The sequence below is a fragment of the Streptomyces sp. NPDC104761 genome, assembly GCF_055583445.1.
The window spans coordinates 417,008-473,118 of record NZ_JBVJNZ010000002.1 but is presented as its reverse complement, the minus strand read 5'-3'; the positions used below and the strand labels follow the sequence as shown (position 1 = coordinate 473,118).

The following is a 56,111-nucleotide window of genomic DNA, read 5'->3' as shown; positions in this document are numbered from 1 at the left end:
GTCCCCGCTGGCCGCCTGGGGCAGCGACTACGCCGTCGGCGCCTCACTGGTCACCGGTATCGGGGTCGTCGAGGGTGTGGAGTGCCTGATCACCGCCAACGACCCCACCCTGCGCGGCGGCGCCAGCAACCCCTGGTCGCTGAAGAAGGCCCTGCGCGCCAACGACATCGCGCTGGCCAACCGGCTGCCCTGCATCAGCCTGGTCGAGTCCGGCGGCGCCGACCTGCCCTCCCAGAAGGAGATCTTCATCCCGGGCGGCGCCATCTTCCGCGACCTCACCCGCCTCTCGGCCGCCGGCATCCCCACCGTCGCCGTCGTCTTCGGCAACTCCACCGCAGGCGGCGCCTACGTCCCCGGCATGTCCGACCACGTGATCATGGTCAAGGAGCGCGCGAAGGTCTTCCTCGGCGGACCGCCCCTGGTGAAGATGGCCACCGGCGAGGAGAGCGACGACGAGTCGCTGGGCGGCGCGGAGATGCACGCGCGCGTGTCGGGTCTCGCCGACTACTTCGCCGTCGACGAACCCGACGCGCTCCGCCAGGCCCGCCGCGTGGTCGCCCGCCTCAACCACCGCAAGGCACACCCGGATCCGGGCCCCGCGGAGCCCCCCAAGTACTCCGCCGAGGAACTCCTGGGCATCGTCCCCGGTGACCTGAAGATCCCCTTCGACCCGCGCGAGGTGATCGCCCGCCTGGTCGACGCCTCCGACTTCGACGAGTTCAAGCCGCTGTACGGCACCAGCCTCGCCACCGGCTGGGCGAGCCTGCACGGCTACCCGGTCGGCATCCTCGCCAACGCCCAGGGCGTCCTGTTCAGCCAGGAGTCCCAGAAGGCCGCCCAGTTCATCCAGCTCGCCAACCAGCGCGACATCCCCCTCCTCTTCCTCCACAACACCACCGGCTACATGGTCGGCAAGGAGTACGAGCAGGGCGGCATCATCAAGCACGGCGCCATGATGATCAACGCGGTCAGCAACAGCCGCGTCCCGCACCTCTCCGTCCTCATGGGCGCCTCCTACGGCGCCGGGCACTACGGCATGTGCGGACGCGCCTACGACCCCCGCTTCCTGTTCTCCTGGCCCAGCGCCAAGTCCGCCGTCATGGGCCCGCAGCAGCTCGCCGGCGTCCTCTCGATCGTCGCCCGCCAGTCGGCCGCCGCGAAGGGCCAGCCCTACGACGACGAAGGCGACGCGGCCCTGCGCGCCATGGTCGCGCAGCAGATCGAGTCCGAGTCGCTGCCCAAGTTCCTGTCCGGACGGCTCTACGACGACGGCGTCATCGACCCGCGCGACACCCGCACCGTCCTCGGCCTGTGCCTGTCCGCCATCCACACCGCCCCCTACGAAGGCGCACGCGGCGGCTTCGGCGTCTTCCGGATGTGAGGGACCACGTGATGTCCACCCTGCTCGTCGCCAACCGCGGCGAGATCGCCTGCCGGATCTTCCGCACCTGCGCCGAACTCGGCATCAGGACCGTCGCCGTGCACTCCGACGCCGACGAGAACGCGCTCCACGCGCGCGTGGCCGACACCGCCGTACGGCTGCCGGGCTCGGCCCCCGCCGACACCTACCTGCGCGGCGACCTGGTGGTGAAGGCCGCCGTGAACGCCGGCGCGGACGCCGTGCACCCCGGATACGGCTTCCTCTCCGAGAACGCCGACTTCGCGCGCGCCGTCATCGACGCCGGCCTGGTCTGGATCGGGCCGCCCCCCGAGGCGATCGAGGCGATGGCGTCCAAGACCCGCGCCAAGGAACTCATGGGCATCGCCCCCCTCGGCGAGGTCACCGAGTCCGACCTGCCGGTCCTGGTCAAGGCGGCGGCCGGCGGCGGCGGGCGCGGCATGCGCATCGTGCGCCGCCTCGACGAACTGGCCACCGCACTGGACGGCGCACGCGCCGAGGCCACCAGCGCCTTCGGCGACGGCGAGGTCTTCGTCGAGCCCTACCTCGAACGCGGCCGCCACGTCGAGGTGCAGATCCTCGCCGACACGCACGGCACGGTCTGGCCGCTCGGCACCCGCGACTGCTCACTCCAGCGCAGACACCAGAAGGTCATCGAGGAAGCGCCGGCACCCGGACTCCCCGAAGGACTGGTGAAGGAACTGCACGCACTGGCCGTGCGCGCCGCCCGCGCCGTCGCCTACGTCGGCGCCGGCACCGTCGAGTTCCTCGTCGCCGACGGCAAGGCGCACTTCCTGGAGATGAACACCCGCCTCCAGGTCGAACACCCTGTCACCGAAGCCGTCTTCGGCCTCGACCTCGTCGCCGAACAGATCCGCGTCGCCGAGGGCCACACCCTCCCCCTCGACCCGCCGGCCGCGCGTGGCCACGCGATCGAGGCCCGCCTCTACGCCGAGGACCCCGCCCGCGACTGGGCCCCGCAGACCGGCACCCTGCACCGCCTCGCCGTACCGGACAGCGTCCGCCTGGACACCGGATACACCGACGGCGACGAGATCGGCGTCCACTACGACGCCATGCTCGCGAAAGTCGTCGCCCACGCCCCGACCCGCGCGGAGGCCCTCCGCAAACTGGCCCACGCCCTCGAACAGGCCACCCTGCACGGCCCCACCACCAACCGCGACCTCCTCGTCCGCTCGTTGCGCCACGAGGAGTTCACGACGGCCCGCATGGACACCGGCTTCTACGACCGCCACCTCACCGAACTGACGACACCCACCCCCGACCCGCACGCCCCCCTCGCCGCCGCCCTGGCCGACGCCCACGGCCGCTCCCGCTTCGGCGGCTGGCGCAACCTGCCCTCCCAGCCCCAGGCCAAGCGCTACCTGATGGCAGGCGAGGAGCACGAGGCCCACTACCGGCACACCCGCGAGGGCCTCACGGCGGACGGCGTACGCGTCGTGCACGCCGACGCGCGTCTCGTCGTGCTCGACATCGACGGCGTACACCGCAAGTACGAGGTGACGGGCTACGGCGACCAGGTCCACGTCAACAACACGACCCTCACCGTCCTGCCCCGCTTCCCCGATGCCAAGGCTCAGTTGGCACCGGGTTCCCTGCTGGCCCCGATGCCGGGGACGGTCGTACGGACGGCGGAGGGGCTGGAGGCGGGGGCGCCGGTGGAGGCCGGCCAGCCTCTGCTGTGGCTGGAGGCGATGAAGATGCAGCACGTCATCTCCGCTCCGGCGTCGGGAACGCTTGAGGCCCTCCACGTGACCGAGGGCCAGCAGGTTGAGCCCGGCTCTCTACTGGCCGTAGTAAAAGCGCCCCTTTAGGGGCGCGGGGAACTGCGCGAGAAACCACGACGCACCCGCACCCGAAGGAGCCCCCATGCCCCCCCAGATCGAAACCGACGAACACAAGGCACTCCGCGCAGCGGTAGCCGCCCTCGGCGCGAAGTACGGCCGCGACTACATCACCCGGACCGTCGCCGAGGGCCGCCACCCCACGGAACTCTGGCAGGAAGCCGGAAAACTCGGCTACCTCGGCGTCAACCTCCCCGAGGAGCACGGCGGCGGAGGCGGCGGCATCGCCGAACTCTCCATCGTCCTGGAGGAACTCGGCGCGGCAGGCTCCCCGCTCCTCATGCTCGTGGTCTCACCCGCGATCTGCGGCACCGTGATCGCCCGCTTCGGCACCGAGGAACAGAAGCGGACCTGGCTGCCCGGACTCTCCGACGGCTCCCGCCTCATGGCCTTCGGCATCACCGAACCCGACGCCGGCTCCAACTCCCACCGCATCACCACCACCGCCCGCCGCGACCCGGCGAGCGGCGACTGGCTGCTCACCGGCCGCAAGGTCTTCATCTCCGGCGTCGACATGGCCGACGCCGTCCTCATCGTCGGCCGCACCGAGGACGCCCGCACCGGCCGCCTCAAGCCCTGCCTGTTCATCGTCCCCACGGACGCCGAGGGCTTCCACAAACGCCCCATCGACATGGAACTGAACGCCGCCGAGAAGCAGTTCGAGCTGACCCTGGACGACGTACGGCTGCCCGCCGACGCGCTCGTCGGCGACGAGGACGCGGGTCTGCTGCAGCTGTTCGCCGGACTCAACCCCGAGCGGATCATGACCGCCGCGTTCGCGATCGGCATGGGCCGCTACGCGCTCTCCAGGGCGATCGAGTACGCGTGCGACCGCACCGTCTGGAAAGCCCCCATCGGCGCCCACCAGGCCATCGCCCACCCCCTCGCCCAGGCCCACATCGACCTCGAACTCGCCCGCCTGATGATGCAGAAGGCCGCCCACCTGTACGACGCGGGCGACGACACCGGCGCGGGCGAGGCCGCCAACATGGCCAAGTACGCGGCCGGCGAGGCCTGCGTCAGGGCCGTCGACCAGGCCGTGCACACCCTCGGCGGCAACGGACTCACCCGGGAATTCGGGCTCGCCTCATTGATAACGGCCGCGCGCGTGGCTCGTATTGCTCCGGTGAGCAGGGAGATGATTCTCAACTACGTCTCCCACCAGACCCTCGGCCTGCCCAAGTCGTACTGAGGTCGCACGCAGGCCGAACCGAGCCGTGACGAGGCCCGAGGCCGCCTTGGAGGAACCGTGTTCCGCAGTGAGTACGCCGACGTTCCACCCGTAGAACTCCCCATCCACGAGGCCGTGCTCGGCCACGCCGCCGAGTTCGGCGACGCGCCCGCCCTGATCGACGGCACCGACGGCACCACCCTCACGTACACACAACTGGACAGGTTGCACCGCCGGATCGCGGCCGCGCTCGCCGACGCCGGCGTCCGCAAGGGCGACGTCCTCGCTCTGCACAGCCCCAACACGGTCGCCTTCCCGACCGCGTTCTACGCGGCCACCCGCGCGGGTGCCTCCGTCACCACCGTGCACCCGCTCGCCACGCCCGAGGAGTTCGCCAAACAGCTCAGGGACTCCGCCGCCCGCTGGATCGTCACCGTCTCACCACTCCTCGCAGCCGCCCGCCGGGCCGCCGAACTCGCGGGCGGCATAGCGGAGATATTCGTCTGCGACAGCGCCCCCGGACACCGCTCACTGATCGACATGCTGGCCAGTGAAGCCCCGGAGCCCGAGATCGACATCGACCCCACCGAGGACGTCGCCGCCCTGCCGTACTCCTCCGGCACCACCGGCGTCCCCAAGGGCGTGATGCTCACCCACCGGCAGATCGCCACCAACCTCGCCCAGCTCGAACCCGCCGTCCCGGCCGGCCCCGGCGACCGCATCCTCGCCGTCCTCCCCCTCTTCCACATCTACGGCCTCACCGCCCTCATGAACGCGCCGCTGCGCAAGGGCGCCACCGTCGTCGTCCTGCCCCGCTTCGACCTGGAGACCTTCCTCGCCGCGATCCAGAACCACCGCATCACCGGCCTGTACGTCGCCCCGCCGATCGTCCTCGCCCTCGCCAAGCACCCCGCGGTCGCCGGCTACGACCTGTCCTCCCTGAAGTACGTCATGAGCGCCGCCGCCCCCCTGGACGCCCGCCTCGCCGCCGCCTGCTCCGAGCGCCTCGGCCTGCCGCCGGTCGCCCAGGCCTACGGCATGACGGAACTCTCGCCCGGCACCCACGTCACCCCGCTCGACGCCCTGGACCAGGCACCGCCCGGCACCGTCGGCAAGCTCATCGCCGGCACCGAGATGCGGATCGTCTCCCTCGACGACCCGCACAAGGACGTCGGCACCGGCGAACCCGGGGAGATCCTCATCCGCGGCCCCCAGGTCATGAAGGGCTACCTCGGCCGCCCCGACGCCACCGCCGACATGATCGACACCGACGGCTGGCTGCACACCGGCGACGTCGGCCACGTCGACGCCGACGGCTGGCTGTTCGTCGTCGACCGGGTCAAGGAACTCATCAAGTACAAGGGCTTCCAGGTCGCCCCCGCCGAACTGGAGGCCCTCCTGCTCACCCACCCGGGCATCGCCGACGCCGCCGTCGTCGGCGCCTACAACGAGGACGGCAACGAGATCCCGCACGCCTTCGTCGTCCGCCAGCCCACCGCCGGCGACCTCACCGAGAACGAGACCATGCTCTACGTCGCCGAACACGTCGCGCCCTACAAGCGCGTCCGCAAGGTCACCTTCGTCGCCGGAGTGCCCCGCGCGGCCTCCGGGAAGATACTCCGCCGCGAACTGCGCGCCCTCGCGAAGACCGCGGAACCCGAGGAGCGCCCATGACATCGCCCGGAACACGGCCCGTCGCACCGACCGGAGCACCGACCGGAACGCCGGTCGGACGGACACACGCGCGGGCCGTCACCACCCTCAGCCTCGACGCCACCACCACCCGCAACGCCCTGTCCGCCGCCCTCGTCGCCGAACTCGCCCAGGCCCTCACCGACAGCGCCAAGGACCCCGACGTCCGCGCCGTCGTCCTCACCCACACCGGCAACACCTTCAGCGCCGGCGCCGACCTGCGCGACCCACCCGACCCCGACGCCGTCGTCGGCCTCCTGCGGCAGATCGTCGCACTGCCCAAACCCGTCGTCGCCCGCGTCACCGGCCACGTCCGCGCCGGCGGCCTCGGCCTCCTCGCCGCCTGCGACATCGCCGCCGCCTCCACCGGCTCCACCTTCGCCTTCACCGAGGTACGCATCGGCGTCGCCCCCGCGGTGATCTCCCTGCCCCTGCTCCCGCGCACCGACCCGCGCACCCTCGCCCGCTACTACCTCACCGGCGAACGCTTCGCCCCCGCCGAGGCCGTCCGCCTCGGCCTCCTCACCACCACCGCCGACGACGTCGACACCGCCCTCGAACCCATCCTCGACGGCCTCCGCCGCTCCGCCCCCCAGGCCCTGGCCGAGACGAAACAGCTGCTCACAGCTAGGGTGCTGGAGACATTCGACCGGGACGCGGCCACCCTCACCGCACTCTCGGCCCGGCTGTTCTCCTCCGACCAGGCCCGCGAGGGGATGACGGCCTTCCTCGAACGACGGGACGCAGCGTGGGTGGTGTGAACACGGGGGCGAGCACGGCGGAACGCGCCCCCAAACAGGACCGCAGCCGGGCCACCCGGCAGCGGCTCCTGGAAGCCGCCGTGGCCTGCCTCGCCGAACACGGCTGGACCGGCTCCACGGTCGCCGTCGTCGCCGAACGCGCCGGCGTCTCCCGGGGCGCCGCCCAGCACCACTTCCCGACCCGCGAGGACCTCTTCACGGCCGCCGTCGAATACGTCGCCGAAGAACGCTCCACAGCCCTGCGGGCCCTGTTCCCGCAGGGCGCGGCCGACGACCGCAGAGCAGTCGTCTCCGCCCTCGTCGACCTCTACACCGGCCCCCTCTTCCGCGCCGCCCTCCACCTCTGGGTCGCCGCCTCCAACGAGGACCAGCTCCGCCCCCGCGTCACCGAACTGGAAGCCCGCGTGGGCCGCGAGACCCACCGCATCGCCGTCGACCTCCTCGCCGCCGACGAATCCCACCCGGGCACGCGCGAGACGGTCCAGGGCCTCCTGGACATGGCACGAGGCCTCGGCCTCGCCAACCTCCTGACCGACGACAGGGCCCGGCGTGAGCGGGTGGTGACGCAGTGGGCGGCACTGCTGGACGAGGTGCTGTGAAAATCAGGGCGCGCAGCGCCCGGTTCTCAGGGGCGCGGGGCTGTATCTGATGTGCGGCTCCGCCGCGTGGGCGCGACCAGCCCCCACCAACCCGCACCCGCCCACGCACCCCAAGAGGCAACTCAGTGGGCGATGTCCCCGTACCCCTCGATGTCCTGAGGCCTCCGCACCCCCGGCCCCACATACTCCGCCGACGGCCGCACCAACCGCCCCGTCCGCTTCTGCTCAAGAATGTGCGCCGACCACCCGGCGGTCCGCGCACACGTGAACATCGACGTGAACATGTGCGCCGGCACCTCCGCGAAGTCCAGCATGATCGCCGCCCAGAACTCCACATTGGTGGCGAGCACACGATCGGGCCGCCGATTGTGGAGCTCCTCCAGCGCCGCCTTCTCCAACGCCTCCGCGATCTCGAACCGCGGCGCCCCCAGCTCCCGCGCCGTCCGCCGCAGCACCCGCGCCCGCGGATCCTCCGCCCGGTACACCCGGTGCCCGAACCCCATCAGCCGCTCACCCCGGTCCAGCGCCCGCTTGACGTACCCCACCGCGTCCCCGGTCCGCTCGATCTCCTCGATCATCCCGAGCACCCGCGACGGCGCACCCCCGTGCAACGGCCCCGACATCGCCCCCACCGCACCCGACAGCGCCGCGGCCACATCCGCACCGGTCGAGGCGATCACCCGCGCCGTGAAGGTGGACGCGTTCATCCCGTGCTCGGCGGCCGAGGTCCAGTAGGCGTCGACGGCCGCCACATGCTTGGGATCCGGCTCGCCACGCCACCGGATCATGAACCGCTCGACCACCGAGTGCGCCTTGTCGATCTCCCGCTGCGGCACCATCGCCAGCCCCTGCCCGCGCGCCGACTGGGCGACGTACGACAGGGCCATGACCGCGGCCCGCGCCAGATCCTCCCGGGCCTGCGCGGCATCGATGTCCAGGAGCGGCTTCAGCCCCCACACCGGCGCGAGCATCGCGAGCGCCGACTGCACGTCCACCCGGATGTCACCCGAATGGACGGGGATCGGGAACGGCTCGGCCGGCGGCAGCCCCGGATTGAAGGCCCCGTCCACCAGCAGCCCCCACACGTTCCCGAACGAGACGTGCCCGACCAGATCCTCGATGTCGACGCCCCGGTACCGCAGGGCGCCTCCCTCCTTGTCCGGTTCGGCGATCTCCGTCTCGAACGCGACGACTCCTTCGAGCCCAGGCACGAAGTCGGACATGGGGCGGCTCCTCATGGGTGTAGGCGGAGGCAACTGCACCATAACTCCGAGTGCCACACTTGGGGACCCCAGCGGCACTCAGTGCCACAGCGGGTATGCGTCACATGTGCCCCGGACCCATATGTGCATACGGCAGGATGACCGCGTGACCGATCGCGACGCCGCCGCCTCCGACGACCCCATCCTCGACCCCGCCGCGATGCGCAAGCACTACCGGGCCGAGGGACTCGAAGAACACGACCTGGCCGCCCACCCCATGGACCAGTTCACCCGCTGGTTCGAACAGGCCGCCCGGGCCGCCGCCGACGGCATGATCTACGAACCCAACGCGATGGTCGTCGCCACCGCCGACGCCGACGGCCGCCCCAGCTCCCGCACGGTCCTGATGAAGCAGTACGACACCCGCGGCTTCGTCTTCTACACCAACTACGACTCCCGCAAGGCCGAGGACCTCGCCGCGAACCCGTACGTCTCGCTGGTCTTCCCCTGGCACGCCATCGCCCGCCAGGTCGTCGTCACCGGCACCGCCCGCCGCACCGGCCGCGACGAGACCGCCGCCTACTTCCGCACCCGCCCGCACGGCTCCCAGCTCGGCGCCTGGGCCAGCACCCAGTCCACGGTCATCTACTCCCGCGCCGAACTCGACGCCGCCTACGCGGAGCTCAGCGCCCGCTACCCCGAGGGCGAACAGGTCCCGGTCCCCCCGCACTGGGGCGGCTTCCGCATCGCCCCCCAGACCGTCGAGTTCTGGCAGGGCCGCCAGAACCGCCTCCACGACCGCCTCCGCTACGTCGCCGACCCCGACGGCACCTGGCACGTGGAACGCCTCAGCCCCTGAGCCGTACAGGGGGGCGAAAACGCAGACGACCCGCGAGCTCGGGTCCCTCCGCCATACGGCGGAGAAGCCGGCCGGACGTACCGGCGAGCTCGCGGGTCGGGTGACTGCGTTGGATTGGCCGGCTGCGTGCAACGCTCGCACGCTGGTCCGGCACCGCACTGGTGTGGTGACGGGCGCTAGCCCGCAGCCACCTCCGACGTCCGGTGTGCATACATGCTCCGAACCACCTCCTCTCCTCGGTGCTCCACACATTACGAGGCTGGTTGGCAGGGCTCAAGGGATTTTTAGAGATGCTGGCGGGGCTGCCTCCGGCCGGGTGGAGTAGCCGTAACCGTCGCTGCGTTGCAACAGTCGCAAATTCCGGTGCCGGACGTCGAAACGGCCGATTGGCGTCGTGAGGCTGTGCTGCCCCATCGCTCGCACAGAGATCCGCCCGGTCCATGTGCCGGCCCACCTGCCTGAGAGGACGACGGCACGGACGAGGTCCCCGGTGATGTACCCGAAGTGCTGCTTGGTACGGGAGCGCCGTAGGCGTGGGAATCCGTACCGGTCGGGTGTGGTGCGTGCGTATGAGCCGCGTCCGGTGGCCTTTGCGACCAGGACCTGGTCTGGGAACCGTACGATCGCGTCTCCGCCTTCGTGGTCGAGGTGGCCGACGGACAGTGCGTCGAGGGTGTGTGTCTTCCCGAGGCCAGTCGCCACGCGGTTGGCCATGGTGAGGTGGCCGGGCCAGGCATGTACGGGTCGGCCCAGCGTCTCCAACGCCTCCGTGAGTCGCGCCTGCGTCGAGTTCATCGCGGCGGCGTCTCGCAGGGGCGCCCTGAGCTGGTCAAGGATCTTGGCGAGTCGGTCGGGGCGGTGGGCGAGGAAGGACTCGACCGAGCGGTTGTCCTTGGCCTTGTTGCAGGGGACGCAGGCGAGGACGAGGTTGGTGATGCGGTTCGAGCCGCCTTGGCTGCGGGGCCGTACGTGGTCGATGTTCAGGGGGACGCCGGTGGTGTCGCAGTAGGCGCAGGCGCTGTTCCACCTGGCGTGGAGGTACGTGCGTGTGGTGCTTCCGGCGAGTGGGCCGTGGGTGTGTTCCGCGCCGTGGAGGCGGCGTCCCGCGCTCATGGAGTGGGTGTCGAAGGCGGTGCGTTCGAGGTGGATCTCGGTGATGGGTGCGTAGCGGCAGAGGCGGTTGGCCTGGGAGAACGTGGTGTCGACGCGGTGGTGGAGGGATGGCGGGAGCCAGCCCTGGGCGACGACGCGGTTGTTCGATCGCGGTGCTCGGTAGCGGCAGTTTGCCGACCGCCGTCGATGTCGGTATCCCGCGCGTTGCCCCATGGTGCGGTGGATCTGGTCGCCCCGGTGCTGGAGTTCCATCGAGAAGAGCCCGCGACGGACGGTGACGAGACGGCCGTCCGTGCCGGTCTCCTTCTTTTCGTCGGTGAGGGCGAGTCCGGTGTTTTTGGAGCCGGGGTCGACGCGCAGCTGCAAGCCGTCGACGGCCGATTCGGCGAGTGTGCGGTCCCTTAGCCGGATGGCGAAGGGTGTCTGCCGTACGACGACGGCTCGTCCTTTCCGGAGGAGTTCGCGGGCGCGGGCCGGGTGGCAGGGCATGAGTGGGTGCCCGTCCTTGGAGAGGACGAAGACCCTGCTGTCGCCGCTTGCGCCCGCGTATTCCGGTGGGTGGGTGGGAGCGTCACCGCTCCCGTTCTCTGCCGCCCGCGCCACCGTGGTGGCGCGCTTGGCGTGTCGCCGACGGGCCTTGGTGCCGGCCCGGTCGGTCTCCCCTCGCCCATGTTCCCTGCCGGTGCCCCGCGCGGTGGCGGGGTGTCCGTGAGCCGTTTCGTCCCTGCTCCCTGGGGTGTCTGCTCTCACGGATTCCAGAGCAGGCTGCTGAGGAAGCACAGCCTGGTGGGTCTGCTCGCCTGCGGGAAACGTAGTCATCGGGGGGGCACCTCCCTGATCCTGCGATCGTGATGACTGGGGCTGGTCACTCGAGGGCCTTGCGGCTGGGGAGCGAGTGACCTCCTTTCCGAAGTGCTTTTGAAACTACTGATCCGGACCGTAGCTGGTGCCTTGATCGAACCGGAGTCGCTCGTTTATGCGGATTTCGCCGTTTTCCCGAACGCGCTGGTGATTTTCCTGCTAGGCGACCGAGGCTCACCTCTTGCGGGCCAGTATTTGCACGGCCTGCGACTGGTGGCCGTTCATCGTGGTGACCTTGATCGGGCGCTCGTCCACCAGGTCGAAGTCGGACAGGAGGGTGTGCAGCTCGGAGATGTCGTGGTGTCGGCAGACCGCGCCGTCGTCGGTGGTGAACACCCCGTAGGGGGTGTTGAACCGGTTGGCGTGGGTGGCGTAGCGATTTCGGTTTCGTTCGTCGTCCTGCAGGACCATGTCGCTGATGTAGAGCAGCCCGCCGGGGGTCAGGAGGCGGTTCAGCTCGGTGACGAGTGCCCGCTGGGTGTCGTCGTCCGGGATGCAGGTCAGCACGGCGAACAGCAGGACGACTTCGAAGGTCTCGGGCTCGGATGGCAGTTCCGGCGGGGACGTGAGGACCGTGAACCGCAGGTCCGGCCTCAGTCGGCGGGCGCGTGCGATCAGTGTGGGAGAGGGGTCCGCGCCGGTCACGTCGGAGAAGCCGTGTTCGCTCAGTTCGGCGGTGACGCGTCCGTATCCGCAGCCGTAGTCCAGGATTCGCGCGGTCCGGTTCACTCCGGTCAGCCAGGTGAGGTTCACGGGGTGGGTGAACGTCTTCGTGGCTCCGACGCCGTCCCAGTACGCGCTCTGATTGCCGAGATCCTTCATGCGCGTGCAGCGTACGGCTCCGTGGTGCTTTGCTGCGGTGCTGGTTGATCGGTTTCCGAGTCGGAGGGTGAGGCGTGAGCGGGTTTCGGGTGGGGCTTGTGGATGGGGACGGTGAGGCGCTGGAGGGGTGGCGGTACGTGCACAATCTCGTCGTGCCGCCTGCTGCGATGTCGGTGGAGGAGGCGCGGGAGCGGCTTGCGCGGGGGTATCGGCTGGAGAACGCGTACGACGGGGACGTGCTGGTGGGGTGTTCGACCGTGCGGCCTGTCGTCGGTGGGGTGGGGACGGTGATCGCGCGGGTGATGCCGGAGTTCCGGCGGCGGGGGTTCGGGGCGGCGTTGTACGAGCATGTGCTCGCGTACGTGCGCGGGCAGGGGGCGGAGGCCGTCGAGACGTGTGTGCTGGGCGTGAACGAGGACGGGTTGCGGTTCGCCGCGCGGTACGGGTTCGCCGAGGTGGAGCGGTACGTGCTCGACGGGGAGAGCGACGAGTGGGTGGATCTGCGGCTCGTGCTGTGAGGCGGTGGCGGGCGCCGGGTTGCAACGATTCCTTCAATCTTGCGGGAACACAGTGTGGGCTGCGTCACGTTCGAGTTGAATGAAGGGCAGTGAGTGAGCCTGATGGGGGTCCAGGTGAGTGCTTCCCGGCGTAGTGGGGCCACGGACGAGCTGGGGCCCGACGAGCCCGAGCCGGAGCCGGAGCGGGATGTTCCGGAGGACTCGGGTGGGTCGGACCTGCTCGCGGCGCTTCTCGACGGCATGGACGCGGCACTGTGTGCCTTCGACGCGGACGGATTCGTCACTCACTGGAACCGTGAGGCCGAGCGGATCCTGGGGTGGACGGCGGCCGAGGCGGTGGGCCGGCACGGCTTCGCCGGGTGGGCGGTGCGCGAGGCGGACGCGGACGAGGTCGAGGGGCGGCTGTTGTCCGCGATGCATGCCCCGGGGCGTCAGGTGCACGAGTTCGCGCTGCTCACGAAGGACGGCGGGCGGGTGCTCGTACGGACGCAGTCGGCGGCCGTGCGGGGGCCGGACGGGAAGCCCGCGGGGGTGTACTGCGCGTTCAGCGAGGTGCACACGCAGATCGACCTGGAGCGGTCGATCGCGCTGAGCGAGGCACTGTTCGAGGACGCGGCCTGGGGTGTGGTGGTCGTGGACGCGGATCTGCGGCCGGCCGTCGTCAACGCGTATGCCGCGCGGGCGCTCGGTATCGGGCGTACGTCGGCGCTGGGGCGGCCGCTGGGGGAGTTGCTGGCGCTGGGTGTGGAGGATCTGGAGGGTGCGCTGACGCATGTGCTGGCGGAGGGGGCGCCGCCCGCGCCGGCCGAGATGTGGGTGAGCGTGCGGACGGCGGAGGGCGAGCAGCGGCGTTGCTGGCGGTCGGGGTTCCTGCGGCTGGCGTCGCCGCTGGCTGAGGAGCCGGTGCCGCTCGGGGTGGGCTGGCTGTTCACGGACGTCACGGAGGCCAAGCAGGCCGAGCAGGAGGCGGCGGTGCTGCGCTTCCGGGCCAATCAGCTGCATCGTGCGGCCCGTGCGGCCGCGGAGTGCGAGGACCCGGCGGAGGCGGCGACCGTCCATCTGGACTTCGCGCTGGCCGGGTTCGCCGACCATGCGGTGATCGACCGGGTGGTGGGCGGTTCGCGGGCCGACGGGGAGGTGGGGCCGGTCCGGCTGGTGCGGATCGCGGCCACGCCGTCGGGGGCGCCGGGGCCGAGCATGCTGACGGGTGCGGCGGGGCTGCCGGTGCGGTACGAGGAGGGGCATCCGGCGTTGCAGTGCGTGGCGCGGGCGGGGAGCGTGCGGGCGGACGCCGGCTCGGTGCCGCTGGACCGGGCGCGGGCGTGGGCGCTGGACCGGCAGTGGCCCGGGGACGCGGTGCACGCGTTGTGCGCGGTGCTGCGCAGCCGGGGGCGGACGCTGGGTGTCGTGACGTTCCTGCGCGGGGCGGCCCGCAACCGTTTCGAGCGCGCGGACGCGACGTACGCCGAGGACGTGGCCGTACGTATCGCCACCGGGCTGGATCTCGCCCATCTGGCGAAGGACCGTCCCGCGGGCTGAGCCGGTCGTCAGACGCCCTGCAGGACACGGTCGAGGGCTGCCCGGCCCACCGGCCCCCAGTGCGGCTTGCCGCCGGGAAGGCCCCGGTCCCCGTTCTGGCCCATGAGCATCAGGAAGAGGCTCTTCATCGCGGCCAGTCCGCGGGCGCGCCGGATCGCCGCCTCGTCCGCACGCGCGTACGTGTCGAAGAACCGTGCGGCCGTGCCCTCGGGCAGCAGCACCCACGCGGCGGCGAGGTCCCACGCGGGATCGCCGGCGAACATGTCACCGAAGTCGACGACGCCCGCGAGTGTTCCGTCCGAGACGACGACGTTCGCGGGATGGAGGTCGCCGTGCACCCACACCGGCGGGCCCTCCCACGCATGGGCCGCGACGGCGTCGTCCCAGACGGCCCGGACGTCGGCGGCGGTCTCGGGCGGGGCGACGGCCCGGAGGAGGTTCTCGAAGCCCTCGGAGTAGTTCCCGGGCTGGCCACCGCGGTCCGTGGCGATCGGGGCTTCGGCGGGCGCCGGCACATGGAGCGCCCGGAGGAATCCCGCCAGTGTGTCGGCGGCGTGGGTGCCGCGGCTGATCGAGCCGTGGTCCAGCGGCTCGCCGGGAACCCACGTCATCACGGTCCAGTGCTTGGGGAAGCGCTCGGACGGTGCGCCGAACCGCACCGGGGTCGGCACCGGGAGCGGCAGCCGTGGGGCCAGCGCGGGCAGCCACCGCCGCTCCTTGAGCTGGAGTTCCGGGGTGGGGTCCATGCGCTGCATGCGTACGGCCAGCTCGTCCCCGAGCCGCCACATCTGGTTGCCCCAGCCGCCCGCCACCTCCTGGACGGCGAGCCCAGCAAGGTCCGGATGCTGTTCCCGCAGGAGGTCGCGGACCAGGTCCGCGCTGATCTCGATCTCGGTGCCGGTCACGCGAAGCCACAGTACCGAGGCGCCGGGCGGCGCGGCTGCGGTTCCCGGCCTTCAGTGCTGGTAGAAGATCCGGTCGTGGTACTGCTCGAAGACGCGGGCGTTCCACTCGTGGCCGCCGTCGACGTTGCCGGAGCGCAGCAGCGGGGGTTCGGTGCCGCGGTCGGCGAGGGTGGCGGCGGTGGTGGCCAGGACCGCCTGGAGCAGGGCGCTGGTGACGACGGTGGAGGCGGGCGCGAAGGGTGCCGGGATGGTGTCGAGGGTGAGTTCGGCGTCGCCGACGGCGATCTTCGAGTCGAGGACGACGTCGCAGTGGTCCTTGAGGTAGGTGCCGGAGGCGTGCCGGGAGGTGGTCTCGGTGGCGTATGCGACCGAGGTCACGCCGATGACCCTGGCGCCGCGGTCGCGGGCGCTGATGGCCATCTCGACGGGCAGGGCGTTGCGGCCGGAGAGGGAGATGATCACTAGGGCGTCGCCGGCGCGCAGGGGTGAGGTGTCGAGGACGGCGGTGGCGAGTCCGTCGACGCGTTCGAGGCGGGAGCCGAGGGTGGCGGGCATGACGTCGACGCCGACGAGGCCGGGGGCGGCGAGGAGGTTCATGAGGGCGAGGCCACCGGCGCGGTAGACGACGTCCTGGGCGGCGAGGGAGGAGTGCCCGGCGCCGAAGGCGAAGAGGCGGCCGCCTGCGTCGACGGTGTCGGCGAGGAGGGTGCCGGCGGCGGTGATGTTCTCGGCCTCCTCGTCCCTGACCCGTTGCAGGAGACCGATGGCGGCGTCGAAGAACAGGTCGGCGGGCGTGCCGTCGCTCATGCGGTGCCCCTTCGCAGCGTCAGCGTCTGTGTCAGCGTCTGTTTCGGCGTCTGTGTCGCGGATCACCCTCAGGTCTGGACCATGGTGGTGTCAATACGGCCTGTGCCGACGGGTGCCGGGCCACGCGGCCGCGGCGGCTGCAGCGCCCTGCACGGGGCGCGGGGAACTGCGCGAGCCGCCACCACAGGCCCGCAGGTGCAGGACGGCTCCGCACCCCCCGTTCGTCCGGTGTCCCCCGCTTGTCAGTGGGATCCGGCAGAATTGGTTGCAGGGCCAGCGCACGCCGCCGGGGCTTCCGGCAGAGGTAACCGAGGGGCACGAATGTCCGGACTGATCGACACCACGGAGATGTATCTCCGCACCATCCTCGAGCTCGAAGAGGAAGGCGTCGTCCCCATGCGCGCCCGCATCGCGGAGCGGCTCGACCAGAGCGGGCCGACGGTGAGCCAGACGGTGGCGCGGATGGAGCGGGACGGTCTGGTGTCCGTCGCCACCGACCGGCACCTGGAGCTGACCGACGAGGGGCGCAGGCTGGCGACGCGCGTGATGCGCAAGCACCGGCTCGCCGAGTGCCTGCTGGTCGACGTGATCGGTCTGGAGTGGGAGCAGGTGCACGCCGAGGCGTGCCGCTGGGAGCACGTGATGAGCGAGGCCGTGGAGCGGCGGGTGCTCGAGCTGCTGCGGCACCCGACCGAGTCGCCGTACGGCAACCCGATCCCCGGGCTGGAGGAGCTGGGCGAGAAGGACGGCGCGGATCCGTTCCTGGACGAGAGCATGGTGTCGCTGGCCGACCTGGACCCGGGCGCGGACGGCAAGACGGTGGTCGTACGCCGGATCGGTGAGCCCATCCAGACCGACGCGCAGCTGATGTACACGCTGCGGCGGGCGGGGGTGCAGCCCGGTTCGGTGGTGAGCGTGACGGAGGCGGCCGGCGGGGTGCTGGTGGGCAGCGGCGGCGAGGCGGCCGAGCTGGAGGCGGACGTCGCCTCCCACGTGTTCGTCGCCAAACGCTGAGCGCCCGAAGCGCGTCGTTCAACTTCCTTTGCTCGTGGGGGAGTTGGCGTCTGCCGTCGGTGTTACTCGCCGGTGCGTCGAACGCGTCGAATCCAAGATCCAGTGCGCCGAATCGCAGCGCCGGAACGTTTCGCGTGCGAGGCTGTCGCGAGAGGCATATGACCTGAGGGGGGCGGGGAGGATGTGCCGAAGACATGGGGTTGGCCCCGGCACCCTTCGGTGCCGGGGCCTGTCCTCCCCAGTGCTGACCCGGAGCCCCGAGCTCCCAGGGTCATCCCCGCGGACCGTTTTCCCCGAGCGGCCCGCCCCCCGCAGAACAAATCCCCCCGGTGCGGCCGATCATGCCTGGCGAGGGGTCACTCGAATGAGGGGTGTTGCCCGCCGGAACCCGATTTTCGAATAGGAGTTCGATAGTCTGCAGAGGTACCGGAGCATCACGAAGCGATACGAGGCGACACTAGGCACGCGGAGCTAGGGGGGTGCCAGGCCCATGGCACGGCGCATCGACGTGACAGGAGCCGGCGGCGTACACCTCGCCGCCTGGGAGTTCGCGGACCCGCCCAAGACGGAGGATCCGGACCACCCGTCTCCCGGCGCGCTGTTACTGCACGGCCTGATGGGCCGCGCCTCGCACTGGGCGTCCACCGCCCGCTGGCTCTCCGGCCGGCACCGTGCCGTCGCCCTCGACCAGCGCGGCCACGGCCAGAGCGACAAGCCCCCGCAGGCCGCCTACACCCGCGAGGCGTACGTCGAGGACGCGGCGGCCGCCGTGGAGCAGCTGGATCTCGCCCCGGCCGTGCTCATCGGCCACGCCATGGGCGCGCTGACCGCCTGGCAGCTCGCCGCGAAGCGCCCCGAACTGGTGCGGGGTCTGATCATCTGCGACATGCGGGCCTCCGCGCTCGGCGCGGCCTCGCAGCGCGAGTGGGCCGACTGGTTCAGCTCCTGGCCCGTTCCCTTCGCGACGCTCGCCGACGTACGCAAGTGGTTCGGCGAGGACGACCCCTGGGTGGAGCGGCCGAACCCCGCGCGCGGCGAGTTCTACGCCGAGGTGATGCACGAGTGCGCCGACGGCTGGCGCCCGGTCTTCGACCCCGACCGGATGCTGCGGTCCCGGGAGACCTGGGTGTACGACGCGCACTGGGAGGAGCTGGCCCAGGTGTCGTGCCCCACGCTGGTCGTGCGCGGGGTGGACGGGGAGCTGGGGCGGGCCGAGGCGCAGGAGATGGTCCGGGTGCTGCCGAGGGGGGAGTACGCCGAGGTGGCCGATGCGGGGCACCTGCTGCCGTACGACCGGCCGGACGCCTGGCGGGCGGCTGTCGAACCCTTCCTCGACCGGGTCCTTGACCGAGTGGGGGACTGACGGGTCCGCTCCGAACCGTTCCGAACCGCTCCGAACCGCTCCGTGCTGTGTCCGGGCGGTCAGGACGAGCGGCTCGGCGATGAACCGGCGGGCGGACGCGCAGTGGCCGTCGCCGTCAGCCCTTGCTGACGGCCGTCAGGATCTCCGGCAGGCAGGCGGCCGTGCGCGGTGCCGCCAGGCGCAGCCCCGCCCACGTCACCCCGGCCCCGTACGCGGCCCCCACCGGCAGCAGCAGCCAGGTCCACTCGTCGCCGCCCGCGCTCACGTTCAGCGCGATGGCCAGGGCGATGACGGGCGAGCACAGCAGGGCCGCCGAGACCATGCCGCCGAAGATCGCGATCCAGGCGAGGCCGGCCTGGCCGGGAGCGACGTTCTTGTGGCCCTCCTGGGGGATGGAGTACGGGAAGCGGGCGGAGGTCCAGGCGCCGGTCGCCAGCATCGCGCCGAGCAGGGCGAAGGAGAGGCCGAGCACCTCGGGCAGCCGGGGCCAGTCGCCCAGCAGGGCCGTGGTCAGGACGGTCACCAGGGTGGCGTACGGCAGGGTGATCACCAGCAGGGCCAGCGCCCGCCCGCGCAGTTCCGCGTAGGCGTCCCGCGGGGACGAGATGGTCGTCGCCACCATCCAGAAGGCGGAGGTGTCCTGCCCGAACTGGTTGTACATCTGGATGCCGAGCATCCCGGCGGCGAAACAGGCGAAGTAGATCGACCCGGTGCCCTGCAGGGCGTTGAAGACGGGCACGATCAGGCCGATGGCCAGCGAGGTCACCCAGGCGGCCTTGGTCTTGGGGTCGCGCCAGACGTAGCGCAGGCTGCGCGTCATGACCGTACCGGTACGCCCACCGGGCAGCAGCCGCCCCAGACCGCCGCCCTGTGGCGAACGGCTCCGGCCGGCCGCGTCGGGCGCCTGGAGCGTGGAACCGTCGGGTGAGGTCATCAGCCGGGTCAGCGTCCGCGCCCAGGCGCCGACGAGCAGCGCCAGCGCGGCCAGCGACAGGCCGAGCTGGAGGACCGCCGTGCCGTACGAACCCACGCTCGCCGAGTGCACCGCGCCGATCGCCGACGCGGGCGGCAGCCACCGCACCACGTCGGCCACCGGCGTGAGCCGCCCGAGTCCGGCCGAACCGAGGCTCTGGGCACCGAAGTTGACGAGCTGCGCCCCGACGGCGATGACCAGGCCGCTCAGGACGGCCAGGTCCCGCCCCTTGCGGCTGCTGAGCAGCCGTACGTTCGCGGTGGCCACGGTGCGCGCGAGGGCCACGCAGACCAGCAGCGCGAGGACCACGGCGACCACCGCGACGCCGTAGCCGGCCGCACCGTGCGCCACCGCCACCGCACAGCCCACCAGCAGCAGCAGGCTGAACAGCGGGCCGATGCCGACCAGCGAGGCGGCCAGCAGGGCCCGCACCAGCGGCCGGGGCCGCAGCGGGAGCATCACCAGCCGGGTCGGGTCCAGGGTCTCGTCGCCGCTCGGGAAGAACAGCGGCATGAAGGCCCACCCCAGGGCCAGTACGGCGGCCCCCAGGACGGCCACCGCGTCCGCGTGCGCGTGTCCGCGGAGCAGGACCAGGCCCAGCAGTTGCAGGGCGGCGAACAGCAGCGCGACGACCGCCGACGCGACGAACGCGGCCCGCCGGCCGCCGGACTGCCGCAGCCCGTTGCGCAGCAGCGACAGCTTCAGCCGTAGGACGGTGCCGGTCACGTCCGTCATCGGGGCGCCCCGCCGCCCAGCCAGTCCAGGTCGGAGGCCGTGTCCCGGCCGCTCGCCCCGACGAGTTCGAGGAACGCGGCCTGGAGGGTGGGATGCGCCCCGCGCACTTCCTCCAGCGTGCCGGTCGCGCGGATCCGCCCGGCCGCCAGCACCGCGACCCAGTCGCACAGCGACTCGACGAGCTCCATCACGTGGGAGGAGAAGACGACGGTCGCGCCGGAGGCGGTGTACCGCTCGAGGACGCCCCGGATGGTCTGCGCGGACACCGGGTCGACGCCTTCGAACGGCTCGTCCAGGAAGAGGACCTCGGGGTTGTGGAGGAGAGCGGCGGCGAGTCCGATCTTCTTGCGCATGCCGGTCGAGTAGTCGACGACGAGTTTGTGCTGGGCGCCGGCGAGGTCGAGCACGTCGAGGAGCTGGGTGGCCCGCTTGTCGACCTCGGCGCCGGGGAGGCCGCGCAGGCGGCCGGAGTAGCCGAGCAGTTCGCGGCCGGAGAGCCGTTCGAAGAGACGGAGGCCTTCGGGGAGGACGCCGATGCGGGCCTTCACGGCCACCGGGTCCCGCCACACGTCGTGGCCGACGACCTCGACGGAGCCCTGATCCGGGCGGAGCAGTCCGGTCACCATGGAGAGCGTGGTGGTCTTGCCGGCGCCGTTGGGTCCGACCAGCCCGACGAACTTCCCCGCGGGCAGCGACAGGTCGATCCCTCCGACGGCCACCTGCTGCCCAAACCGTTTCCAGAGCCCACGAACGCGTACGGCATCGGTCATGTGTGAACCCTAAGGGGGGCGGCGCGATTTCGAGGGTGCGGGTGGGCGGGGGCTGACGTGGGGGTGGGGACGCTTACCGGCGCTTGCAGGGTGCCTCCCCCAGCCTTCGGCCGGGGGGACCCCCAGCGCCCACCCGTGCCGCCCTGCGGCACGCCTGCCCGCGGCTGGGTAGCTGTGACGCTGCCCGCAGCCGTGTGGCTGACGTGACAACAGCGCCCTGTAAGGGGCGCTGGGGGTACCCCCGGCCGAAGGCTGGGGGAGGAACTGCGCGATCAGCCACGGCGAAACCGCAGTCGCCGACGAGACAGGTACCCGGCAGATGGAGCCGCGGCTACCGATCCCTCCCGCACGCATAAGCCAACGGCGAGATCAACTCCTCCGCGTCCGGCAGCCACCGGTTCGCGGCCGTCGGCCGGCACGCCCACTGCACGGCCCCCCGCGACCCGTACCGGGTAGGCGGAGCGGGGACGTACGCCCCCTCGCCCAGCGCCGTGAGATCCAGCGACGCGGGCGACCAGCCCAGCTTCCGGACCAGGTCCGGCACCTTCACCGCCGCCCCGGGAAGAACGAAGAACTGCATCCGGCGGTCGGGCGTCAGCGTCACCGGCCCCAGCGTCAGCTCCATCCGCTCCATGCGCGCCAGCGCGAGAAACCCCGCCGTCTCCGGGACGGACAGCGCGTCGAAGGTACGTCCCGTCGGCAGCAGGATCGACGCCGTCGGCTGCTTCTGCCACATCCGGCGCGCCACCGTCGCACTACCGGTGGCCTGCGTCGCCCAGTCCCGGCGCGCCGCGTGCGCGCCGGGCGCGCCGCACGCGACCTCGCCACAGGAACAGCGTTGCACCCCCTCGACCGCTTCCAGCCAGGTGCCGGGAAAGACGTCCCAGTGGCGCTCCTCGGCGTAGCGTACGGCGGTCTCCAGCAGCGATTCCCCGCGCTGCTTCGGAATCTGAGCGGCTTCGGCGCCGGCGATCGTCTCTTCCACGCTCAACACAACTCCCGCACCCACCTGGAGTTACGGGCGTAACGCGCGCGGGGGAGGAGCATCCTCTCCGCAACTGGGGCGCATGGATGCATGTGTGGGGGCGCGCAGGAGGAACCGGGGCGTGAGCGGGTAGTCACACGTGGGGGGTTGGCGGCGGCCGTGCCCGCGATTCCGCTGCCTTTACCCGGCAATCCTCGCATGTCCCGCATTTTCGGTATGTCCGCTGGGCAGTGATCGCAAAGGCCGGATCTTTTCCCTACAGGGAGTTCGCAGGGGGTACGCCATGGCCGCAAGGCCGCTTGTCGCGCGGCAGCCGAACGAACGGTTGCAGGCGCTCATCCAGGAGGCGGGGTGCTCGAACGCCGGGCTGGCCCGCCGGGTCAACATGTGCGGCGCCGAGCACGGTCTCGACCTGCGGTACGACAAGACGTCCGTGGCGCGCTGGCTGCGCGGCCAGCAGCCGCGGGGCCGGGCGCCCGCGATCATCGCCGAGGCGCTGGGCCGCAAGCTGGGCCGTACGGTCACGATCGACGAGATCGGGATGGCCAACGGCAAGAACCTCGCCTCGGGTGTCGGTCTCCAGTTCTCGCCGACGGTGCTGGGGGCCATCGAGCAGGTCTGCGAGCTGTGGCGCAGCGACGTGGGCCGCCGGGACTTCCTGTCCGGGTCCTCGGTCGCCGCGTCCGCGCTGGTGGAGCCCAGCCGGGACTGGCTGATCTCGGCGCCGGACGCGCAGGTGGCGCGGCAGGCGGGGCCGCGGGTCGGGCAGTCGGACGTCGCGGCCGTGAAGGCGATGACGCAGGCGCTCACCGACCTCGACCACCAGTTCGGCAGCGGGCATGTGCGCCCGGTCGTCGTGCACTACCTCAACAGTGTCGTCTCCGGTCTGCTGGCGGGCTCCTACCGGGAGTCCGTGGGGCGGGAGTTGTTCGCGGCGGTCGCCCGGCTCACCGAGCTGGCCGGGTACATGGCCGTGGACACCGGCCAACCGGGGCTCGCCCAGCGGTACTACATCCAGTCGCTGCGCCTCGCGCAGGCGGCGGGCGACCGCGGCTACGGCGGCTACGTGCTCGCCTCCTCGATGAGCCACCTCGCCGCGCAGCTCGGAAACCCGCGCGAGATCGCCCAGTTGGCCCGGGCGGCGCAGGAGGGGGCGCGGGGTCGCGTGACGCCGCGCGCGGAGGCGATGTTCTTCGCGGCCGAGGCCCGCGGCCACGCCCTGCTGGGCGATGCGCGGTCGGCGCAGCTGGCGTCCGGGCGGGCGGTGTCGGCGATGGAGGCGGCCGACCCGGCGTCCGGGGACGACCCGGCGTGGATCAGGCACTTCGACGAGGCCTATCTGGCCGACGAGTTGGCGCACTGCCACCGCGACCTGGGCCAGGCCGACGCGGCCGCCAGGTGCGCGCAGCAGTCGCTGGACGGGCATCCGGAGACCCGGGCGCGGCGCCGGGCGATCGGCTATGTGCTCCTCGCCACAGCGCAGGTGCAGCAGCGCGAGATCGAACAGGCCTGTGCCACCGGGACGAAGGCGGTCGAGCTGCTGGAGACGGTCCGCTCCAACCGGGGTGCCGAGTACCTGGAGGACTTCCAGCAGCGGCTGGAGCCGTTCCGGGACGAACCCGTGGTCAGGGAGTTCGGAGCGCGCCTGGACCTCCAGGCGGCCGCATGAATTCCTGCCCCGCGGCCGCGTGAACGTGTGGGAAACCACACGTTGCCGCGCAAGAAGCGGCATATACAGCGCACCGCGGGGCCGATCCGTTACAGCTGCGGCAGGGAACAAGATCGCGCCCTTGGCTGCGTGGCACCTGACTGAGGGGACCCGGTAGCGTGAGCCCGATTCACAAGGTCCCCCATTAGTAGGAGTCCCGGTGACGCAGAGTGGACAGGGCGAGCCCGCGCGCGAAGGCATCGTGCTGCCCTCCGACGGTGGCGAGCCGCTGCTGCCGGGTATGACGGGCACCCCGGTCCCCGCCGCGCAGCCGCCCGCCCCGGCCGCCGCGCCGTCCGAGGGCCAGTCCTGGGGCCAGCCGTGGGGTCCCGGCCACCAGAGCCACCAGCAGAGCCCGCAGCCCCAGCAGCCCGGCCAGGGCTGGCCGCAGGCGGCCGGCCAGGAGTGGTCCGCGCCGGAGCAGCTCCCGGCCGCCTGGAACGCCCAGTCGCACGCGCCCCGCGCCCACACCGACCAGCCGGCCCAGGCCCCCGGCGCCGGTCCGCTCCCGCCGGAGGGAGCGCCCGCCCCGTCGTACGGCGGCGGCTACGAGCAGTCGTACGGCTACGGCGCCGCCCAGCCCCAGCAGCCGTACGGCGCCCCGCTGCCCCCGGCCGCCGGCCAGGACCCCTACGGTGCCTCCGGCGCCGCGCTGCCGCCCGCCGTGCCGCAGGGTGGCCACGGCGGCTACGGCGGTGCGCTGCCGTCCGCCGACGAGGGCGCGACCCAGTACATACCGCCGGTGCCCGCCGCGCCGGCGGACGAGGGCGCCACACAGTTCATACCGCCGGTGCCCGCGGGCTCCGAGGGGGCCACCCAGCTCATACCGCCGGTGGGCGCCGGGGCGCTGCCGCCCGAGATGTCCCACGAGCAGACCGCCTACCTCGGTGGCCGGCCCGCGCCCGCCGCGCACTCCGACGCCGAGGCCACGCAGTACATCGCGCCGTACCCGGCCGCCGGCGCGCAGGACGGCGGCGACCGGCAGCCGCCCGCCGAGTTCGACAACCTCTTCCGCAGTGCGCCCGGCGGCGAGCCCCCGGCCGCGTCCACGGCGCAGCTGCCGCGCTTCCAGCAGCAGCCCCAGGGCGGCTACCAGCAGCCGCCCGCGTACACCCCGCCCCCGGCGTCGTACGACCACCACGACGACGGCGGCGCCGACGGCCGGGGCGGCCGCGGCGGCAGGTCGAAGGTGCCGCTGATCGCGGCCGTCGGGATCGGCATCGCGGTGCTCGGCATCGGCGCCGGGGCCCTGTTCAGCGGGGGCGGCGGGGGCTCGGACGACGCCGGCAAGACGGTGGCCGCGTCCGCCCCGGCCTCCGACGGTGCCACGGCGGACGCGGCCGACCCCGCGAAGGCGCAGGCCGTCGCCCTGGACAAGCTGCTCGCCGACAGCGGCAGCAGCCGGGCCTCGGTGATCAACGCCGTCGCCCAGGTCAAGCAGTGCAAGAACCTCGACGGCGCCGCCTCCGACCTGCGCAACGCCGCTCAGCAGCGTGCCGCCCTGGTCACCCGGCTGTCGAAGCTGTCCGTCGACAAGCTGCCGGGCAACGCCGAGCTGACCGCCTCGCTCACCCAGGCCTGGCAGGCCTCCGCGAACGCCGACAACCACTACGCGGCCTGGGCCGACCAGGCCAAGGGCAAGCACGGCTGCCGCAAGGACCAGGCCCGCACCACCGGCCAGACCGCCGCCGGCAACCGGGAGAGCGGCACCGCCAGCAGCCAGAAGGTGAAGGCGGCCGCGCTGTGGAACACGATCGCGAGCAAGTACGGACTGACCCAGCGGCAGCCGACCCAGCTCTGACGACGGCCGGGCCGGGGGAGCCGGCGGAGGGGATCAGCTGAGGTCGGCGTTCTCCAGGATCTGGGTCATGTCCAGGGCCTGCTTGTTCGCCGACTGCAGCAGGCCGCTCCTGACGGTCTGGACGTTCACGTCGGCGTTGGCCAGCCGGGCGAAGCCGGCCGCGGCCAGCTTGCCCTGGTAGGGCCAGGACAGGGACGGGGTGAGGCCGCCGGTGGAGACCTTCAGGCCGTCGTTGAGGGCATGCCGCACGCTGTCGGAGCTGACCTCGCCGTCGCCGATCTTCTCCAGTGCGGCGGTGAGTACCTGGTAGGCGATCCAGGTGGTCTGCACCCCGGCGTCGGCCGGGTCGATCCGGTTGTCGCCGAAGGCCTCCTTGCTGATGACCTTCTTCATCTCGTCCCAGCGCCGGTCCGAGGCCACCGGGTACCAGCCGGTGATGTACGAGCCCTCGTACGGGCCCGCCGCGCCGCCGGTGGAGTTGATCACCGTCTGGTCGACGCTGCCGACCTCGGCGGCCGTCTTCACCTTCGGGTAGTCCTGGCGGGCCCGCTGGAAGTTGTCCATGAAGGTGGCCGTGCGGTCGCCGAGCTCGGGCACCACGCAGCCCGTCTTCTGCGGGTCCGAGGTGGCGCTCTCCAGGGCCTTCTGCGACTGCTGGTCGTACTCGGTGAGGTCCTCGGCCGCGAGCTGGTCGATCGCCTTGGCGTGGCCGCCCGCGTGCAGGCCCGAGTCGAGCAGCTGGGGCAGCTGGTCACCGGCGATGCTGTCCGGGCGGACCAGGGTGACCGGTCCGCAGGAGTCGGCCAGCGCCTCCCCGAGTCCGGCGAGCAGGGTGAGCGAGCCGCCGTTGACCGGGTAGGAGACGGGGCTGGTGAACTCCTCGTTCGACGCCCCGTAGCCGCCTATGTAGGGGATGGCCGCGCCCTCCAGCGGGGCGAAGTAGGAGTCGCCGAACTGGCTGTAGGAGCCGACCACGGCGGCGACGTTCTCGTCGACCGCGCGCTGGGCGCAGGTCGCGGCGCCCACGCTGGTGTTGTGGTCGTTGCAGGTGAGGAGCTTGAGCCTGTGGCCGTGGATGCCGCCCTGGGAGTTGATCCACTTGATGTAGGCGGCGGCCATGGCGGGCATGCCGGGTTTGTTGGTGGCGCTGGTTCCCTGCGGCGCCCAGGTCATGACCTTGATCGAGTCGTCCGTCGAGGTGGACAGTCCTGAGACGACGCCGCAGCCGGCCGCGAGCGAGGCGCAGGCCGTCATGGCCAGGGCGGACAGAGCGGTGGCTCTGACGCGCCGCCGGGCCGCGGGGAGGACGCTGCTGGGGGCGGTGCTGAGGATGGGGCGCCTGCCGGTCATGGACACGCACGATTCCGTCACATCACTAACCCGGAAGTGACCCATGGTCAACGAAGAGTGACGTGCAGGTGAATTGCGGGGGGCATGTCACGGGGGTGTGACGAGGAACGTACGATCGACGACCGTGCAAGGTTCGGAGAACTCTTCCCGTCGCGGCCGTCGCTCCTCCACCATGGGCGGCATGCCACTCAATGACATGCCGTGGTGGCGCTGGCGCAGCAATGTGCGCTCCGCGCTGCACATGCTCTCCGACCCGGACTTCCAGCGGAACGTCTGGCTGGCCGGGCAGGAGGGGTACGGGGACGTGACCGACGCGGTCTACCGGCTGGTCGAGGACACCTGGCTGGACAACTGGTCCGCGGAGAAGTACGTCGGGACGATATTCCGCGACTCGCAGGAGGCGGCGCTCGTCGACACCGCCGTGCTGCGGGTGCTGCGCATCATGCACCAGGTGGGGCCGGACGCGCCCGTCTCCGCCTATCTGGAACACCAGGGGTGGCCGGACGCGGTCCGGGCCGCCCGGGACGCGCACATACGCCTGGCGGCGAGCGACGGCGACGACCCGGACGTCCCGCCACGCAGCCTCGACGTGCTGCGGATCATGACGCGGGCCGCCTGAGCCGCCGGTCCGCGTCGCGGACAGGAACCGCCGGGGCGGGCGGGGCATGAGATTCTGTCGGGCATGACCGATCAGTCCACCCGAGTCCAGGCCGCCCCGGCCGACCAGTACGTCCTCACGCTCTCGTGTCCGGACAAAAAGGGCATCGTGCACGCCGTGTCGAGCTATCTGTTCATGACCGGCTGCAACATCGAGGACAGCCAGCAGTTCGGGGACCACGACACGGGCCTGTTCTTCATGCGGGTGCACTTCTCGGCCGACGCGCCGGTGACGGTCGACAAGCTGCGGGCGAGCTTCGCGGCGATCGGCGACTCGTTCCACATGGACTGGCAGATCAACCGGGCCGACGAGCGGATGCGCATCGTCCTCATGGTCAGCAAGTTCGGCCACTGCCTGAACGACCTGCTCTTCCGCGCCCGCATCGGCGCGCTTCCGGTGGAGATCGCGGCCGTGGTCTCCAACCACACCGACTTCGCGGAGCTGGTGGAGTCGTACCACGTCCCCTTCCACCACATCCCGGTGACGAAGGAGACGAAGGCCGACGCCGAGGCCCAACTGCTCGCCCTCGTCCGCGAGGAGAACGTCGAGCTGGTGGTGCTGGCCCGCTACATGCAGGTCCTCTCGGACGACCTGTGCAAGGAGCTGAGCGGCCGGATCATCAACATCCACCACTCGTTCCTGCCGAGCTTCAAGGGTGCGAAGCCGTACCACCAGGCGCACGCGCGGGGCGTGAAGCTGATCGGTGCGACGGCGCACTACGTGACGGCGGACCTGGACGAGGGCCCGATCATCGAGCAGGAGGTCGAGCGGGTCGGCCACGACGTCACCCCCGACCAACTGGTCGCGATCGGCCGCGACGTGGAGTGCCAGGCGCTGGCACGGGCGGTGAAGTGGCACGCGGAGCGCCGCATCCTCCTCAACGGCCGGCGGACGGTCGTCTTCGCCTGAGGGCACCTTTCCCTGCGGGGGGGCGAGCGGCGCCCAAGGGGCGGGGTGGTTCCGTCGTACGGCGACTGCGGACGCGTGGGGGCCGTTCGCGCAGTTCCCCGCGCCCCCAAAAGAAAGGGTGGACTGCAGCTCCCTTCTTTTCAGGGGCGCGGGGAACTGCGCGATCAGCCACGAACCACCCGCAGTCGCCGTACGACGCAAACCACCCCGCCCCGTGGGCGAACCCCCTACATCCGGCTCAGGCTCGCGGCGGCGAACAGCACGTCCCTGATCGCGGCCCGGTCCCCCAACTGCCCCGCGGCGGCGTCCTCCGGCGGCACATGGCCCGCGGCCAGCCGGCAGAACTCCACGTCGTCGAGGGCCACGTGGGCCACCTCGAACTCCGGTGAGCCCACCGCCCCCGGCGAGTCCAGCGGGATCAGCCACTCGCCGCCGCCGTTGCCCTCGATCTCCAGCCGCAGGCTGCGGCCGGGCCGTCCCGCAGGGACCAGGTGGGGCGTCTGGCCCGGCGACGCCAGCCCCGCCCGCCGGCGCTCGGCCAGCGCAGCGGGCAGCATCCGGGCCGCGAGGTCGATCATCCGGTGCAGGTGTCTGGGAGACGGCGGCCCGTAGGGATAGTCCACGGCCTCCGCGATGTCCTCCGCGTGCACCCAGCACTCGAAGGCGCGGTCCAGCATCGCGTCGTGCAGGGGCAGTTCGAAGTCGCCGTACGACACCCCGAGGCGTCCGGCGCCGCCGCCGGTGAAGGAGACGGTCTGCACCAGCCGGTGGCTCTGCTCCCGCCAGGGCACCCGCACCGCACGCGTCGGCGGGAAGTGCGAGGCCTGCCAGAACGCCTCGGTGCGGGCGGCCGGACCCTGCGCGCGGGCCTCGCCGAGCGGGTCCTCGAGGCCGAGCGCGGTCGCCACCAGCCCGTCGACGGTCAGCAGATGGGCGATCACCCCGGCGACCGTCGTGCGGCGGGTCGCGGCCGCCGCGCCGTCGAACCAGCGCAGCCGCACCGGTGTGTGCCACTCCGCGTCGCCGATGTCCTGGAGCAGGGCGTCCAGGCGGGCGGCCTCCGCGTCGTAGGGCGCCGCCCAGTCGGGGATCGGGATCCTGGCCGGACGGCGGTCCAGGCAGGCCTCCAGGACCCGGGTGCGCAGGCCGGGGTCGAGGTCCAGGCTCTCCGGCTGGTGCAGCAGGCCGACCGCCTCGCGCAGCCGCCGCGCCTCGTCCGCACAGGCCCCGCAGTCCCCGAGGTGGGCCTCGACGGTGAGGGACTCCGCCGCCGAGCACGCGGCCAGCGCCCACGCCCCGAGCAGCGACTTCAGGACGTCGTGCGACAGCTCCAGCGGTACGGGCGGCGGGCCGGCCGGCCCGGGCAGCGGCTGCCCGCCGTCCTCGACGGAGGCCCGGGGCAGCGGTATGCGCGGCGGCCGGCCGACGGCGCCGCCGCCGTCCCGGGGCACGTCACCGTCCCCGGAGCCGGTGCCGTCGTGCGCCCCGGAGAACTCGGCGCCGGTCACCGGCCACCTCCGTACCCGGGAGGCGTCCCGGCGTCGTGCGCGGTGGACAGCAGTTGCAGGCCGAGGCGCAGCCGGCGGCGGGCCTCGTCCTCGGTGACGCCGAGGTCCACCGCGGTCTGCCGGTAGTCGCGGCGCTGGAAGTAGGCGAGCTCCAGGGCGGCGCGCAGCGGGGCCGGCATGGAGTGCACGATGTAGTCGGCGCGGGCCGCGACCGACGCCCGCCGCACCTTGTGCTCCAGCTCCTCGGCGGCCTCCGGGGAGCCGCTGTCGCCGGGGGCGAGCGCGGCGGTCTCGGTGGCGCGCAGGCGCTGCACGGCGAGCCGGTGGGCCAGCGCGGCGAGCCAGGAGCGCAGCGGTCCCTGCCGGGGGTCGTAGGCGTCGGGGTGCTCCCAGACCTGGGCGAAGACCTCGCGGGTTATGCCGTCGGCGGCCCGTTCGTCCCCGAGGACGCGGTGCGCGAGACCGTGCACGAGCGAGGCGAAGCGGTCGTACAGCTCACCGAGGGCGGCCGCCTCGCCGCGGGCGAGCCGCTGCTGCATCTTGCGGTCCCAGCGGGGCGGTGCGTCCTTCTTCGCCATACGGCCCCCTCCCCGTGTCCGTGTCCAGCGTGTCTGCACCGTCACCTCGAATGTAGTCGGCACGTCGGAGGACGCACGCCCCTTTGTGGCAATGCGCGCCCCCTGGCGGGCCGCGGGTGGTAGTGGGCGTTCCCGGTGCGCTCCCGGTACCTCTCGGCTCTCACCCTCGTCTCCGGTCAAACCTTCCGTTCCTGATCGAACAGGACTGACCATGACCGAAACAAGCCCCTTCCTGTTCGATGCTCGTTTGCCGTTCGGGGTTTCGGGGAACGGCCGCTGGGCAGCCGCGCGAGAAGAAGCGTAGGAACACGCTCCGTTTCCGGGCGGTTCCGGAGATCCGGCGAGCGGAGGGCTGAGCCGTGGCTTTCAAGGTGACCGGCGACGAACAGGGCGAGTGGGCCGTGCTCGAGGTGTCGGGCGAACTGGACCTGGTGACCTCGCCGGCGCTGCGCCAGCGGGTGCACGACGTGGTGGCCGAGGGGCACCACAGCCTGGTCCTCGACCTGTCGGACGTCTTCTTCTGCGACTCCAGCGGGGTCGGCGTCCTCATCGCCGTCCGCCGTCTGATCCGCTCCTGCCGGGGCCGGCTGCGGCTGATACTGCCCGCCCAGGGCGCCAGTGACGGTTCTCACGTCAACCGGGTCCTCGGCGCCCTCGGCGTACGGCGGCTCTTCGACGTCTACGCCGACATCGACAGCGCGACCACCGACGAGGAGGACCCGCTGTCCGCCTAGCGAGCCGCGCACGCCCATATCCGACGATCACGACAGTGCCACGTTGTTGTCGCGGAATTCCCCCGGTCTTGGCACAACCGTCGTTTTCCCGCTCTCCTGCCGCCGCCGCGTCGTACGCTCCGATGCGAGATGAACCCCCACGTCACGTAAGGCGGCCCGAACACACATGGTCAGCACCGAGTACGAGCGACGGATCGCCGCCCGGTTCGCAACCTTCGACCAGGACGGCAACGGCTGGATCGACCGCGAGGACTTCAACTCGGCGGCCAAGGCACTGCTCGCCGAGTTCGGCGCGCCCGCCCGCTCCGACAAGGGCCAGGCCCTGTACGCGGGCGCGGAGGCCTTCTGGCAGGGCATGGCCGGGATGGCGGACCGGGACGGCGACCAGCGCATCACCCGCCAGGAGTTCGTGAGCGGCGCCGTCAAGCGGCTGCACGACAACCCCGAGCGGTTCGGCGAGATCGCCCGCCCCTTCCTGCACGCGGCCCTCGCCCTCGCGGACCCCGCGGGCACCGGCACGGCGACCGTCGCCGACACCGCGCGCGTGCTGCGCGTCCTCGGCGTCGCGCCCGAGCTCGCACAGGCGATCGCGTCGGGCCTCGACACCGACGGCGACGGCAACGTGGCGGAGGCCGAGATCGTCCCGGCGTTCGCCCGCTACTTCACGATCCCGGAGTAGGGCTCCCGGAGCTCCCGGAGGCGGGAGCCGGGGCCGGGGCCGGAGTCGGGGCCGGAGTCGAAGCCTCGGAGAAGCGCTCGCGCAGCTTGTACTTGAGCACCTTGCGCAGGGTCTCGTTGCGCGGCAGGGCGTCCACCACCTCCAGCCGCTCGGGCAGCTTGTGCACCGACAGCCCCGCCGCCCGCAGGTACGACACCACCGCCGGGAGCGTCAACGCGGCCGCCCCCGGCGGCTGCTCGACCACCGCGCAGACCAGCTCCCCGCGCTCCGCGTCCGGCAGTCCGACCACCGCCGCGTCGGCCACCGCAGGGTGCGCGGCGAGCAGGTCCTCGATCTCCTTCGCGGAGATGTTCTCGCCCTTGCGGATGATCACGTCCTTGAGCCGTCCGGTGAGGACGAGATGGCCGGTCGCGGTCACCCGGCCCAGGTCGCCGGTGCGCAGGAAGCCCTCCTCGTCGAAGGCCGCGGCGGACTGTGCCGGGTCCAGGTACCCCTGGCACACCGCCTCCCCGCGCAGCCGCACCTCGCCGCCCTCCGCGATCCGGATCTCCATGCCCTCCGGCGGCCTCCCCTCGGTCGTCGCCAGGTTCTCCGCGGTGTCGTCCGGCGCCCCCATCGTGATCATCGGCACCTCGGTCATGCCGTACCCGTGCGTCAGCTGCACCCCCATCTCGCGCACCACCGCGTGGTACACCTCCGGCGGCTTGGGCGCCCCGCCGCCGGCCAGCAGCCGCAGCGAGGGGATCACCGGCACCCCGGGCCGCTTGCGCTGCTCCGCCAGGAACATCGAGTAGAAGGCCGTCGACCCGCCGGCCACCGTGACCCCGTGCCTGCGGTACTCCGGCAGCGCGTCCGGCAGCGCGAACTGCTCGAACATCACCGCGGGGAAGCCGTACAACAGCAGCATCACCGTGTAGTCGGGGCCGGCGATGTGCGCGTACGGGAACGCCATCGAGCCCACGTCGTCCGCCGTGAGCCGCAGCGCGTGCGCGAGACACGAACCGCCCGCGATGAGTGACCGGTCCGTGTGGAGAACGCCCTTGGGGTCCGAGGTGGTTCCCGAGGTCCAGTAGATCCACCGGACGGAGGTGCCCTCGGCGGGCGGGGCGGGCAGCACGTCCGGGTCGCCGTCCGGCAGCTCGTCGTACGCCTCGAAGATCCCCTTCGCGCCCAGCCGCCGCGCCAGCTCCGTGTGGTCGAAGCCGCGCCACACGCCCGGTACGGCGAAGAACTCGGCCCTGGACTCGCGCAGCGCGAAGCCGACCTCGCGATGCCGGTAGAAGGGGATGACGGGGGACTGCACGGCGCCGAGCCGGGCCAGTGCGAAGGACAGCACGGCCGTCTCGATCCGGGTCGGCAACTGCCACGCGACCACGGTCCCGGGGCGCACGCCCATGCCGTGGAGGCCGGCCGCGACGCGTTCGGCGCGTGCGCGCAGCCCGCCGAAGGACAGGGTGCGGTCGCCCTGGAGGAACACCGGCCGGTCCGGGGTGAGTTCGGCGCGGCGGGCGACCAGGTCCCAGAGGGTGCGGGAGGCGCTCAGTTCGTGTGCGGTGGCGTCCATGGAGTCCCCCTGACAGCGGAACTGACGAGTCGTCAGATCGTAGGTCCTGGCACCTTGCCGGTCCAGGGGTGCGGGGCTAGCCTGCGGAGACCTGACGAGCCATCAGCTCCATCAGTTCCGTGGGGGTGTCTGCCGGTGGACCTGTCCTACACGCCCGAGGAGGAGGACTTCCGGGCGCGGCTGCGGGAGTGGCTCGCCAAGGTGCTGCCCGGTCTGCCGCCGAAGCCGGGACCGGAGGACTGGCCGGGCCGCCGCGCCTACGACCTCGGCTGGCAGCGCACGCTGTACGACGCCGGGTACGCCGACGTCCACTGGGACGCGTCGCCCACCATGCGGCTGATCTTCCTCGAGGAGACCGAGCGGGCCGGCGCGCCCTACGTGGGCGCCAACTTCGTCGGCCTGCTGCACGCGGGCCCCACCATCGCGGCCGAGGGCACCGAGGCGCAGCGGGCCCGCTGGCTGGCGCCGATCCTGCGCGGCGACGAGGTGTGGTGCCAGGGCTTCAGCGAACCGGACGCCGGCTCGGACCTGGCCGCGCTGCGCACGCGCGCGTGGCGCGACGGCGACGACTACGTGGTGAGCGGGTCCAAGATCTGGACCTCGCACGCGGAGGTCGCCGACTGGTGCGAGCTGCTGGTGCGCACGGACCCGAAGGCGCCCCGGCACCGGGGCATCACCTGGCTGGCCATGCCCATGGACGTACCGGGCGTCACAGTACGGCCGCTGCGCACGCTCGCCGGGTCCGACGAGTTCGCCGAGGTGTTCCTCGACGAGGTACGGGTGCCCGTGGCCAACCGGGTCGGCGCCGAGAACGACGGCTGGCGGGTGACCATGGTGACCCTCTCCTTCGAGCGCGGCACCGCCTTCGTCGGCGAGGTCGTCTCCTGCCGCCGGGTCCTCGGCGACCTCGCGCGCGCCGCGCACGCGAACGGCAGCTGGGACGACCCGGAGCTGCGCCGCCGCCTCGGCCGCCTGCACGCCGAGTTCCGGGCGCTGTGGCGGCTCACCCAGTGGAACGTCAGCGAGGCGGAGGGCAGGGGCGTGCCGGGCGTCGGGGGCTCGGTCTTCAAGCTGCGCTACTCGCACGCCCGCCAGGAGCTGTACGACGCGGCCGCCGACGTGCTCGGGCCCGACGCGCTCGACCTGGACCGGCCGTGGGTCCTCGACCGGCTCTCCTCGCTCTCGTACACCATCGCGGCCGGGACCTCGCAGATCCAGCGGAACATCGTGGCCGAGCGGATCCTCGGGCTGCCGAAGGGGCGGTGAGCGGACGTGCGCTTTCGACTGACCCGCGACCAGGAGGCGGTGCGGGAGGGCATGCGGGAGCTGCTCGGGCGCCGGTTCGACGGTGCGGCGCTGCGGGCGGCGGCCGGCGGGCCGGCGCGTCTCGACCGGGGCCTGTGGCGGGAGCTGGGGGCCGCCGGGTTCTTCGCGCTGCGGCTGCCGGAGGCCGACGGTGGGGTCGGACTCGGGCTGCCGGAAGCCGTGTTGGTGTTCGAGGAGGCGGGGCGGGCGCTGCTGCCGGGGCCGCTGGTGGCCACCCATCTCGCGGCCGCCGACGTGCCCGGCGCGGCCACCGGGGAGGCCGTGGTGGCCCGCGTGGACGGCGGCCTGGTGGAGTGGCTGGCCGAGGCGGACGCGGTGACCGGGGACGCGTCGGGGGCCGTACCGGTGCGCTCGGCGGACCCGTTGACGCCCCTGCACCGGGTATCGGGGCCGGTCCCGGGACCGGCCGATCCGGTCGCCGTACTGCTCACCGCCGCCGAGCAGCTCGGCACGGCCACGCGCGCGTGCGAGCTGGCCGTGCAACACGCCCGCACACGCGTGCAGTTCGGCCGGCCCGTCGGGGCGTTCCAGGCGGTCAAGCACCTGTGCGCCGACATGCTGGTGCGCGCCGAGACCGCGCGGGCGGCCGTCTACGCCGCCGCCGTCACCGCCGACCCCGTGGACATCGCGGCGGCCCGGCTGCTCGCCGACGAGGCCGCGGTGCGCGGCGCCCGGGACTGCCTCCAGGTGCACGGCGGGATGGGCTTCACGTGGGAGTCGGAGGTGCATCTGCATCTGAAACGGACATGGGTACGGGCGCAGCGTGGTGGAGTGAATGCGGAGCGTGAGGAAATGCTCGCCGCGGAGCTGCTCGGCTGAGCGTTCGAAGCGGCTCTGGCCTGCGGAATCGTGGGTCCGGGTGGCCCGGATGTCGCGGATTGTGGCATACCGGTATCACTGAGCGTGATACCAGGTTGTGTCCAACGCGTGACTCGTCACGGCCTGGAGTCGGCTGCCCCCTCGGGTACCTTCTGTGGGATGCGAGTGGTTCCGAGGACGAGCCATGCCGGCGGTGCCGTCGAAGCGGCCCCGCCGCTCGGGGTGCGTACCGCCGCTCGCAGGGCGGTAAGGGCTTGTGCCCCCGCTTGTTCGACTCCCCGCCGCGAGCGTCGCACAGTATGCCGCAGGCGTACTCCTTCGCGCTGGAATATGCCCGAAGCGCTTGTTGGGGTGACTGTACGTCAACCATGCTGTCTCGTAAGGGAATCACGTTCCGTGAGCCTTGCTCTGGCCGTTGTTCTGGCCATGCAGAAAATGGCTACGATCGTGGCCCTCGCCGTCCTCGTGGTCGCGACCCTCGTCGCGGCCCTGGCTCGGCGCGGGTTCATGTGTCCGCCGGTTCGGATGGTGTGAGCGGTGCAGGTGCTTCAAGTGCAGCTGGAGATCCGGCCCGACCCCACGGAGGTGGGACGGGCCAGAAGGTGGGCTCGCTCGCGCCTCGCCGGGTCCGGTATAGCGGCGGACGAGCCGCTTGCCGAGACGCTGATCCTGCTCGTCTCGGAGCTGGTCACCAACGCCGTGGTGCACACCGGCTGTCCGGCCGTGCTGCGGCTCTCGCTGCCGGGCGCGGACCGCGGCGGTGCCGACGCGTCGGCCACCGTACGGCTGGAGGTCGCCGACGCCAGCGACCGCGCGCCCGTGCCGCGGTGCGCCGACGGCGACGCGACCGGCGGCCGGGGCCTCGCCCTCGTCGACGGGCTCGCCGACCGCTGGGGCTGGAGCCCCGAAGGTGCCGGCAAGCGCATCTGGTGCGAACTCGACCGCTGCTCCGAGACCAGGCAGGGCGCTGCGGTGGCGTACGGGGGCGGGCTGGCCTCGTACGAAGGGCTGGCCTTCGAGGCGGTGTGATCCCGGTGTGCGGTCATGCGCCGGGGTTTGCATCCGTGCGCGCCCATGGTGAACCGGGGCATACGTCGTAAAACCCCGTGCGGGTGTTGACGCCTTGTGACCGTGTGCTCACGCTTGAGGTCTGCGATTCGCCGCGAGGGGACGGCGAGGGTCTGGCTGACGGACGCCCTCGTCGAGTGTGGGTCGAGCCGGACGGCGGCGCGCGGGACCGGGCTCGGGGCGGGCCGGTGCGCGCAGCCGTCCGGATGTGGGGGGAATGGGGGAGGGCCGGTGTCACGCCCCCTCGGGCGTGACACCGGCTTCCCGTGGGGCGCCGTTCACAGGACGGCCACGGGGGCGACCGGGGTGCCCGTCGCCCCGACGAACGGCTCGGGCATCGCCGACAGCAGGAACGCGTACCGGCCGGTTTCTCCACAGGCTGTGGACAACTCTTCGAGGTTCCAGTTCTGCCCCTGCAGCATCCCCATCTCCACCAGGTCCAGGGCGTGCACGGGCAGCCACAGGTCCTCGATCTCGGGCGGGAAGATCTCGAACGTGAGGGTGTCGTTCGCGACGGCGGCCACGTCGCGCGCGTGGAACCACTCCGGGGTGTGCACCGAGAGACCCGGTGACGGGTAGCCGTACCCGTGCTTGTCCCCGGCGAGGTAGACCTGCACCTGCCCGGTCCGTACGAGGACGATGTCGCCGCCCCGGACGCGCGTCCCCGCGAGTTCCTCGGCCGCGTCGAGATCCTCCGGGGTGACCGCGTGCCCGCCCGCCAGCCGGTCCACCCCACGCGCGCGTGCCACGTCGAGCAGCACCCCGCGCGAGACGACGTGCCGCGCCTTGTCGATCCCGCAGAACTCGGCACCCCCGTGCGCGGTCACCGTGCCCGCCGGGCGGCCGTTGTAGAGCCTCCCCGAGTGCGAGACGTGGGGGAGCGCGTCCCAGTGGGTGCCGGCCTGCAGCCCCATGGTCACGGCGTCGTCGCTGCACGCGACCGTCCCCGGGCCGAAGAGCTCCTGGTTGATCTGCACCATGGCGTGCAGCGGGTTGACCCGCCCGGGGATCATCCCGGTCTGCACCCCGTCCTCCCGGAGCGGAAGGGCGAGTGGCACGCGCCGCCCGCTCCGGACGGTCGCCGCGGCCTCCCGCACCACCTCGTCGGTGATCAGGTTCAGCGTGCCGATCTCGTCGTCGGCCCCCCAGCGGCCCCAGTTGTTGACGCGCTTGGCGATGTCGTGGAACGCGGGATGAAGCGCCGGCAGTGACATCTGGGTCCTCCCCAGGCCTTGTGTCCGCACATCTGACGGGTCATAAAATCTAACGGTCCGTCAGAAACCGCGGGAAGGGGCCGGGCGTGGGGAACTTCTTGGCAGGCAAGGTCGTCGCCGTGACGGGTGCGGGGCGCGGTATCGGACGGGCGGTGGCGCTGGCGGCGGCGGCCGAGGGGGCGAAGGTCGTCGTCAACGACTACGGCGTCGCGGTCGACGGCGCCTCGCCCACCAGCGAGGTCGCCGAGGCCGTCGTCAAGGAGATCGAGGCGGCGGGCGGGGAGGCGGTCGCGGTCGCCGACGACATCTCCACGATGGCGGGCGGCCAGCGGGTCGTGGACGTCGCGCTGGCCTCGTACGGCCGGCTCGACGGGGTCGTGTGCGTGGCGGGGATCCTGCGGGAGCGGATGCTGTTCAACATGGCCGAGGAGGAGTGGGACCCGGTGGTCGCCACTCATCTGAAGGGCACGTTCACGGTGTTCCGGGCGGCGTCGGCGGTGATGCGCGCCCAGCGCGCCGGCACGCTGGTCGGCTTCACCAGCGGCAACCACCAGGGGTCGGTCTCGCAGGCCAACTACAGCGCGGCCAAGGGCGGGATCATCTCCCTGGTCCGGAGCGCGGCGCTCGGCCTGCACAAGTACGGGGTGACCGCGAACGCGGTGGCGCCGGTGGCCAGGACCCGGATGTCGGCGGGCGTGCCGACGGAACTGACCGAGATCGGCGAGCCGGAGGACGTCGCCGCGTTCGTGGTCTACCTGCTGTCGGACGCGGCGCGGGACGCGGGGATCACCGGGCAGGTCTACACGGTGGCCGGACCGAAGATCGCGGTCTGGGCCCAGCCGAGGGAGCTGCGCGCCGCGTACGCCGACGGTGGTTCCTGGACGCCGCAACGGATCGCGCAGGCGCTGCCGGGGAGCGTGGGGACGGATCCGATGCCGATGCTGGCGCGACTGGCGGCGATGGAAGCGGCCGCACGCACGGGGAGCCGGCCGAACGCCTAGGGGGCAGGGGGTGCGGACCATGCGCGGGTGCGGCGCCGACGTGGTTGTTCGCGCAGTTCCCCGCGCCCCTGAGGGGGTGCGTGGTGCGTGGTGCGTGTTCGGGTGCGGCGCCGACGTGGTTGTTCGCGCAGTTCCCCGCGCCCCTGAAGGGGTGCGTGGTGTGTGTTCGGGTGCGGGTGTGGCGTCGTGGTGGTTGGTCGTGTGGTTCGGCGCGTCCCTGGGTGGTTGTGCCCGGCGGGGTTCAGAAGCTCGGGCCCCTGCCTCCCTCCTTCCCTGGTCCCTGCTCTTTCCGGCCCCCTGCCGGTCCCTCTCCTTTCTCCGCCGCGACGGCGATCAGCCGCGACGGTGGTGTCCGGCGGTTCTCGTACGGCCCCAACCCCGACGCATCTCTGGAGGTCACCGTGGAGTTCGGCGTCATGCCGGAGGACGAGGTGTTTCGCACCGAAGTCCGGGCCTGGCTCGATGCGCATGCCAACGCAGCTGTGGACCGGCGCAGTTGGGAGCGCACCCTCGGGGCCGACGGCTGGATCGGGATCGGGTGGGCGGAGGGCGGGTACGGGAACCGGACCGCGACGCTCACCCAGCAGGTCGCCTGGGCCGAGGAGTACGCGCGGTCGGCCGCGCCGCCCCGCTCCGGGCACATCGGGGAGAACCTGCTCGCTCCGACGCTCATCGCACACGGCAGCAGTGAACAGAAGGCGCGGTTCCTGCCGGCGGTCGCCGCCGGGCAGGAGCTGTGGTGCCAGGGGTACAGCGAGCCCGGCGCGGGGTCCGACCTGGCCGGTGTACGCACGGTGGCGGTACGGGAGGCGGGCGGGTACCGCATCACCGGGCAGAAGATCTGGACCTCGCTCGCCCACGAGGCCGACTGGTGTTTCGTGCTGGCGCGCACCGAGGCGGGCTCGCGGCGCCATCACGGGCTGAGCTTCCTGCTCGTGCCCATGGACCAGCCGGGCCGCATCGAGGTCCGCCCGATCCGGCAGCTGACCGGCACCAGCGACTTCAACGAGGTCTTCTTCGACGGCGCGCACGCGCGCGTGGAGCACGTCGTCGGCGGTGCGGGCAACGGGTGGCGGGTCGCGATGAGCCTGCTCGGGTTCGAGCGCGGGGTGTCCACGCTCGCCCAGCAGATCGGGTTCGCGGAGGAACTGGGGCGGGTGGTGCGGGACGCCGTGCGGAGCGGGGCCGCCGACGATCCCGTCGTACGGGAGCGGCTGGTGCGGCTGTGGGCCGAGTTGCGGGTGATGCGGTGGAACGCCCTGCGGACGCTGGGGAACTCGGCCGCCGAGCCCGGCGCGCCCAGCGTGGCCAAGCTGCTGTGGGCCGGCTGGCACCAGCGGCTCGGTGAGCTCGCCGTGCTGGTGCGGGGCGCCGCCGCGAGCGTCGGCCCGGCCGGCTGGTCCGCCGCCGCGCCGTACGAACTGGACGCCGCCCAGCACCTGTTCCTCTTCGCCCGGGCCGACACCATCTACGGCGGCTCGGACCAGGTGCAGCGCACGATCATCGCCGAGCGGGTGCTCGGCCTGCCGAGGGAACCGAAGGGGGTCGAGTCGTGATGCGCGGAGTCGTGTTCGACGGGAAACAGGTGCAGGTCGTCGACGATCTGGACGTGCGGGAGCCGGGGGCGGGTGAGGTGCTGGTCGCGGTGTCCGCGGCTGGGCTGTGCCACAGCGATCTGTCCGTGGTGGACGGGACCATACCCTTCCCCGTTCCCGTGGTGCTCGGGCATGAGGGGGCGGGCGTGGTGGAGGCGGTCGGTGTGGGCGTCAGCCATGTGGCGCCGGGGGACCATGTGGCCCTGTCCACGCTCGCCAACTGCGGTGCCTGCGCCGACTGCGACCGGGGGCGGCCCACCATGTGCCGCAGGGCCATAGGGCGCCCGCAGCAGCCGTTCCTGCGCGGCGGCCGGGCCGTGTACCAGTTCGCATGCAACTCGGCCTTCGCGGAACGCACGGTCGTCAAGGCCGTGCAGGCGGTACGGATCCCGAAGGACATCCCGCTGACGTCGGCCGCCCTCATCGGGTGCGGGGTGCTGACCGGGGTGGGCGCCGTCCTGAACCGCGCCCGTGTCGACCGCGGCGACACCGTACTGGTCATCGGCACCGGCGGGATCGGCCTCAACGTCATCCAGGGCGCGCGGATCGCGGGCGCGCTGCGGATCGTGGCCGTGGACGCCAACCCGGCGAAGGAGGAGGCGGCCCGGCAGTTCGGCGCGACCGACTTCCTGACCTCGACGGACGGTGTGAAGGACCTGCTGCCGACCGGGGTGGACCACGCCTTCGAGTGCGTCGGCCGCGTCGAACTGGTCCGGCAGGCCATCGACCTCCTCGACCGGCACGGCCAGGCCGTCCTCCTCGGCATGCCCGCCCCCACCGCCGAGGCGTCCTTCGCGGTCGCCTCCATGTTCCTCGACAAGTCCATCCTGGGCTGCCGGTACGGCTCCTCACGGCCGCAGCACGACATCGCCCGCTACGCCGGTCTGTACCGCCAGGGCAGCCTGTTGCTCGACGAGTTGGTGACCGAGACGTACCCGGTGGAGGACTTCGAGAAGGCCCGCGCCGACGCCGAGGCGGGGCGGGTGGCCCGGGGGGTGCTCACCTTCTGAGCGGGCGGTTCACCGAAGAACACGCAGGACGTCACCGAGGCACAGGCGGCGGTGGAGGCTCTCAGAGCCGCCCTGGACTCAGCGGGGATCGTCTTCCCGTCGTTGAGGGTGGACCCGGCGTCGCCCGGACTTCAGCTGGTCGAGCTGGGGCGGGTGCGCGCCGACCTGGCCGTACGCCTCACCAGGGCGCTGGAGCAGGGGGCCCGTGAGTGACGGCCGAGGAGCAGGAAGCACCAGTCGGCACCCTGGTCATCGACGCCGCCCGCGACAGGCTCGGGTATGTCATGGGCCGGGAAGGGCCGTACGTCCAGCTGCGGCCGGTGGCCGGAGGGCGAGAGTGGGACGCCGACCCCGCTCACGTCCGGCGCGCCACGGACGAGGAGCGGCTGCGGGCGGTGGCCGAGCGCACCCGCGCCATGAACTCGTTCAGCAGCGGCGGCATCTTCCGGTGACCGCGCCGACCGAAGACACCTCGACCATGAGCGCCGAATGTGCGCTGGCCCATCAGCTGGGCTATCGGAACCTCCACCTCGAGTGCCGTCAAACCAAGGACATCCCCTCCCTCACGGCCGGGGGATCCTCCTGATACCTCGCTGCACCTGCTCTCACCATCGCTACACCCATCCAGGGTGACCCGCCACCAGCGCCCCGGACCAGCAACTGAGCTGCGGGAGCAGCAGGCGGAAAGGGATCGGGGAAGAAGCCGTCCCCCTAACAGGACCGGGGAGGCCGGTGAGTATCCGGTTGTCCGTCGGCCCGAAATACTCCGGGGCACTGTCACCGTGTCTCCCTATCGTCGTCCCATGACCTACCGTGACGTCGCGTCCAAGCAGGTCCTGGTCTGGGCCGGGACCGCCGTGGGGGCCCGGATGCCGGTCGCCATGGCGCCGTTGGCCCTGGTGTTCCTGGTGCGCGAGCGGCCCGGCGGCTACGCGCTGGGCGCGCTGCTCGCGGCGGCCTACGCGCTCGGCGAGATCGTGGGCGCGCCGGTGCTGGGGATGCGGCTGCGCCCGGAGCGGGCGCGGGCCCAGCTGACCGTCGGACTCACGGTCGGGGCCGCTGGATTCTCGGGGCTCGGTGGCTTCCCGGCCGCGCCCCCGGCCGTCCTCGCCGCCTTCGCGTGCGTCGCCGGTGCCGCGCCGGCCGCCGCCACCGGGGGCCTGCGCACCCTGCTCATCAGGCTGGTCCCGGAACGCGCGGCGGCGCAGGCGCTGTCCGTCGAGTCGATACTGACGGCCGCCGTGTGGGCCGTCTCCCCGGCCGCGGTGGCCGGTCTGGCCCTCGGTGTCGCCCCCGCCGTCCCGCTGCGGTTCGCCGCCGTCCTGATGGCCTCGGCGGTCGTCGGACTGCGGTTCCTGCCGGCGGCCTGGGGCCCGGCCGGGCGCACCGCCGCGCCCCTCGTCCGTGTCCTGGCAGGCGCCTGGCCCGTGTACATCACGGGCGCGGCCAGCCTGACCCTGCTCGGGCTGTCCGAACTCGTGCTGCCCGCCCTGCTCGAACAGCGCGGGATCGACGTCGGCTGGTCGGGTCCGCTGCTGACCGGGATGGCGGTGGGCGGCGGGCTCGGCGCCTTCCTGCACGGCCTGCGCACCTGGCCGGGCCTGCTGCGCACCCACAGCGTGCTCCTGATGACCGGTACGGCGGTGTGCGTGACCCTGGCCGCGCTGATACCGCACCCGGCCGGGATCGCGGCCGTGCTCATCGTGGGGGGCGTGCTCCAGTCGGCCGCGATGCTCACCCGCAACCTGTCGCTGCGCGAGGTCCTCCCGCCCGGTGCCCTGGCCGCCGGGTACTCCGTCATGTACGCCGCCGCGGGCGTCGGTTACGCGGCGACCGGCTCCCTCGCCGGGGCACTGCTGCGGGTGGTCGCCCCGTCCACGGCCGTACTGGCCGGGGTCGGGGTGACCCTGGTGCTCAGCGCGCTCGGGTGGTGGAGCGAGGTGTGGCGGGCCGGGAGATCAGCGCGGGGCGTCGACACCGACGGGGCTGTCGCCGGCGCTCGTCGCGGCCCGGAAGGTGCGGCGGTACGCGGTCGGGGTGACGCCGAGGGCCGACTGTAGGTGCTGGCGCATCGACTGGGCGGTGCCGAAGCCGGCGTCGCGGGCCACCTGGTCGACGGAGAGGTCGGTGGACTCCAGGAGGTGGCGGGCGCGTTCGACGCGCTGCTGGGTGAGCCACTGGCCGGGGCTGACGCCGGTCTCCTCGCGGAAGCGGCGCGTGAAGGTCCGTACCGACATGGCCTCCTGCTCGGCCATGTCGCGCAGCTGGATGGGCTCGTGGAGCCGGCCCAGCGCCCAGGCGCGGGCCGCGGTGGTGGTGGCTGCCTGGAGGTCGGGGACCGGGCGGTGGATGTACTGGGCCTGGCCGCCGTCCCGGTGCGGGGGGACGACCGTACGGCGGGCCACCTCGTTGGCGACGGCCGTGCCGTGGTCGCGGCGGACCATGTGCAGGCACAGGTCGATGCCGGCGGCCACCCCGGCGGAGGTGAGGATGTCGCCGTCGTCGATGAAGAGGACGTCCGCGTCGACTTCGAGCTGCGGGAAGAGCCGCTGGAGGTGTTCCGCCTCGGCCCAGTGCGTGGTCGCCGGGCGGCCGTCGAGGTAGCCGGCGGCGGCCAGCACGTAGACGCCGGTGCAGATGGAGGCGAGCCGGGTGCCGGGGCGGATGTGGGCGAGGGCGGCGGCCAGTTCGGGGGTGAGGACGCCCTGCTCGAAGACCGGGCCCAGCTCGTAGGAGGCCGGGATGATCACCGTGTCGGCGGTGGCCAGCGTCTCCGGCCCGTTGGGTACGTGGATCGCGAAATCGGCGTCGGTCTCGACCGGCCCGGGCGGGCGGACCGAGCAGGTCACGACCTCGTAGAGGTGGCGCCCCCGCGCGTCCTTGGGGCGGCCGAAGATGCGGTGCGGGATGCCCAGCTCGAAGGGGAGCAGGCCGTCGAGGGCGAGGACGACGACGCGGTGCGGGCGGAAGCCGGGGCCGGGATCGCTGCTCATGGCCCGATCCTAACGAATGCTGTCCTTCGGGCCGCTCGATGGAGGGAGTCGGTTGGCCGGATATTTATGGCGTGACCCAGACAACCGAAGCCGCAGCCGCCCTCGCCGAGGACCCGAAGCCGACCCGGTCGCCGCGCATCCACCGTGCCTGGTTCGTCGCCGCCGTCACCTTCGTCACGATCATCGGCGCGGCCGCCTTCCGTTCCCTGCCCGGCCTGCTCATCGACCCCCTGCACGCGGAGTTCGGCTGGTCGCGCGGCACGATCGGCGCGGCCGTCTCCGTCAACCTCGCGCTGTACGGGCTCACCGCGCCCTTCGCGGCCGCGCTGATGGACCGTTTCGGCATACGCCGGGTGGTGGCCGTCGCGCTGACCGTCATCGCGATCGGCTCGGGCCTGACCGTGTGGATGACCGCTGCCTGGCAGCTGATGCTCTGCTGGGGCCTGCTGGTCGGCCTCGGGTCCGGCTCGATGGCGCTCGCCTTCGCCGCCACGGTCACCAACCGCTGGTTCACCACCCGCCGCGGCCTGGTCAGCGGCATCCTCACCGCCGCCTCCGCCTCCGGCCAGCTGATCTTCCTGCCGCTGCTGTCCTGGATGGTCGAGACGTACGACTGGCGCCCGGCCGCCGTCACCGTCGCCCTCGCCGCGCTCGCGGTCGTCCCCTTCGTGTGGCTGCTGCTGCGCGACCACCCGGCCGACGTGGCCCAGAAGCCGTACGGGGCGACGGAGTTCGTCCCGAAGCCGGCCCCGGTCACCGGAGCCGCGCGCAGGACGGTCGGGGTGCTCCTCTCCGCCGTCCGCACCGGGCCGTTCTGGCTGCTGGCCGGCACCTTCGCGATCTGCGGGGCGTCCACCAACGGCCTGATCCAGACCCACTTCGTGCCCGCCGCCCACGACCACGGGCTGCCGGTCACCACGGCGGCCTCGCTGCTCGCGGTCATCGGCGTCTTCGACGTCGTCGGCACGATCGCCTCCGGCTGGTTCACCGACCGCTTCGAACCGCGCCGCCTGCTCGCCGTCTACTACGCCCTGCGCGGCGTCTCCCTGCTCTTCCTGCCGATGCTGCTGGGCCCGTCGGTCCACCCCTCGATGGTCTTCTTCATCATCTTCTACGGCCTCGACTGGGTCGCCACCGTCCCGCCCACCCTGGCCCTGTGCCGGGAGCAGTACGGCGAGGACAGCGCCATCGTCTTCGGCTGGGTCCTCGCCTCCCACCAGATCGGCGCGGCCCTCGTCGCCTACCTCGGCGGCGTCGCCCGCGACGTCTTCGGCACCTACGACATGGTCTGGTACGCCTCCGGCGCCCTGTGCGCGGCGGCGGCCCTGATGGCCCTCGTGATCCGGCGGCGGCCGGTGGCCCCGGCGGCGGGACCCGGTGCCGTGGCGGCCTAGGCCAGGCGCTCCGCCGGAAGTGCCGCGAATGTGCCGTCTGCCGTCTTCCGACTGCCGTCTTCCGACTGCCGTCTTCCGACTGCCGTCCGCCGTCCGCCGTCCGCCGTCCGTGCCGTCGGCGGGGCCGCTCGCGCGGTTTCCTCCCCCGCCCGCCGGGTGTATCTCCAGCGCCCCCTCGGGGGCGCGTTGCCCCACGGCAGCGGACGTCGCCGGCCCCGCCTGGCGCCCCGGTCCGGTCCCGCGCTCCCGTGGCGGGCGGGTGCCGGGCACCGTTGTGGAAGGATCGCCGCGTGAACGTGCATCGGCCGGCCGGCGCGGGCAACGCCGACGGTGACCTGCGGGGTGTTCTGCGGCGCTTCGACGTGGGCGTCGTGGTGCGCAGGATGGAGGCCGATTTCGCCCGGCTCCCCGCCTACACAGACTTCCAGTGGCCGGTGGACCGGGCCGCGGTGGTGCGCTGGAACGTCGACCTGGTCCTGCGCTGGCTGGTCGACGGCCTGCCCCCGGACGACTACCTCCGGTCCGAGCTCCACGAGTTCCTGCGTGTCCGCGCGATGGCCGGGCAGCCGATCGAGGGCAGCATCCTGGTCTACCGCCGCGGTGCGCGCATGTTCTGGGAGGCGCTGCTGGATCTCGCGTCGGACGCCGACCGGGCGGTGCTGCTCGCCCGGTCGGAGACCGTCTGGAGCTGTCTGGAGGACTACCTCGACCTGGTCGTCGAGGTGTTCGCGCGGGCCTACGCGGACCAGGAGGACGCGCCGTCCACGGCCGGTGACCGGCGCGCCCGTACCCTGTTCGACCGGCTGTGCGCCCGGCTGCCCGTCACGATCGAGGACCGGGACCGGGCCGCCCGGCTCGGCTTCGACCTGGTGGAGCCGTACCGGCCGTTCACCGCGCAGCTCGCCGGGGCCTCGGTTGCCGCGCACGCCGACCTCGCGTTCCGGCTGCGTGCGGCGGGGGCGCTGGCCTTCACCGAGGGGCTGCGGGTCACCGGGCTGACCCCGTCGGGATTCGGCTGGACGGAGTTCCTCGAAGACCCGCGGCTGCTGCTGGCCGAGGACGAGCCGCTGGCCCGCGACCGGCTCGGGGCGGCGGTCGACGGGCTGCGTGCGCTGATCGCCATCGGGGCCCGGTCCGGGCGCCGGGGCCGGGTGCTGGCCGACGACCACCTGCCCGAACTGTTGCTCGCCGACGCCCCGGAGACCGCCGACCGGATGGTCCGGCGGGTCTTCGGGCCGCTGGAGCGTGCCGACGCCGTGGACCTGGCGGCCACCCTGCGCTGCCTCGCCGCCCACGGTTTCGACAGTACGGCGGCCGCGGCCGCGCTGCCGGTGCACCGCAACACCCTGCTGTACCGGGTGGGCCGGATCGAGAAGCTGACCGGCCTGTCTCTCCGGGAGCAGCGGGACCGCACCCTCGTCCTGCTCGCGGTCACCTGGGAGACCCTCGGCCGGGACCTGCGCCCGGCCGGCGCGGGGCCCGACGGTTCCTAGGCCGGCCGCACGGTGTCCCGCAGCCGGCGCGCGAGGCCCAGCTGCATGGCGCCGAGCATGATCATCCAGAGGCCGGCCAGGAACGCCAGCGTCAGCAGCGACAGCTGTGGCCAGGTCAACAGCATCAGTCCGGCAACGACCCCGAGCAGGCCGATGAAGACGTTCCAGCCCCGTCCGGGCAGACCGGGACGGTCCAGCGCCACGAACACGGCCGTGAAACCGTCGACCACCCAGTAGATGCCGAGCAGCAGCCCGAGCGCGAGCACCGTGATCAGCACGTGCCGCAGGCTGTACAGCCCGAGCAGCAGACTGACCACGCCGAGGACTCCCGTCAGGGCGCGGGCGGTGTCCCCTGCGCCCAGGCTCACCGATCCCACCAGGCGGAACACCCCGGTGGCGACGAGCTGTACGCCGAAGACGACCGCGAGCACGACCAGGGTCGGGCCGGGCCAGGCCACGGCGATGACGCCGGAGCCGATCGAGACCAGCCCGAAGAGCAGGTGCCATGTCCAGGAACGGCCCAGGCGGGCCAGGGGGCTCTTGTGCATGCGGCGAAGCTACGGGCGCTCCCGGTGGGCGGTCTTCCAAAAACCGGGCGGGTGTTCGTGCCCGGGCACAAGGCGTCAGGGCGTTGAATGACGGCAGAGCACCAGTACGGGAGGGGAGCCTGTGTCCGAGCTCGATCCGCGCGGGAGACCGGTCAGGACCCCGGAGGCGACTCTCCGGCAGCTGCCGGCCGGGACGCTCCCCGAAGGCGTTCCGGAGGCGGCCAGGGCGTGTTGCGAAAGTCCCGGGCGTGGCGCCCGGCCCCGGCCGTCTCTGCCGGGGGTGCGCGGCGTATGAGCGTCTCGGCCGACTGGGAGAGCTTCGCCGTGATGACCGGAGGAGCCAGCGCCGCCCTCACCGGGCTGCTGTTCGTCGCGGTGTCCGTGGACGCCGGCCGGATCGCCCGGCACCCGGGCCTGCGGGCGGGCGCGGCGCAGACCCTGGTGCTGTTCGTCGCACCGCTGCTCATGGCCACCGTCCTGCTCGTGCCCGGCCAGCCCGGTCCGGTGCTGGGCGCCGAGCTCATCGCCATGGGGATCGGCGCCTGCCTGAGCCTGCTGGCCATCGGGCGGAACAAGCGTGAGTCGGCCGTCGACGAGGGGCGGCTGACCGACATCTTCGACCGCCGGGACACCAACGTGGTCGTCATGCTGCTGTTCGTGGCGGCCGGGGCCCTGCTGGCCTTCGGCCACGACGCGGGCCTCTACCTGCTGCTGCCTGCCTCCGCCGTGGCGTTCGTCAGCGGGGTGCTGAACGCGTGGCGCTTCCTGCTCCCGCCGCCGGACGCGCACCCTCGGCGGGGGCCGGACAGCTGACCGCCGGTGCCGACGGCGAACCCGGAGCCGGGCCGCACCGGCGACCGCGCGAGCCGGGCCGCACCGGCGACCGCGCGAGCCGGGCCGCACCGGCGACCACGCGAGCCGGGCCGCACCGGCGACCACGCGAGCCGGGGCACACCGCCCCGCATCGAGCCCTCCGGAAGGTGACGCGCATGTACGCCACGCCCCGCGCCGACGCCTGCTCCGGGGTGGCCGGCCGGCTGCGCGGCGTACTCCGTCGCCTGGACCCGGACCTGATGGCGCATCAGCTGGCCCGCGGCCTGGCGGAGGTGCCGACCGGCCGGATACCCGGACCCGGCTGCCAGGCCGGGTCCCGGGAGGACCTGATCCGCCGTAGCGTCGAACTGATCAGGAACTGGCTGCTGAGCGGGCAGGAACCTGCCGGGGACACGCTGTCGGAACTCTACGAGGCGGCGCGCGCGGCGGCCGGGCACGGCCTTCTCGCCGAGGACGCGTTCCGTGCCTGCTCCGGGGCGGCACGCGCGGTGTGCAGCGCGCTGCTGGAACTCAGCCCGGCCGAGGACAGGGTGTGGCTGATGCCCCAGCTGGACGTGGCGTGGGCGTTCCTGGACATCGCCCTGACGACCGTGAGGCGGGCGTTCGCAGATCAGCGGGAGCTGCCGTCCGCCGACGGCAACTCCCGCGCTGCGGCGCTCTTCGCCCGGATCTGCGCCCGGTCGGCGACGACCGTCGAGGACCTGGACCGCGCGGAACGGCTGGGCTTCGACCTCGCCGGCCCGTACTGCCCTTTCGTGACGGCGCTCGACGGCGGCTCAGCCGCCGCCCACGCCGGCCTGGCGGCGCGGCTGCGGACCGCGGGGGCGCTGGCCTGCGCGGAGGGGCACCGGGTGGCCGGCCTGACCCGGCCGGGGTTCGACTGGACGGACTTCCTCGCCGACAGCGCGCTGGTCCTCGCCGCCGAGTCGGCCACCGGCCGAGCGGCACTGGCGGAAACGGTCGCCACCCTGCACGACCTGGTCACCCTGGGGAGCAGGGCGGGACGCCGGGGGCGGATCCGCCTCGACGACTTCCTGACCGAGGTCATGCTCGGCAACTCCCCCCAGCTCGCCGACGGCGTCATGCGGCGCGTACTGGGCCGGCTCGATGCCGAGGACCCCTCCGGAACGCTGTCGCAGACACTGGCGTGCCTGGTCGCACACGGTTTCAACCGGACGGCGGCCGCGGCGGCCCTCCCGGCCCACCGCAACACCCTGCTGTACCGGATCAACCGGATCGAGAAGCTGTCCGGCCTCGACCTCGACCGGCATGCCCACCGGGAGCTGGCCCGGCTGGCGGTGGTCCGGGCGGCGACGACAGGCACGCGCACCGCGCCTCGCTCCGCGTGACCGGGCCGTCCGCCCGCGCCGGCCGGCCCCGCGCCGTTCCGGGAGCCCACCGTGTGTCCGGGCGCCGTCATGGTGCCCAACGGCGGCCCCGCTTCTTGTCCCCGTGCACAACGGGGCAGATGCCACGCTGTCCGGCGGCAGGGTCCGGCGGAGCCGGGATTCCCGCCCTGCCGGCCCCCTTACCGCGATGGAGGAGATGCGGGCATGACGACGGCCCCGGACACGATCGTCCTGATACACGGCCTGTGGATGACGCCGCTCGCCTGGGAGCACTGGGTGACCCGGTACGAGGAGCGCGGATTCACCGTGCTGACGCCCGGATACCCGGGGACAGGGCCCGGGGAGGCCGGGGTCGCGGCGCTCCGGGAGGACGCCTCCGCGATCGCCGGGGTCGGGGTCCGCGAGGTGCTGGACCATCTCACCGGCCTCATCGAGGAGTTGGACAGCCCGCCGATCATCATGGGGCACTCGTTCGGCGGGACCTTCGCCCAGCTGCTGGTGGGCGCCGGGCTCGGGGCGGCGGGTGTGTCGCTCGACGGCGCGGCGGTCAAGGGTGTGAACGCGATGCCCCTGTCCGAGCTCCGTTCGGTGCTGCCGGTCCTGAAGGACCCGGCGAACGTGCACCGGGCCGTCCCGCTGACGGCCGAGCAGTTCCACTACGCCTTCACCAACACCCTGGACGAGGACGCCTCCCGGCGCGCCTACGACCGCTACGCGGTGCCGACGCCGGCCCGCATCCTCTTCCAGGGCGGTCTCGCGGCCGTCACCCGTCACGCGGCCACCACCTTCGACTTCGCCGACGACGACCGGGCGCCGCTGCTGTTCGTCTCCGGCGGCAGCGACCACATCCTGCCCCCGGTCGTCCAGCGGCAGAACTACGAGAAGAACGTCAAGCACTCGACGGCGGTCACCGCGCACACCGTGTTCGCGGGGCGCGACCACTTCACCTGCGGCGAGCCCGGGTGGGAGGCGGTGGCCGACTTCGCCCTCGACTGGGCGCTGGACCCGCGCCCCGGAGTCCTCGACTCCGCGACCGGCGACCCGGTGTGACCGGCCGACCTCCGAGAACGGAAGGTGCGCGATGTCCAGGACAGTGGCCGACGGGCTGTGGGAAATGCTGGTCAGCGCCGGGGTGCGGCGCTGTTACGGGATCGTGGGTGACGCGCTCAACCCGGTGGTCGACGCCCTGCGCCGCAACGGCCAGGTCGACTTCGTGCATGTGCGCAACGAGGAGTTCGGCGTCTTCGCCGCCGTCGCGGAGGCCCGGCTGACGGGGCAGCCCGTCGTGGTCTGCGGAACGGCGGGACCGGGGGTCGTCCACCTGGTCAACGGCATGCTGGACGCCCGCAAGGAGCGGGTGCCCGTCATCGTCCTGGCCGGCGACACCGAGACCGGCCTGCTGGACAGCGAGACCGTCGAGGAGCTCAACCCGTACCGGTTCTTCGCCACCTCCGCGGTGTACGTGGCCCGGCTGGTCAACCCCGCCCAGCTCCGGCACGTCGTGACCTCGGCGGTCACGGCCGCCGTGACCCGGGGCGGACCCGCGGTCCTGTCCCTGCCCGGTGACGTCGCGGCGGCGAGCGCGCCGAAGGACCGCTACGAGATCCGGCTGCCCCGGCCGGTCCGCGCACCGGCCGGGGCGGAGGACCTCGCCGCCATGGCCGAGCTGATCAACGCGGCCGGTACGGTGGCGGTCTTCGGCGGCCAGGGCTGCGCCGGGGCGCATGCGGAGGTGACGGCCCTGGCCGGGAAGCTCGGTGCGCCGGTCGGCTACTCGCTCAAGGGCAAGCAGTTCCTGGAGCACGACAACGCGAACGCGGTCGGCATGACCGGGCTGCTCGGCTACGGCGCTGCCATCACGCGCTGCACCACGCCGACGTCCTGCTGATGCTCGGTACCGACTTCCCGTTCGCCGAGTTCCTGCCGCACGGCAGGACCAGGATCATCCAGGTCGACCACGAACCGGAGCGGCTCGGCAGGCGCGTTCCGGTCGACCTGGCCGTGGCCGGTGACGTACGGGCGACCGTGCAGGCGCTCCTGCCGCTGGTCGAGCCGAAGCCCGACGGCGGCTTCCTCGCCCGCTGCGTGGAGGAGACAGAACGGTTCCACCGCCGGATGCGGCACTACACGGAGAAGGGACCGCGCATCAGGCCGATCCGGCCCGAGTACGTCGCCACCGTCCTCAGCGACCTGGCCGACGAGGACGCGCTGTTCTTCGCGGACACCGGCACCCCCGTCATCTGGGCCGCCCGGCACATCAGGTACGGGCCGCGGCGGCGGCTGTCCGGATCGTTCTCGTGGGCGTCCATGGCCACCGCGTCGCCCGGCGCGTTCGGTGCGCAGCTCGCCTTCCCCGGACGGCAGACGATCGCGCTGTGCGGCGACGGCGGGTTCACCATGCTCGCGCTCGGCGACCTGCTCACCGAGGTGCAGCGCAGGCTGCCGGTCGTGCACGTCGTCCTGAACAACAGCGGCCTGGAGTTCGTCAGGATCGAGCAGCAGGAGGCGGGCCTCGTGCCGTTCGGGACCGACTTCGCGACCCCGGACTTCGCCGCCGTCGCCGAGGCGATGGGCGCCAGGGGCATCCGCATCGAAGATCCCGGCGAGGTGGCGGACGGCCTCGCGGCCGCCCTGGCCCACACCGGCGGCCCGGTCGTCGTCGACGTCCTCGTCGATCCCTATGCGCTCGCGATCCCGGCCCGGGTGCCCGCCGGCACCGCCGCGGGTTTCACCCTGAGCGCGGCACGGCAGGTCTTCGCCGGCCGCCTGGACGACGTCGTCGAGACCGTCACGCACAACGCCCGGCTCGCCTGACCGGCCGACACGACAGGAAGACCGATATGACCGGCCCATCCGCAGCGGAGGACAACGCGTCGTGACAGAGAAACAGGGCTCCCCGGCCGCCACCCGGCCCGGCTGGCGCGAGATCTACCACGGCGGCTCACCCGAGGCCGAGGAGAGGCACTTCCGGGACCTCGCCGACGTCATCGTGGGCGTGCAGCGGGCGAACCGGCGCAGATCCGGTTCGCCGGTCTCCCACCGCACCTTCCACGCCAAGATCGTCGTCGGTGTGGACAACGCCGAACTCGCCTTCCGGGACGATCTGCCCGCCGCACTGTGCGCCGGGGACTTCACCCCCGGCGCCCGGTTCCCGGTCACCGTCCGGCTGTCCAACGCGAGTGGCGCCGTCCGCGCGGACAGCAGCCCGGACCTGCGCGGCGCGGCCCTGAAGATCAGGCTGCCGGGCGGCAGCGAGCACGACCTGCTCATGACCAGCTACCCGGTCTCCCACGCCCGCGACGCCACCCAGTTCGTCGAGATCGCCAGGATCGGCGCCGGACCCAGGCCGCTGGTGCTGCCCCGCATGCTGCTGAGGTTCGGCCCGTCGGAGACCGCGCGCATCCTCGGCAACCTGAGGAGGGCCAACCGCCCGTCGGCTGGCCTGGCGCAGGAGTCGTACTGGAGCCGGGGGGCCGTCCTGTGGGGCGACGCGGGACCCGTACGGTTCCGGCTCAGCCCCCTCGGCGGTCCGGCCCCGGCCCTCGCTCCGTCGGCGGATCAGGCCGACGGCCTGCGGGCCCGCTTCGCAGCCGGGCTGAGCGGCGCCCCGGTCCGGTTCGCCCTGCACGTCCAGAAGTTCGTGGACGAGCGGCTCACCCCGATCGAGGACGGCGCGGTGGAGTGGCGGGAAGGCGACTCGCCCTGGCTCGGCGTGGCCACGCTGACCATCCCGGCGCAGGATCTGCTCGGCGCGGCGGGCCAGGCCACCCGCGACCACGTCGACACCCTCGCCTTCAACCCGTGGCACGCCCCGGCGGAGTTCCGCCCGCTCGGCAACCTCAACCGGGCACGCCGCGCGGTCTACGCGGCCAGCGCCCGGGAATGGCAGGCGGGTTAGCCGCTCGCACGCGGGAGGAGGTTCAGCGGAACCGCCCCCGGTGGAACAGCAACGGTTCTTCGGGGGCCTCGCCCGTCCCCAGCGCGGTCACCCGGCCGACCACGATCAGGTGGTCGCCGCCCGTGTGGACCGCGTGGATCGTGCAGTCGATCCACGCGGCGGCGCCGGTCAGCCGGGGGGAGCCGGAGACCGGGGCCGGGTCGTGGGCGACGCCGGCGAACTTGTCCGCGCCGCTCACCGCGAAGGCGCGGCACAGGTCGCCCTGGCCCGCGCCGAGGACGTTGACGCAGAAGACGCCGGCGCGCGCGATGCGCGGCCAGGTGGCCGACGTACGGCCGACCATGAAGCAGACCAGGGGCGGGTCGAGGGAGAGGGAGGAGAACGACTGGCAGGCGAAGCCGGCCGGGGCGGACTCGCCCTCGGCGGCCGGTGCGGTGATCACGGTCACCCCGGTCGCGAAGGTGCCGAGCACCCGCCGGAACTCCGTCTGGTCGACCGGCGCCCGCTCGTCCGCGCGCACGCACCGCAACTCCGGGCGCGGCAGCGACTCCACGGGCCCCGCCGCGGGGACCGACCTGAGATAACGGACGGCAGCCGCGGCCGCCCCTGCGTGTCCCATCACCTCTTCATTGAAGCTGACGGAACGTCAGATGGGAAGGGCGGTGCGGGGCACCGTACGACCGCTTCGTACGCTGCGTACATGGGGTGGGAAAGCGTACGGGGGCGGGGCGGGTCGCGGGAGCGGACCGGTGAGCGGCGGCCGGTCTGGTCCGGGGGTGATCTGAGCACGGCGGTCGCGCTGGCCATGGCCCAGCTGCCGGCGGCCGGACTGCTGACGTTCATCGGCCTCTCCGGCCGTGACGACTACGGCGCCGGGAACGGCGGTGCCCTGGGCGCGGTGTTCCTGTTGTTCCTGGCCCCGGTCCTGCTGCCGTTGCTGGGCGTCGCGCAGGCGTTCCTGCTGGACCTGCCCTCCGTGGTGGCGGCCCGGCTCGCGGGCCGGCGCCTGGGCGGCCCTTCCTGGCCGTGGTACCTGGTGGCGCCGGTGGTGCCGGCCGCCTTCTGGAGCGCACTCGTCGCAACACTCGGGTCCTGGCCGTTCACCACGACGTTCGCGGTCCTGGCCGGGCTGGGCGTGCTGCCGACGCTCGGCGTCGGCTGGGTCCGGCGACGCGCCCTGCGGCCGGCGGGCGTCTGGTGGCGGGCCGCCGCCGGCTCGTCCGGGCTGGCCGTTCTCGCCTTCGTCGGCGGGGTGCTGGCGTCCGAGGCGGGCCTGATCCCGCAGTACGAGCCACCGCGGCTGACCGCCGCTCAGCTGACCGGCGTATGGCGGGACGGAAGCGGCGCCGAGCTGCGGCTGCGTGCCGACGGCAGCGCGGAGGCCGTCAAACTGCCCACCGAACCGGCGCCCTTCACGGACGACGACTTCACTGATTACGTCGTGTGCGCGGGACCCGGTACCTGGGCACCCCGGAGGACCTCGCGCGACGGTGTGCTGGTCGAACTGGACGGGGACTGCGGTCAGGACACCCAGTGGTCGGTCGGCGGCAGCGAGGACGCGCCCCAGCTCTTCGTGCTCTTCGGCGACCCCGATGCGGGCACCCTGCGCATCCTCGAACGGGCATAGCCGGGCCGGTCGGCCCCCGGTCGGCCTCACCTCCCGAGGAACTCCGGGTTCCTGCGCTCCACGAAGGCCCGTACCCCTTCCTGGGCGTCACGCGTCGTCATGTTGATCTCCTGGGCGGCGGCCTCCGCGGCGAAGGCGGTGCTCCGGTCGGTGTCCAGGGAGGTGTGGACCAGGTGCTTGGTCAGGGCCAGGGCGCGGGTGGGGCCGGTGGCCAGGCGGACGGCCCAGTCGCGGGCCGTCCTGGGCAGGTCGGCGTCCGGGACGACCCGGTTGACCAGGCCCAGGCGTTCGGCCTCCGGGGCGGAGAGCGCGTCGCCGAAGAACATCAGCTCCTTGGCGCGGTGCGGGCCGATCAGGCGGGGGAGGAGGTAGGCGCCGCCGCCGTCGGGGACCAGGCCGCGCCGCACGAACACCTCGATGAAACGGGCCGATTCGGCGGCCAGCACCAGGTCGCAGGCGAGCGCGAGGTGCGCGCCGAGGCCGGCGGCGGTGCCGTTGAC

General features: G+C 72.7%; 51 protein-coding genes and 1 pseudogene (2 of these 52 running past the window's edge). 35 read left to right on the top strand and 17 right to left on the bottom strand.

What is annotated here, in order from left to right:
• The 6 genes in view from ACZ63F_RS08635 to ACZ63F_RS08610 are tightly spaced (at most 57 nt apart) and all read left to right on the top strand, a layout consistent with a single transcriptional unit that may run on beyond the window.
• Nucleotides 1-1,381, top strand: partial view of an acyl-CoA carboxylase subunit beta gene (locus ACZ63F_RS08635; RefSeq protein WP_469709764.1) — the 3' portion only. Its footprint begins 218 nt before the window's first position; the window shows 1,381 of its 1,599 coding nt (coding positions 219-1,599); the start codon falls outside the window, past its left edge; it ends in the stop codon at nucleotides 1,379-1,381.
• An 11-nt stretch (nucleotides 1,382-1,392) separates the two neighbouring features.
• Nucleotides 1,393-3,234 (top strand): acetyl/propionyl/methylcrotonyl-CoA carboxylase subunit alpha, encoded by a 1,842-nt coding sequence (locus tag ACZ63F_RS08630; protein ID WP_469709763.1) that lies wholly within the window; start codon nucleotides 1,393-1,395, stop codon nucleotides 3,232-3,234.
• Nucleotides 3,235-3,289: 55 nt separating this feature from the next.
• Complete coding sequence (locus ACZ63F_RS08625; RefSeq protein ID WP_469709762.1) at nucleotides 3,290-4,456, top strand: acyl-CoA dehydrogenase family protein; 1,167 nt, start codon at nucleotides 3,290-3,292, stop codon at nucleotides 4,454-4,456.
• A 57-nt stretch (nucleotides 4,457-4,513) separates the two neighbouring features.
• A complete protein-coding gene (locus ACZ63F_RS08620; protein WP_469709761.1) occupies nucleotides 4,514-6,109 on the top strand; it encodes a 4-coumarate--CoA ligase family protein in 1,596 nt (531 codons plus the stop codon).
• The gene (locus ACZ63F_RS08615) at nucleotides 6,106-6,888 is read left to right on the top strand and encodes an enoyl-CoA hydratase family protein (RefSeq protein ID WP_469709760.1); all 783 of its coding nucleotides are present in this window, start codon (nucleotides 6,106-6,108) and stop codon (nucleotides 6,886-6,888) included. The genes ACZ63F_RS08620 and ACZ63F_RS08615 overlap by 4 nt, the downstream gene beginning before the upstream one ends.
• Nucleotides 6,876-7,487, top strand: coding sequence for a TetR/AcrR family transcriptional regulator (locus ACZ63F_RS08610; protein ID WP_469709759.1), 612 nt, complete (start codon nucleotides 6,876-6,878; stop codon nucleotides 7,485-7,487). Before ACZ63F_RS08615 ends, ACZ63F_RS08610 begins: the two co-directional genes overlap by 13 nt.
• Nucleotides 7,488-7,609: 122 nt before the next feature.
• Here the strand turns inward: ACZ63F_RS08610 and ACZ63F_RS08605 are convergent, their stop codons facing one another.
• Nucleotides 7,610-8,710, bottom strand: coding sequence for a citrate synthase 2 (locus tag ACZ63F_RS08605; protein WP_469709758.1), 1,101 nt, complete (start codon nucleotides 8,708-8,710; stop codon nucleotides 7,610-7,612).
• Between the two features lie 121 nt (nucleotides 8,711-8,831).
• Between ACZ63F_RS08605 and pdxH the strand changes: the two genes are divergently transcribed.
• A complete protein-coding gene (gene pdxH, locus ACZ63F_RS08600; RefSeq protein WP_469709957.1) occupies nucleotides 8,832-9,548 on the top strand; it encodes a pyridoxamine 5'-phosphate oxidase in 717 nt (238 codons plus the stop codon).
• A 273-nt stretch (nucleotides 9,549-9,821) separates the two neighbouring features.
• Here pdxH and iscB read toward each other — a convergent pair whose 3' ends face one another.
• Entirely contained in the window at nucleotides 9,822-11,264 is a 1,443-nt protein-coding gene (gene iscB / locus ACZ63F_RS08595) for an RNA-guided endonuclease IscB (RefSeq protein WP_469709956.1), read from the bottom strand.
• 432 nt (nucleotides 11,265-11,696) lie between these two features.
• On the bottom strand, nucleotides 11,697-12,344 hold the full coding sequence (locus ACZ63F_RS08590; RefSeq protein ID WP_469709757.1) for a class I SAM-dependent methyltransferase: 648 nt from the start codon (nucleotides 12,342-12,344) through the stop codon (nucleotides 11,697-11,699).
• A gap of 152 nt (nucleotides 12,345-12,496) precedes the next feature.
• On the opposite strand from ACZ63F_RS08590, the gene ACZ63F_RS08585 reads away from it, so the two are divergent.
• Both ACZ63F_RS08585 and ACZ63F_RS08580 read left to right on the top strand, forming a co-directional pair.
• Nucleotides 12,497-12,862 (top strand): GNAT family N-acetyltransferase, encoded by a 366-nt coding sequence (locus ACZ63F_RS08585; protein ID WP_469709756.1) that lies wholly within the window; start codon nucleotides 12,497-12,499, stop codon nucleotides 12,860-12,862.
• 114 nt (nucleotides 12,863-12,976) lie between these two features.
• Entirely contained in the window at nucleotides 12,977-14,401 is a 1,425-nt protein-coding gene (locus ACZ63F_RS08580; RefSeq protein ID WP_352356079.1) for a PAS domain-containing protein, read from the top strand.
• Between the two features lie 8 nt (nucleotides 14,402-14,409).
• On the opposite strand, the gene ACZ63F_RS08575 is transcribed toward ACZ63F_RS08580, so the two are convergent.
• Complete coding sequence (locus tag ACZ63F_RS08575) at nucleotides 14,410-15,306, bottom strand: aminoglycoside phosphotransferase family protein (RefSeq protein WP_469709755.1); 897 nt, start codon at nucleotides 15,304-15,306, stop codon at nucleotides 14,410-14,412.
• Between the two features lie 51 nt (nucleotides 15,307-15,357).
• On the bottom strand, nucleotides 15,358-16,113 hold the full coding sequence (locus tag ACZ63F_RS08570; RefSeq protein ID WP_469709754.1) for an SIS domain-containing protein: 756 nt from the start codon (nucleotides 16,111-16,113) through the stop codon (nucleotides 15,358-15,360).
• Nucleotides 16,114-16,434: 321 nt separating this feature from the next.
• Here ACZ63F_RS08570 and ACZ63F_RS08565 point away from each other — a divergent pair, with 321 nt between their 5' ends.
• Together ACZ63F_RS08565 and ACZ63F_RS08560 are read left to right on the top strand one after the other, a co-directional pair.
• Nucleotides 16,435-17,127: a metal-dependent transcriptional regulator gene (locus ACZ63F_RS08565; protein WP_093501586.1), complete on the top strand. Its 693-nt coding sequence runs from the start codon at nucleotides 16,435-16,437 to the stop codon at nucleotides 17,125-17,127.
• A gap of 490 nt (nucleotides 17,128-17,617) precedes the next feature.
• On the top strand, nucleotides 17,618-18,490 hold the full coding sequence (locus tag ACZ63F_RS08560; protein ID WP_352356085.1) for an alpha/beta fold hydrolase: 873 nt from the start codon (nucleotides 17,618-17,620) through the stop codon (nucleotides 18,488-18,490).
• Between the two features lie 115 nt (nucleotides 18,491-18,605).
• On the opposite strand, the gene ACZ63F_RS08555 is transcribed toward ACZ63F_RS08560, so the two are convergent.
• The 3 genes from ACZ63F_RS08555 to ACZ63F_RS08545 all read right to left on the bottom strand — a co-directional run bounded on the left by ACZ63F_RS08555 (nucleotide 18,606) and on the right by ACZ63F_RS08545 (nucleotide 21,962).
• Nucleotides 18,606-20,198, bottom strand: coding sequence for a transporter (locus ACZ63F_RS08555; RefSeq protein WP_469709753.1), 1,593 nt, complete (start codon nucleotides 20,196-20,198; stop codon nucleotides 18,606-18,608).
• On the bottom strand, nucleotides 20,195-20,968 hold the full coding sequence (locus ACZ63F_RS08550) for an ABC transporter ATP-binding protein (protein WP_469709752.1): 774 nt from the start codon (nucleotides 20,966-20,968) through the stop codon (nucleotides 20,195-20,197). Before ACZ63F_RS08550 ends, ACZ63F_RS08555 begins: the two co-directional genes overlap by 4 nt.
• Nucleotides 20,969-21,299: 331 nt before the next feature.
• Nucleotides 21,300-21,962, bottom strand: a complete 663-nt coding sequence (locus tag ACZ63F_RS08545) for a bifunctional DNA primase/polymerase (protein ID WP_352356091.1) — start codon at nucleotides 21,960-21,962, stop codon at nucleotides 21,300-21,302.
• A gap of 274 nt (nucleotides 21,963-22,236) precedes the next feature.
• On the opposite strand from ACZ63F_RS08545, the gene ACZ63F_RS08540 reads away from it, so the two are divergent.
• Together ACZ63F_RS08540 and ACZ63F_RS08535 are read left to right on the top strand one after the other, a co-directional pair.
• Entirely contained in the window at nucleotides 22,237-23,622 is a 1,386-nt protein-coding gene (locus ACZ63F_RS08540) for a transcriptional regulator (RefSeq protein WP_469709751.1), read from the top strand.
• A gap of 199 nt (nucleotides 23,623-23,821) precedes the next feature.
• The gene (locus tag ACZ63F_RS08535) at nucleotides 23,822-25,462 is read left to right on the top strand and encodes a hypothetical protein (protein ID WP_469709750.1); all 1,641 of its coding nucleotides are present in this window, start codon (nucleotides 23,822-23,824) and stop codon (nucleotides 25,460-25,462) included.
• A gap of 33 nt (nucleotides 25,463-25,495) precedes the next feature.
• On the opposite strand, the gene ACZ63F_RS08530 is transcribed toward ACZ63F_RS08535, so the two are convergent.
• A complete protein-coding gene (locus ACZ63F_RS08530) occupies nucleotides 25,496-26,812 on the bottom strand; it encodes an ABC transporter substrate-binding protein (RefSeq protein WP_469709749.1) in 1,317 nt (438 codons plus the stop codon).
• 172 nt (nucleotides 26,813-26,984) lie between these two features.
• On the opposite strand from ACZ63F_RS08530, the gene ACZ63F_RS08525 reads away from it, so the two are divergent.
• Entirely contained in the window at nucleotides 26,985-27,431 is a 447-nt protein-coding gene (locus tag ACZ63F_RS08525; protein ID WP_352356099.1) for an SCO4402 family protein, read from the top strand.
• Nucleotides 27,432-27,494: 63 nt separating this feature from the next.
• On the top strand, nucleotides 27,495-28,379 hold the full coding sequence (gene purU / locus ACZ63F_RS08520) for a formyltetrahydrofolate deformylase (protein ID WP_469709748.1): 885 nt from the start codon (nucleotides 27,495-27,497) through the stop codon (nucleotides 28,377-28,379).
• Nucleotides 28,380-28,606: 227 nt separating this feature from the next.
• Here the strand turns inward: purU and ACZ63F_RS08515 are convergent, their stop codons facing one another.
• Together ACZ63F_RS08515 and ACZ63F_RS08510 are read right to left on the bottom strand one after the other, a co-directional pair.
• A complete protein-coding gene (locus ACZ63F_RS08515; RefSeq protein WP_469709747.1) occupies nucleotides 28,607-29,887 on the bottom strand; it encodes a maleylpyruvate isomerase mycothiol-dependent enzyme family protein in 1,281 nt (426 codons plus the stop codon).
• Nucleotides 29,884-30,465, bottom strand: a complete 582-nt coding sequence (locus tag ACZ63F_RS08510; RefSeq protein WP_352356103.1) for an RNA polymerase sigma factor — start codon at nucleotides 30,463-30,465, stop codon at nucleotides 29,884-29,886. Before ACZ63F_RS08510 ends, ACZ63F_RS08515 begins: the two co-directional genes overlap by 4 nt.
• A gap of 359 nt (nucleotides 30,466-30,824) precedes the next feature.
• On the opposite strand from ACZ63F_RS08510, the gene ACZ63F_RS08505 reads away from it, so the two are divergent.
• Both ACZ63F_RS08505 and ACZ63F_RS08500 read left to right on the top strand, forming a co-directional pair.
• Complete coding sequence (locus ACZ63F_RS08505; RefSeq protein ID WP_469709746.1) at nucleotides 30,825-31,199, top strand: STAS domain-containing protein; 375 nt, start codon at nucleotides 30,825-30,827, stop codon at nucleotides 31,197-31,199.
• Between the two features lie 166 nt (nucleotides 31,200-31,365).
• On the top strand, nucleotides 31,366-31,878 hold the full coding sequence (locus ACZ63F_RS08500) for an EF-hand domain-containing protein (protein ID WP_469709745.1): 513 nt from the start codon (nucleotides 31,366-31,368) through the stop codon (nucleotides 31,876-31,878).
• Here ACZ63F_RS08500 and ACZ63F_RS08495 read toward each other — a convergent pair.
• A complete protein-coding gene (locus ACZ63F_RS08495; protein WP_469709744.1) occupies nucleotides 31,862-33,442 on the bottom strand; it encodes a class I adenylate-forming enzyme family protein in 1,581 nt (526 codons plus the stop codon). The two genes, ACZ63F_RS08500 and ACZ63F_RS08495, sit on opposite strands and share 17 nt — an antisense overlap.
• A gap of 135 nt (nucleotides 33,443-33,577) precedes the next feature.
• Between ACZ63F_RS08495 and ACZ63F_RS08490 the strand changes: the two genes are divergently transcribed.
• From ACZ63F_RS08490 to ACZ63F_RS08480, 3 genes are all read left to right on the top strand, one after another.
• Nucleotides 33,578-34,708, top strand: a complete 1,131-nt coding sequence (locus ACZ63F_RS08490; protein WP_469709743.1) for an acyl-CoA dehydrogenase family protein — start codon at nucleotides 33,578-33,580, stop codon at nucleotides 34,706-34,708.
• A 6-nt stretch (nucleotides 34,709-34,714) separates the two neighbouring features.
• Complete coding sequence (locus ACZ63F_RS08485) at nucleotides 34,715-35,587, top strand: acyl-CoA dehydrogenase family protein (RefSeq protein WP_469709742.1); 873 nt, start codon at nucleotides 34,715-34,717, stop codon at nucleotides 35,585-35,587.
• A 552-nt stretch (nucleotides 35,588-36,139) separates the two neighbouring features.
• A complete protein-coding gene (locus tag ACZ63F_RS08480) occupies nucleotides 36,140-36,616 on the top strand; it encodes an ATP-binding protein (RefSeq protein WP_469709955.1) in 477 nt (158 codons plus the stop codon).
• Nucleotides 36,617-36,933: 317 nt separating this feature from the next.
• Here ACZ63F_RS08480 and ACZ63F_RS08475 read toward each other — a convergent pair whose 3' ends face one another.
• Nucleotides 36,934-37,869 (bottom strand): cyclase family protein, encoded by a 936-nt coding sequence (locus tag ACZ63F_RS08475; protein ID WP_469709741.1) that lies wholly within the window; start codon nucleotides 37,867-37,869, stop codon nucleotides 36,934-36,936.
• Nucleotides 37,870-37,955: 86 nt separating this feature from the next.
• Between ACZ63F_RS08475 and ACZ63F_RS08470 the strand changes: the two genes are divergently transcribed.
• The 6 genes from ACZ63F_RS08470 to ACZ63F_RS08445 all read left to right on the top strand — a co-directional run bounded on the left by ACZ63F_RS08470 (nucleotide 37,956) and on the right by ACZ63F_RS08445 (nucleotide 43,535).
• Nucleotides 37,956-38,870, top strand: a complete 915-nt coding sequence (locus tag ACZ63F_RS08470; protein ID WP_469709740.1) for an SDR family NAD(P)-dependent oxidoreductase — start codon at nucleotides 37,956-37,958, stop codon at nucleotides 38,868-38,870.
• A 416-nt stretch (nucleotides 38,871-39,286) separates the two neighbouring features.
• On the top strand, nucleotides 39,287-40,426 hold the full coding sequence (locus tag ACZ63F_RS08465) for an acyl-CoA dehydrogenase family protein (protein ID WP_469709954.1): 1,140 nt from the start codon (nucleotides 39,287-39,289) through the stop codon (nucleotides 40,424-40,426).
• Entirely contained in the window at nucleotides 40,426-41,475 is a 1,050-nt protein-coding gene (locus ACZ63F_RS08460; protein WP_469709739.1) for a Zn-dependent alcohol dehydrogenase, read from the top strand. Before ACZ63F_RS08465 ends, ACZ63F_RS08460 begins: the two co-directional genes overlap by 1 nt.
• Nucleotides 41,476-41,526: 51 nt before the next feature.
• Nucleotides 41,527-41,688, top strand: a complete 162-nt coding sequence (locus ACZ63F_RS08455) for a hypothetical protein (RefSeq protein ID WP_469709738.1) — start codon at nucleotides 41,527-41,529, stop codon at nucleotides 41,686-41,688.
• Entirely contained in the window at nucleotides 41,685-41,927 is a 243-nt protein-coding gene (locus ACZ63F_RS08450; protein ID WP_351484431.1) for a hypothetical protein, read from the top strand. The genes ACZ63F_RS08455 and ACZ63F_RS08450 overlap by 4 nt, the downstream gene beginning before the upstream one ends.
• A gap of 351 nt (nucleotides 41,928-42,278) precedes the next feature.
• Complete coding sequence (locus tag ACZ63F_RS08445) at nucleotides 42,279-43,535, top strand: MFS transporter (RefSeq protein WP_469709737.1); 1,257 nt, start codon at nucleotides 42,279-42,281, stop codon at nucleotides 43,533-43,535.
• Here ACZ63F_RS08445 and ACZ63F_RS08440 read toward each other — a convergent pair.
• Complete coding sequence (locus tag ACZ63F_RS08440) at nucleotides 43,434-44,468, bottom strand: GlxA family transcriptional regulator (RefSeq protein WP_469709736.1); 1,035 nt, start codon at nucleotides 44,466-44,468, stop codon at nucleotides 43,434-43,436. The genes ACZ63F_RS08445 and ACZ63F_RS08440 overlap by 102 nt on opposite strands.
• A 71-nt stretch (nucleotides 44,469-44,539) precedes the next feature.
• Here ACZ63F_RS08440 and ACZ63F_RS08435 point away from each other — a divergent pair, with 71 nt between their 5' ends.
• Nucleotides 44,540-45,862: an MFS transporter gene (locus tag ACZ63F_RS08435; protein WP_469709735.1), complete on the top strand. Its 1,323-nt coding sequence runs from the start codon at nucleotides 44,540-44,542 to the stop codon at nucleotides 45,860-45,862.
• Nucleotides 45,863-46,152: 290 nt separating this feature from the next.
• A complete protein-coding gene (locus ACZ63F_RS08430) occupies nucleotides 46,153-47,355 on the top strand; it encodes a PucR family transcriptional regulator (protein WP_469709734.1) in 1,203 nt (400 codons plus the stop codon).
• Here the strand turns inward: ACZ63F_RS08430 and ACZ63F_RS08425 are convergent.
• On the bottom strand, nucleotides 47,352-47,903 hold the full coding sequence (locus tag ACZ63F_RS08425; protein WP_469709733.1) for an HdeD family acid-resistance protein: 552 nt from the start codon (nucleotides 47,901-47,903) through the stop codon (nucleotides 47,352-47,354). The genes ACZ63F_RS08430 and ACZ63F_RS08425 overlap by 4 nt on opposite strands.
• A 291-nt stretch (nucleotides 47,904-48,194) precedes the next feature.
• On the opposite strand from ACZ63F_RS08425, the gene ACZ63F_RS08420 reads away from it, so the two are divergent.
• The 6 genes and pseudogenes from ACZ63F_RS08420 to ACZ63F_RS08395 all read left to right on the top strand — a co-directional run bounded on the left by ACZ63F_RS08420 (nucleotide 48,195) and on the right by ACZ63F_RS08395 (nucleotide 53,984).
• Complete coding sequence (locus tag ACZ63F_RS08420; protein ID WP_469709732.1) at nucleotides 48,195-48,716, top strand: hypothetical protein; 522 nt, start codon at nucleotides 48,195-48,197, stop codon at nucleotides 48,714-48,716.
• Nucleotides 48,717-48,892: 176 nt separating this feature from the next.
• Complete coding sequence (locus tag ACZ63F_RS08415; RefSeq protein ID WP_469709731.1) at nucleotides 48,893-50,086, top strand: PucR family transcriptional regulator; 1,194 nt, start codon at nucleotides 48,893-48,895, stop codon at nucleotides 50,084-50,086.
• A gap of 204 nt (nucleotides 50,087-50,290) precedes the next feature.
• A complete protein-coding gene (locus ACZ63F_RS08410; RefSeq protein ID WP_469709730.1) occupies nucleotides 50,291-51,136 on the top strand; it encodes an alpha/beta hydrolase in 846 nt (281 codons plus the stop codon).
• A 31-nt stretch (nucleotides 51,137-51,167) separates the two neighbouring features.
• Nucleotides 51,168-52,063, top strand: a pseudogene (locus tag ACZ63F_RS08405) (thiamine pyrophosphate-binding protein); the annotation flags it as partial.
• A 138-nt stretch (nucleotides 52,064-52,201) separates the two neighbouring features.
• Nucleotides 52,202-52,900: a thiamine pyrophosphate-dependent enzyme gene (locus ACZ63F_RS08400; RefSeq protein ID WP_469709953.1), complete on the top strand. Its 699-nt coding sequence runs from the start codon at nucleotides 52,202-52,204 to the stop codon at nucleotides 52,898-52,900.
• Between the two features lie 61 nt (nucleotides 52,901-52,961).
• Nucleotides 52,962-53,984 (top strand): catalase, encoded by a 1,023-nt coding sequence (locus ACZ63F_RS08395; protein WP_469709729.1) that lies wholly within the window; start codon nucleotides 52,962-52,964, stop codon nucleotides 53,982-53,984.
• 22 nt (nucleotides 53,985-54,006) lie between these two features.
• Here ACZ63F_RS08395 and ACZ63F_RS08390 read toward each other — a convergent pair whose 3' ends face one another.
• The gene (locus ACZ63F_RS08390; protein ID WP_469709728.1) at nucleotides 54,007-54,603 is read right to left on the bottom strand and encodes a flavin reductase family protein; all 597 of its coding nucleotides are present in this window, start codon (nucleotides 54,601-54,603) and stop codon (nucleotides 54,007-54,009) included.
• 81 nt (nucleotides 54,604-54,684) lie between these two features.
• Between ACZ63F_RS08390 and ACZ63F_RS08385 the strand changes: the two genes are divergently transcribed.
• A complete protein-coding gene (locus tag ACZ63F_RS08385) occupies nucleotides 54,685-55,611 on the top strand; it encodes a hypothetical protein (RefSeq protein WP_469709727.1) in 927 nt (308 codons plus the stop codon).
• Between the two features lie 26 nt (nucleotides 55,612-55,637).
• Here ACZ63F_RS08385 and ACZ63F_RS08380 read toward each other — a convergent pair whose 3' ends face one another.
• Nucleotides 55,638-56,111, bottom strand: the 3' portion of a protein-coding gene (locus tag ACZ63F_RS08380; RefSeq protein ID WP_469709726.1) for an enoyl-CoA hydratase/isomerase family protein. The gene runs 312 nt beyond the window's last position; 474 of the gene's 786 nt are visible here — the last part of the coding sequence; its start codon lies beyond the right edge, outside the window — the gene reads right to left on this strand; the stop codon is at nucleotides 55,638-55,640.

What these genes read in the sequence shown, in the direction of transcription:
- ACZ63F_RS08390 (WP_469709728.1), bottom strand. Translation starts at nt 54,603, where the DNA reads ATGGGACACGCAGGGGCGGCCGCGGCTGCCGTCCGTTATCTCAGGTCG.
- ACZ63F_RS08500 (WP_469709745.1), top strand. Translation starts at nt 31,366, where the DNA reads ATGGTCAGCACCGAGTACGAGCGACGGATCGCCGCCCGGTTCGCAACC.
- ACZ63F_RS08510 (WP_352356103.1), bottom strand. Translation starts at nt 30,465, where the DNA reads ATGGCGAAGAAGGACGCACCGCCCCGCTGGGACCGCAAGATGCAGCAG.
- ACZ63F_RS08495 (WP_469709744.1), bottom strand. Translation starts at nt 33,442, where the DNA reads ATGGACGCCACCGCACACGAACTGAGCGCCTCCCGCACCCTCTGGGAC.
- ACZ63F_RS08555 (WP_469709753.1), bottom strand. Translation starts at nt 20,198, where the DNA reads ATGACGGACGTGACCGGCACCGTCCTACGGCTGAAGCTGTCGCTGCTG.
- ACZ63F_RS08570 (WP_469709754.1), bottom strand. Translation starts at nt 16,113, where the DNA reads ATGAGCGACGGCACGCCCGCCGACCTGTTCTTCGACGCCGCCATCGGT.
- ACZ63F_RS08590 (WP_469709757.1), bottom strand. Translation starts at nt 12,344, where the DNA reads ATGAAGGATCTCGGCAATCAGAGCGCGTACTGGGACGGCGTCGGAGCC.
- ACZ63F_RS08525 (WP_352356099.1), top strand. Translation starts at nt 26,985, where the DNA reads ATGGGCGGCATGCCACTCAATGACATGCCGTGGTGGCGCTGGCGCAGC.
- pdxH (WP_469709957.1), top strand. Translation starts at nt 8,832, where the DNA reads ATGTGCATACGGCAGGATGACCGCGTGACCGATCGCGACGCCGCCGCC.
- ACZ63F_RS08615 (WP_469709760.1), top strand. Translation starts at nt 6,106, where the DNA reads ATGACATCGCCCGGAACACGGCCCGTCGCACCGACCGGAGCACCGACC.
- ACZ63F_RS08460 (WP_469709739.1), top strand. Translation starts at nt 40,426, where the DNA reads ATGCGCGGAGTCGTGTTCGACGGGAAACAGGTGCAGGTCGTCGACGAT.
- ACZ63F_RS08415 (WP_469709731.1), top strand. Translation starts at nt 48,893, where the DNA reads ATGTACGCCACGCCCCGCGCCGACGCCTGCTCCGGGGTGGCCGGCCGG.
- ACZ63F_RS08475 (WP_469709741.1), bottom strand. Translation starts at nt 37,869, where the DNA reads ATGTCACTGCCGGCGCTTCATCCCGCGTTCCACGACATCGCCAAGCGC.
- ACZ63F_RS08550 (WP_469709752.1), bottom strand. Translation starts at nt 20,968, where the DNA reads ATGACCGATGCCGTACGCGTTCGTGGGCTCTGGAAACGGTTTGGGCAG.
- ACZ63F_RS08420 (WP_469709732.1), top strand. Translation starts at nt 48,195, where the DNA reads ATGAGCGTCTCGGCCGACTGGGAGAGCTTCGCCGTGATGACCGGAGGA.
- ACZ63F_RS08410 (WP_469709730.1), top strand. Translation starts at nt 50,291, where the DNA reads ATGACGACGGCCCCGGACACGATCGTCCTGATACACGGCCTGTGGATG.
- ACZ63F_RS08540 (WP_469709751.1), top strand. Translation starts at nt 22,237, where the DNA reads ATGGCCGCAAGGCCGCTTGTCGCGCGGCAGCCGAACGAACGGTTGCAG.
- purU (WP_469709748.1), top strand. Translation starts at nt 27,495, where the DNA reads ATGACCGATCAGTCCACCCGAGTCCAGGCCGCCCCGGCCGACCAGTAC.
- ACZ63F_RS08625 (WP_469709762.1), top strand. Translation starts at nt 3,290, where the DNA reads ATGCCCCCCCAGATCGAAACCGACGAACACAAGGCACTCCGCGCAGCG.
- ACZ63F_RS08530 (WP_469709749.1), bottom strand. Translation starts at nt 26,812, where the DNA reads ATGACCGGCAGGCGCCCCATCCTCAGCACCGCCCCCAGCAGCGTCCTC.
- ACZ63F_RS08385 (WP_469709727.1), top strand. Translation starts at nt 54,685, where the DNA reads ATGGGGTGGGAAAGCGTACGGGGGCGGGGCGGGTCGCGGGAGCGGACC.
- ACZ63F_RS08440 (WP_469709736.1), bottom strand. Translation starts at nt 44,468, where the DNA reads ATGAGCAGCGATCCCGGCCCCGGCTTCCGCCCGCACCGCGTCGTCGTC.
- ACZ63F_RS08605 (WP_469709758.1), bottom strand. Translation starts at nt 8,710, where the DNA reads ATGTCCGACTTCGTGCCTGGGCTCGAAGGAGTCGTCGCGTTCGAGACG.
- ACZ63F_RS08400 (WP_469709953.1), top strand. Translation starts at nt 52,202, where the DNA reads ATGCGGCACTACACGGAGAAGGGACCGCGCATCAGGCCGATCCGGCCC.
- ACZ63F_RS08425 (WP_469709733.1), bottom strand. Translation starts at nt 47,903, where the DNA reads ATGCACAAGAGCCCCCTGGCCCGCCTGGGCCGTTCCTGGACATGGCAC.
- ACZ63F_RS08465 (WP_469709954.1), top strand. Translation starts at nt 39,287, where the DNA reads ATGCCGGAGGACGAGGTGTTTCGCACCGAAGTCCGGGCCTGGCTCGAT.
- ACZ63F_RS08445 (WP_469709737.1), top strand. Translation starts at nt 42,279, where the DNA reads ATGACCTACCGTGACGTCGCGTCCAAGCAGGTCCTGGTCTGGGCCGGG.
- ACZ63F_RS08565 (WP_093501586.1), top strand. Translation starts at nt 16,435, where the DNA reads ATGTCCGGACTGATCGACACCACGGAGATGTATCTCCGCACCATCCTC.
- ACZ63F_RS08630 (WP_469709763.1), top strand. Translation starts at nt 1,393, where the DNA reads ATGTCCACCCTGCTCGTCGCCAACCGCGGCGAGATCGCCTGCCGGATC.
- ACZ63F_RS08560 (WP_352356085.1), top strand. Translation starts at nt 17,618, where the DNA reads ATGGCACGGCGCATCGACGTGACAGGAGCCGGCGGCGTACACCTCGCC.